The following is a 54420-nucleotide window of genomic DNA, read 5'->3' as shown; positions in this document are numbered from 1 at the left end:
CCGGGCATACCTTGCTGATGCGTGAGCCGGGCTCGACCACTCGCCGACTGACCGAAGCCCTGCTGCAAAACGCCAACGTCAGTTTTGGCCCGCTGCTGGAAATCGGCAGCCGCGAATCGATCAGAGAGGCGGTACTGCGCAACATCGGCATCAGCATCATCGCCCGCCACGAAGTGCCCCACGACCCGCAATTGCGGGTGCTGACCTTCGAAGGTGCACCGCAGATTGCCGAGTATCTGTATTGCCTCAAGGAGCGAAAAGGCGCGCGCTTGCCGGCGGCGTTTCTCGGATTGGCACAGGAGATGGCTCCGGCCTGAAATCTCTATTGCCTGTGCCGGCCCCATCGCGAGCAGGCTCGCTCCCACAGGGGAATGCGGTCAATTGTGGGAGCGAGCCTGCTCGCGATGGCGTCGGCACAAGCAACACAGGACTTGAACCAAAATCCACCAATACCACTATCGGCAACTTTTGCCTCGTTGCCACATGACGGACGCATTGCAAACCTAGGATGGCCTTCATCTGCTTGATGAGGTCCGTCCATGAACAACTCGATCGCAACTGCTCAGACCTTTCCTGGTGCGCCGATGAGGGTGCGCGGTATTCAGAAACGTTTCGGCGCATTCGCAGCCCTGGATAACGTTTCGCTGGACGTCGCTGCCGGCGAACTGGTGTGTCTGCTCGGCCCGTCCGGGTGCGGCAAGACCACGCTGCTGCGCTGCATCGCCGGCCTGGAGCGTCAGGACAGCGGTGAGTTGTACCTCGGTGACCGCGACGTTTCACTGCTGGCACCGCAAGCCCGGGACTACGGCATTCTGTTTCAGTCCTACGCGCTGTTTCCCAATCTCACCGTCGAAGCCAACATTGCCTACGGCCTCGCCAGCAGTGGTCGCGATGAAGTGCGCAAGCGCGTCGGGCAGATGCTTGAACTGGTCGGTTTGATCGGCAGCGAAAAGAAATACCCCGGCCAACTGTCCGGCGGTCAGCAACAGCGCGTGGCCCTGGCTCGTGCCTTGGCCCCGGCGCCGTCGTTGCTGCTGCTCGACGAGCCGATGTCGGCCCTCGACGCCCGAGTGCGCGAGCATCTGTGTACTGAGTTGCGCCAACTGCAGCGCAATCTGGGTATCACGACCCTGATGGTCACCCACAATCAGGACGAGGCAATGCTGATGGCTGACCGGATTGCCGTGATGAACAACGGTAAGGTCGAGCAGTACGCCACCCCTCAGGAAATCTACGACAACCCGGCGACGCCGTTCGTGGCCGAGTTTGTTGGCCAGGGTAATTGGCTGCCGTTCCAACGCAGCAGCGATAGCCATGCCCAAGTTGGTGGCATGAACATACGGCTGGCCGAGGGTTCCGGTCGTGCCGCCTCGGGCCGCCTGTTCTGCCGTCCGGAATCCATCAGCGTCAACCCGCCGGTGCATGAGGAGAATCTGTTCCCGGCCAAGGTCCGCGAGATCACCTTCCTCGGCAACCGTTGCCGCATGAGCTTCGAACTCAACGAACTGCCGGGCCATTCGCTGCTTGCCGAGCTGGCGCCGCAAGACATGCCACGTCTGGGGGCGCAGGACATCTGGGTCGCTTTGCCTCCGCGCAGCTTGCAGGTGTTTGCCTGATGAGCTCGCAGATCGCCCTGCCGATTGCGCACAAGCAGGTTCGGCAGACCTCTCGCGCCGAGATCGGTGATCGAGTGTTCGTCGTCGGTGGCAAGGTATTGCTGCTGTGTTTGCTCGGCGTTGCGGTGCTGATGCCGTTGTTGGCGATCTTCTGGCGCGGCTTTAGTGCCGAAGCCGGGCAGGGCGGTGGTCTGGTGGCCGCTCGCGAATTAGTGACCAGCGCGAATTTCCATTGGTTGCTGGGCAATAGCCTGAAAGTTTCTCTCAGTGTGGCGGCCATCGTCGTGCCGCTGGCCTATCTGTTTGCCTACGCATTACAGCGCACGTTGATCCCGGCAAAAGGCATTTGGCGCGCGATGTCGTTGTTGCCGCTGATGGCGCCGTCGATGCTGCCGGGGATTGCCCTGGTTTATCTGTTCGGCAACCAGGGCATGCTCCGTGGGATGGTGTCGGAAAACATCTACGGCTTCTGGGGCATTGTTCTTGGCGAAGCGATTTACACCTTTCCTCATGCGTTGATGATTTTGCTCTCGGCTTTGTCCCTGGCCGATGCGCGCTTGTTTGATGCTGCGTCGAGCATGGGGGCGAGCCCGGCCAAAGCATTTCGCAGCATCACTTGGCCGGCGACCCGCCAGGCTGTTTTCGCTGCGTTCTGCCTGGTGTTCACCCTGACCATCACCGATTTCGGTGTGCCGGTAGTGGTCGGTGGCGACTATCAGGTGTTGGCGCTGGAAGCCTACAAAGCGGTGGTCGGCCAGCAGCAATTCGGTCGCGGCGCCTTGATCGGCATGGTGTTGTTGCTACCAGCGCTGTTCAGCTTCGGCGTCGATGCCTGGTTGCGTCGTCGTCATGGCGACTCCATGAGCGGCCGGGCGCAGGTCTTTAAGCCCTCGCCGTCGCGTCTGCGGGACGCTTGCTTCCTGGCCATCGTCCTACTGATTTGTGCGGTGCTGTTGTTGGTGTTCGGCATGGCGGTGTACTCGTCGCTGGTCAAGTTCTGGCCGTACAACCTGTCGCTGTCGCTCAATCATTACCAGTTCAACGACACGGCGGGCGGCGGTTGGCTGGCCTACGGCAACAGCGTGAAGATGGCTTTGTGTACAGCGCTGATCGGTAGCGTACTGATCTTCACTGGCGCCTACCTGATGGAGAAAACCAACGGCCAGCGTGGATTGAACCTGGTCCTGCGCATGCTCAGTTTTGTGCCGATGGCGGTCCCGGGTTTGGTCCTCGGTCTGGGTTACGTGTTTTTCTTCAACCTCAACGGCAACCCGCTGCATGTGTTCTACGGGACCATGACGCTGCTGGTGGTCTGCACCATTGCTCACTATTTGACCACTGCGCAAATGACCGCCACCACCGCGCTGCGTCAACTCGACGCTGAGTTCGAAGCCGCCGCGCTGTCGCTCAAGGCGCCGCTCTATCGGCACTACCTGCGGGTCACCGTGCCGATCTGCTTGCCGGCGCTGCTGGATATCGTCCGCTACCTGTTCGTCTCGGCGATGACCACCGTTTCGGCTGCGATCTTCCTCTACAGCCCAGACACCATCCTCGCGGCGGTGGCGGTGCTGAACATGGACGACGCAGGCAATGTCGGCGGCGCGGCGGCCATGTCGACCCTGATTCTGTTCACCTCGGCGGGCGTCTCGCTGCTGCTGGCCTGGGCCTCGCGCGGCTTGCTACGCCGCTCCCAGGCCTGGCGGCAAACCGCGCCCGGCAACTGATCTGCCCAATAACTCTACCTACACATCCCACTCTGATCCGCACTCACAAAGGAACCGCACCATGTTCAAGCCCCTGGCTCTTGCCGCTGCTGTCCTCACTGCTTTCAGCCTGAATGCTTTCGCGGCGAAAACCGAGCTGACGGTCTACACCGCCCTCGAAGCCGAGCAACTGAAGACTTACAAAGAAGCTTTCGAAAAGTCCAACCCGGACGTCGAGATCAAGTGGGTGCGCGATTCCACCGGGATCATCACCGCCAAGCTGCTGGCCGAAAAAGCCCGTCCGCAAGCTGATGCGGTCTGGGGCCTGGCCGCGTCGAGCCTGGCGATCCTCGATCAGCAAGGCATGCTGCAAAGCTACGCGCCGAAGGACCTGGGCAAGATCGGCGGCAACTACCGCGATGCCGCCAACCCACCGGCCTGGGTCGGCATGGACGTTTGGGCCGCGACCATTTGCTTCAACACCGTCGAAGCCCAGAAGCAGGGTTTGACCAAGCCTGTGAGCTGGCAGGACCTGACCAAGCCTGAGTACAAAGGCAAGATCGTCATGCCGAACCCGGCGTCGTCCGGTACCGGTTTCCTCGACGTCAGCGCCTGGTTGCAAACCTTCGGCGAGAAGCAGGGCTGGCAGTACATGGACGAACTGCACCAGAACATCGGCCAGTACGTTCACTCTGGTTCCAAACCGTGCAAGCTCGCAGCTTCAGGTGAATTCCCGATCGGTATCTCTTTCGAATACCCGGCCGTACAGCTGAAACGTCAGGGCGCGCCGCTGGATATCGTTCTGCCAAAAGAAGGTCTGGGTTGGGAAATCGAAGCCACTGCCGTGATCAAGGGCACGCCACATGAAGACGCTGCGAAGAAACTCGCCGACTTCTCCGCAAGCCCGGCGGCCATGGAGCTGTACAAAGAAAACTTCGCCGTCCTCGCGCAGCCAGGTATCGCCAAGCCGCAGACCGAACTGCCGGCTGATTACGAGCAGCGTCTGATCAAGAACGACTTCGCTTGGGCCTCGAAAAATCGCGACGAAATCCTGACTGAGTGGCGCAAGCGCTATGACGGCAAGTCCGAGAAGGTGGTTGCCAAGTAAGTACCTCTTCGACCGATAGGGCCTCTTCGCGAGCAAGCCCGCTCCCACATTAGATCTCTGTTGAACGGGATATTGAAGTTCACCCGATCAAGTGTGGGAGCGGGCTTGCTCGCGAAGGCAGTCTCGAATTCAGGACAAAACCTTATGACTCAACACAGCGACATGCTGATCGTCGGCGCCGGTATTCTGGGCCTGTCCCACGCTTATGCTGCGGCCAGGCGCGGGCTCAAGGTCAAAGTCTTCGAGCGTAGCGCCACACCGTTGGGTGCCTCGGTGCGCAACTTCGGTCAGGCGCTGGTCACCGGTCAACCGCCGGGGGCGATGCTTGATCTGGCACGGGCCAGTCGCGGTATCTGGGGCCAATGGGCGCAATCGGCCGGCTTGCAACTCAAGCGCAACGGCTCATACCTGTTTGCCCGCAATGAAGCCGAAGAGCACTTGTTGGAAGCCTTCTGCGCCGGGCGCGCGAAGGAGCACGGCTACCGCGTCGAACTGTTGCGGGGAGCGGCATTACGCGACCTGTATGGCGGCCAGTTCAGCCATCACCGCGCGGCGCTGCATGGTCTGGATGACCAGCAACTGTATTCCCGCGAGGCGATACCGGCGCTGATCGAGTACCTGCGCCGCGAGCTGGGTGTGGAATTTCACTTCTCCACGCTGGTGCGCGACATTGAGCCTGGCCAGTTGCACAGCACGGCGGGCACCTTTCGCGGCGAGCAGATCATTGTCTGTTCCGGGCACGATTATCAGACGCTGCTGGCTGAGCAAATCGCTGATCTCAATCCGCAAATCTGCCGTCTGCAAATGCTCCGCGCGCGGCCGCAGATCAATCTGAATCTGCAACACGCATTGCTGACGGGTTTGAGTTGCGTGCATTACGGCGCCTTTGCCGACTTGCCGGAAGCCGTACCGGTGCAGGCTCAGATTCTTCGCGATTCGCCTCACTTGCACGAACAGGGCATTCACCTGCTGATCAGTCCGACACCCTACGGCGAGCTGATCATTGGCGACTCTCACCACTACGGCAGCGATCCCTCACCGTTTAACGCTGAGCGGGTCGACAACTGGCTGATCGAACTGGCCGAACAAACGCTGGGCTGCAAGGTGCAAGTGGTCGAACGCTGGCAGGGCGTCTATGGTTCTCGCGGGCCTGGGCCGTTCTCGTTCTTGCGCGCGGCACCGGGGGTGAGCGTGGCGTTGATGCACACAGGCGTGGGCATGAGCGTCGGGCCAGCACTGGCTGAACGTAATGTCGCGACGTTGTTAGGGGAGCGTGATGAAGCGTAGTGAGCAGGTGATCGCCGAGGTCTTCGGCTTGTACGAGCAATTCGGTGACAGCGATTATATCGGCGAGCCGGTGTCGCAGATCGAGCACATGTCCCAGGCCGCGCAGCTCGCGATGGCTGAGGGCTTCGACGATGAAGTGGTGCTGGCGGCGTTCTTTCACGACATCGGGCATATCTGCGCTCAAAGCGCGGAGAACATGGGCGGTTATGGGGTGGTCAGCCATGAGCGTTTGGGGGCTGATTTTTTGCGTCGCGCAGGCTTCAGCGAGCGCATCGCGCGGTTGGTGGAGTATCACGTCCAGGCCAAGCGTTATCTGACGTTGAAAGAGGCGGGGTACTACGACCGACTCAGCGAAGCCAGCCGCCGGACCCTGGAATATCAGGGTGGGGTGATGAGCGCTGAAGAGGCTGACGCTTTCGAGCGGGACCCGCTATGCGCGGTCAGCCTGCGGATGAGGCACTGGGATGAACAGGCCAAGGAGATGTGGGTGCCGGTGATGGATTTGCAGGTGTTGAAGGAGAAGGCGGGGAGGTTGTTGGCGGTGTAGGACGGAAAAACTGTGCAGGCTTCATCGCGGGCAAGCCTCGCTCCTACAACGGCGCTGCTATATCTGTAGGAGCGAGGCTTGCCCGCGAAAGGGCCAGTGCAGACGCCCGAAATTTAAAGTTCAACCACCTTTTGCGCCAACACCTCAATTTGCTCCTGCCGCTCTGCCTGACTCAACCTCGAATGAGGATTGAGCGACGACCACTGCGGATGCGCCCGGGCCTTGTTCAGCGCTTCCGGCAACTTGCCTTCGCGCCAGGTTTTGTCTTGCGGGGTGGCGACCTGGATGCTGTCCATCGCCGCGTGTCCGCGCTGGTTCAGGGCTTGCAGCAGTTGCCGTTGGCGCAACGCCAACAATCGCAGCACGCTGTCGTCGACGGTCAGTTCGCGCTGGCCTTTGATCTTGCCGAGCAAGCGGCTGCCATAGCTGCGGGCGGTTTGCAGTGCGCCGCCAGCGATCGCCCCGGCCAGTGCGGCAGCGCCCAGGGTCAGGCCGCCTACCAGCAAGTCCACTCCAGCGCCCGCCGCCGCGCCCGCTGCGATTCCGCTGCCCACCCGTACCCCAAGCTGCTTGAGGGTTTCCGGGTTGAACAAATCGTCGCCCCAACGGCCATCCAGCAAGGGTAAATCACTGGCAGCTGCGTCTTGCGGTCGGAAGGCGTAGAGCTTGAGCAGCGCTTCGACGCAGCGTTGCTCCCGTTGGCGAATGGCTTTGCGCAGCTCGCTGATGGCGTGCTGTTCTGCATCGGCTTTGCTGACCACGCTGCGTCGGCACGCGGCGCAGTCGATCAACAGTTCGGCAATCAGGCGTGCGGCACTTTGCTGGCGGGCCAGGCGCTGCGCCTGTTGATCGGCAATCAGCCGCTCCAATTGCCCACGAGAACTCTCCAGCAATAGAGCGAGGCTTTCATAGAGTCGCCGTTCACCGTCTTCCGGCGGTGCCACGCTGTCAAAACGCACCAGGGCGTGCAGCCCGAGTCGGGCCAGGGCTTCGCGCCAATCGGGTTCGCGGTGGTTGGCGCTGCAGACGAAATTCAGCACCGGCAACAGCGGCTTGCCGCAACTGGCCAACACTTCCAGTTCATCGCGGTACTTGGCCAGCACCGGTTCGCGGGCGTCAATCACATACAGCCCGGCATCCGAGGCCAGTAACTGGCGCAGGACTTTGGCTTCCTGTTCGAAACGTTGGCGCGCCTCACTGCCGTCGAGAAATCGCGCCAGTCGCGCCGGACCATCAAGGCGTTCGCCAGGGTGTTCCAGGCGTTCCAGGTAGTCGAGCAGGGCAATCGAGTCTTCCAGCCCCGGTGTGTCATACAACTCCAGCAAGGCTTCGCCGTCGACCGATAAGCGTGCGCCCTCGACATGCCGGGTGGTGCTCGGCCGATGGGAGACTTCGCCGAAGCCGACATCCCGGGTCAGGGTGCGCAGTAGTGAGGTTTTGCCGACATTGGTGTGGCCGACCACCGCGAGCTTCAAAGGCTGCTTCCGGGACTTATCCATGACCCGTCTCCAGCCAATTCATAGGGGCGCAATCGGCGAACGGCAATTCCAGCTGTTGCAGCGCGGTGTGCCAGTCGCCGAGGCGTTCGGCGTCCAGCGCCTGACCAGGCGGTGCTTGCAGCAGCCAGACGCGGGTCGCTGAGGCGTTGCGGGCCAGTTCGGCGATCAGCGCCAGGCTGCCGCGATCCGGTGATCGGCGCGGGTCGCAGGCGATGGCCAGGCGTGCAGGGGGAAATCGGGTCATTTGTTCCAGCAGCTTTTGCCGGGATTCGCGGCTATCGAGGATGCCGGCGTCTTTCACGGTTTTCGGTAGCTTTGGCGGCCATGGATGTTGATCGTCCAGCTCGATGGCCACCAGCAGGGAGCCGTCACTTTCCAGTGCACTGACGCCGCCCTGAACATGATGCAATTGATCGGGGGCCGCATCACTGATGCCAAGGCGTTCGCTGCTAGGCATCAAGCGTTCGCGCAGCTGGCTGTAGCCGGGCAGATTCAGATCGAGGTTCAGGGTTGAACGGCCGCGCGTCCAGCGCCACAAACAGAACAGCGCCAGGAGCAAACGCGGCAACACGCCATAGACCAGCAGCACACCCACCAGCCAGGCAGCCCAGGCTTGCCGCGCGCTTTCGATATTCAGCGCGGCATCGCCACTGGCGCGAATCATTTCTACGGTGGGTACGCTGAAGCCCAGCAGAGCGGGTAGGGCGCCGAGGGTTTGGGTCATGACGACAAAGGTCTCGCCACTGAGAATGGTGGTCTCCCAAACGAAACCGTAGCGCCGGGTCGCCATCAGCATCAGCAGAATCGCCAAGGTGCTGAGTAACACCAGCAGCCACATACCGTTGACCAGCATGCCGACGGCCCAGCGATTGAGCTTCTTGCGTTGCAGCAAGAGCAGCAGGGCGGGCGCCAGTTGTGCGGCTTTGGCATCCCGGGCGAGTTTTTCACTGAGCCACAACCATAAACGCCCGAGACTGGCGCCGTGTTCGCCGGCAAACAATAGTCCCGTGGCCCAGCTGATCAGCAGAATCAGGTTCAAACCAAGCAGGCTGCCCAAGGCCCAGAACACATTGACCGGCACCAGGCCATCACCCAATGCGGCGAAAGCCAGGCCGGCACCGCTGACGATGGCCAGCACCGCCAGCACGATCAGCGCCAGTCGCGCGCCTTGCAGCCAACGGCGTAGGGCGCTGGTCAGGCCATCGCGATCGGCCAGCCACAGGGCGCGGTGCTGGATCCGGGTCGGCAAGTCGCCGCCAGCGTTGCGGGCCAGGCGGTTGGCTTCGAGGTCTTCCAAAGGGCCTGCGTGTTCTTCGCGCAGGCGCACGGTTTCAGTTAGCCAGAGGTTTTCCAGCGGGGTGAGTGCAGTCACGCGGCATCCCATTGCTCAAGTGAGCCATGAGCATAACCGCTGTGCGCTGATCGGGGTATGTTGCCGTTCGTGCGAGGGGGGCCGAGCCTCTGGTATCCTCGCCGACATGAATAAAACTCTCCCCCTCAGCCTGATCGCAGCCCTCGGTGAAAACCGCGTGATCGGCGTCGACAACAGCATGCCCTGGCACTTGCCGGGGGATTTCAAATACTTCAAGGCCACCACTCTCGGCAAGCCGATCATCATGGGTCGCAAGACCTGGGATTCCCTTGGCCGTCCGTTGCCTGGTCGATTGAACATCGTGGTCAGCCGTCAGCCGGATCTGCAACTCGAAGGCGCCGAAGTCTATCCGTCGCTGGAAGCCGCCGTGGTCCGGGCTCAGGAATGGGCGCGCGAGCAGGGCGTCGATGAGGTGATGTTGATTGGCGGCGCGCAGCTGTATGCGCAAGGAATGGAACAAGCCGATCGCCTGTACCTGACCCGCGTGGCGCTGAGCCCGCAAGGCGATGCGTGGTTTCCGGAGTTTGATCTGGCGCAGTGGAAACGGGTGTCCAATGCCGAGAACCCGGCAGTGGATGACAAGCCAGCGTACAGCTTCGAAGTCTGGGAGCGGGTTTGAAGTCAGACCGCGTTGCGGTCCATCGCGAGCAAGCTCGCTCCTACAGGATTTGTGTCGACGCGCCTCTGTAGGAGCGAGCTTGCTCGCGATAGTGATCTATCAGGCAACAATTAAGCCTGAGCCAACTCAGTATGCTCATCCGCATCCAGCAGCTCTTTATCAGTCTGCTGCATGATCTGGCTGGTGATTGCGCCAGCGGTCATCGAGCCGCTGACGTTCAGCGCGGTACGGCCCATGTCGATCAGCGGTTCGACCGAGATCAGCAGCGCCACCAGTGACACCGGCAAGCCCATGGCCGGCAGCACGATCAGTGCGGCAAACGTTGCACCACCGCCGACACCGGCAACCCCTGCCGAGCTCAACGTCACAATCGCCACCAGCGTTGCGATCCACAGCGGATCCAGCGGGTTGATGCCCACGGTCGGCGCCACCATCACCGCCAGCATCGCCGGATAAAGCCCGGCACAGCCGTTCTGGCCAATGGTCGCGCCGAACGAGGCGGCGAAGCTGGCGATCGATTGTGGAATCCCCAGACGACGAGTCTGCGCTTCGATGCTCAACGGAATACTTGCGGCGCTCGAACGGCTGGTGAAGGCAAAGGTCAGCACCGGCCAGACTTTACGGAAGAAGCGCAGTGGGTTGATCCCGGCCAGCGAGACCAGCAAGCCGTGGACCACGAACATCAGCCCCAGGCCGATGTACGACACCACCACGAAACTGCCGAGCTTGATGATGTCTTGGAGGTTGGAACCGGCGACCACTTTGGTCATCAGTGCCAGCACGCCGTACGGTGTCAACTTCATCACCAGACGCACCAGACGCATCACCCAGGCTTGCAGGGTGTCGATGGCGTTGACCACTTTCTGGCCTTTCTCGACATCATCCTTGAGCAGTTGCAGCGCCGCGACACCGAGAAACGCAGCGAAAATCACCACGCTGATAATCGACGTCGGCTTGGCCCGTGCCAGGTCGGCGAACGGGTTTTGCGGGATGAACGACAGCAGCAATTGCGGGATATTAAGGTCGGCGACCTTGCCCGCGTAGTCGGACTGAATGGTTTGCAGTCGGGCCAGTTCCTGGGTGCCGGCCACCAAGCCTTCAGCGGTCAGGCCGAACAGGTTGGTCAAGCTGATGCCGATCAGTGCGGCGATCGCGGTGGTGAACAGCAGCGTGCCGATGGTCAGGAAGCTGATTTTGCCCAACGACGAAGCGTTGTGCAGACGGGCCACGGCGCTGAGGATCGAGGCGAACACCAGCGGGATCACGATCATCTGCAGCAATTGCACGTAACCGTTGCCCACCAGATCGAACCAGCCGATCGAGGCTTTCAGGGTCGGGCTGTCCGAACCATAAATGGCGTGCAGCGCGACGCCGAAGATTACACCCAACACCAATGCGAACAGGACCTTCTTGGCCAGGCTCCACGAGGTATGACGGGTTTGTGCCAGGCCCAGCAGCAAGGCGAGGAATACCAGCAGATTGAGGATCAGCGGCAGATTCATTGAAGCTCCAATAAAGACTTGTGCCCATCGCCATAGACTGCGATTGCGAACCGGCAAGCCTAACAGCTTGAAAACTAATGAATTAATACCTAGATGGAATGGTTGCTGTCGTTTTTGGAATAAGCCGCTGCCGCTCAGGCGAATGTCGATGACGTGATCAGGACGCAAGCGGTCGCGCAGAGGCGAGGACTGTCACACGGATTTGTTAGCGTCGATAACCTTCATTCAGGGAGAAACGCACATGAAGCTCGCTCCGAAATTGTTTGCCGCCGCGCTGTGTCTGGGCCTGGTCGGCCAGGCGTTTGCCACCGAGTTGAAGCATTGGCCAGAGGCTCAGGCCAAGCAACTGGACGCGATGATCGCGGCCAACGCCAACAAAGGTAACTTCGCGGTGTTCGACATGGACAACACCAGTTATCGCTACGACCTGGAAGAGTCTTTGTTGCCGTTCATGGAGAACAAGGGGCTGATCACCCGCGAGACGCTCGATCCCTCCCTGAAACTGATGCCGTTCAAGGACACCGCCGATCACAAAGAAAGCCTGTTCAGCTACTACTATCGTCTCTGCGAAGTCGACGACATGGTGTGCTATCCATGGGTCGCGCAAGTCTTTGCAGGCTTCACCCTCAAAGAACTCAAAGGCTACGTTGATGAGTTGATGGCCTCCGGGAAATCTGTGCCGAGCACTTATTACGACGGCGATGTGGTCAAGACCATCGACGTCCAGCCGCCGAAGGTCTACACCGGCCAGGCCGAGCTATACAACAAACTGATGGAAAACGGTATCGAGGTCTATGTGATGACCGCCGCCTCTGAAGAGCTGGTGCGGATGGTTGCCGCAGATCCGAAGTACGGCTACAACGTCAAACCGCAGAACGTGATCGGCGTGAGCACGCTGCTCAAAGATCGCAAGACCGGCGAGCTGACCACCGCACGTAAACAGATCACTGCCGGCAAATATGACGAGAAAGCCAACCTGGGCCTTGAGTTGACGCCGTACCTGTGGACTCCAGCCACCTGGATGGCCGGCAAGCAGGCTGCAATCCTCACCTACATCGACGAGTGGAAAAAGCCGGTTCTGGTCGGCGGCGATACTCCGTCCAGCGATGGTTACATGCTGTTCCACAGCGTTGACGTGGCCAAAGGCGGCGTGCACCTGTGGGTCAACCGCAAGGACAAATACATGACTCAGCTCAACGGGATGATGACCAAGCACGCTGCGGCCCAAGCCAAAGAAGGCCTGGCGGTTACGGCGGATAAGAATTGGGTAATCGTGAAGCCTGAAGATATTCAGTAACACCGCGTTGAAGCGATCGCGAGCAAGCTCGCTCCTACAAGGGTTGCATGGCTCCCTGTAGGAGCGGGCTTGCTCGCGATAGGCCTCGTAGAGGCCGAACTCCCGACCAAAAAAATGCCCCGCACTTGGCGGGGCATTTTTATGGGGGGCGACCGAGGCTTACAGACCGTCGAGCATCGCCTTGTTACGTACTGCACCTTTGTCGGCACTGGTCGCCAACAATGCGTAGGCCTTCAGTGCGGTGGTCACTTTACGTGGGCGCACTTCGACCGGTTTCCAGCCTTTCTTGTCCTGCTCGGCACGGCGTGTGGCCATTTCGTCGTCGCTGATCAACAGGTTGATCGAGCGATTCGGAATGTCGATCAGCACTTTGTCGCCGTCGCGTACCAGGCCAATCGCGCCGCCAGCGGCCGCTTCAGGCGAAGCGTGACCGATGGACAGGCCCGAGGTACCGCCAGAGAAGCGACCGTCGGTGAGCAACGCGCAGGCTTTGCCCAGGCCTTTGGACTTCAGATAAGACGTCGGGTACAGCATTTCCTGCATGCCCGGACCACCTTTCGGGCCTTCATAACGGATGATCACGATGTCGCCGGCCTTCACTTCGTCGGCGAGGATGCCGCGTACGGCGCTGTCCTGGCTTTCGAAGATTTTAGCGTTGCCTTCGAACACATGAACCGACTCATCGACGCCGGCGGTTTTCACCACGCAGCCGTCCAGGGCGATGTTGCCGTACAACACGGCCAGGCCGCCTTCTTGCGAGTAAGCGTGCTCGACGCTGCGGATGCAGCCGTTTTCGCGGTCGTCATCCAGGGTTTCCCAACGGGTCGACTGGCTGAATGCTGTCTGGGTCGGGATACCGGCCGGGCCTGCTTTAAAGAAGGTGTGAACGGCTTCATCGTCAGTCAGGGTGATATCCCATTTGGCGATGCCGTCGGCCAGGGTCTTGCTGTGAACGGTTGGCAGATCGGTGTGCAACAAGCCGCCACGGGCCAGCTCGCCGAGGATGCTGAAGATCCCGCCGGCGCGGTGCACGTCTTCCATGTGGTACTTCTGGATGTTCGGCGCGACCTTGCACAACTGCGGCACTTTGCGCGACAGGCGGTCGATGTCCTGCAGATTGAAGTCGATCTCGGCTTCTTGAGCCGAGGCCAGCAAGTGCAGGATGGTGTTGGTCGAGCCACCCATTGCGATGTCCAGCGTCATGGCGTTTTCGAACGCTTTGAAGTTGGCGATGTTGCGCGGCAATACCGATTCATCGTTCTCGCCGTAGTACTGACGGCACAGATCGACGATGGTACGGCCCGCTTGCAGGAACAGCTGCTCGCGGTCGCTGTGAGTGGCGAGTGCCGTACCGTTGCCCGGCAAGGCCAGGCCCAATGCTTCGGTCAGGCAGTTCATCGAGTTGGCGGTGAACATGCCGGAGCACGAACCACAGGTTGGGCAAGCGCTGCGCTCGTATTCAGCGACTTTCTCGTCAGAAGCGCTGGAATCGGCAGCAATCACCATGGCGTCAACCAGGTCCAGACCGTGGCTGGCGAGTTTGGTCTTGCCGGCTTCCATCGGTCCGCCGGAAACGAAGATCACCGGAATGTTCAGGCGCAAAGCGGCCATCAGCATGCCAGGGGTGATCTTGTCGCAGTTGGAGATGCAGACGATCGCATCGGCGCAGTGGGCGTTGACCATGTACTCGACAGAGTCGGCGATGATCTCGCGGCTTGGCAGCGAATAAAGCATGCCGTCGTGGCCCATGGCGATGCCGTCATCCACCGCGATGGTGTTGAATTCTTTGGCGACGCCACCGGCGCGCTCGATCTCGCGGGCGACCAGTTGGCCCATGTCCTTGAGGTGGACGTGGCCCGGTACGAATTGGGTGAACGAGTTGGCAATGGCGATGATCGGCTTTTTGAAGTCGTCATCCTTCATCCCCGTGGCGCGCCACAGTGCGCGAGCACCGGCCATGTTGCGGCCGTGGGTGGATGTTTTCGAGCGGTAATCAGGCATGGAGCACTCCGGGCGGCTAATCAGGTATCAAAAGGGAAGTGAGCTTCTATTGACGTCTGGAACACACAGAAATGGCCGTGTGCCCGGAAGATGCCGATAACGCTGCGGGATCGCCGCGCGTCTCAGCTTGAGCTCATAAACCCGCCGGGGGATGACTGGCGATGAATCTTGCGATTCTACACCGCTGGCGCCAGGAAGGAATGGTGGGAGACGTGAGGGCGACACATAACCTGTAGGAGCGAGCCTGCTCGCGATCAGCCGCCAGGCTGAAGTTTTTTGGTGTTCGTTGGATTGCTATCGCGAGCAAGCTCGCTCCTACAGTGGGGGCGTACGTTTACCGATGGCAGGGCTCAGAGCCAGATGGCATCCCAAAGCGGATAGTCGCCGATACGAGTGACCAATCCGGCTCGCAAGGGATTGGCAACGATGTATCGGGCCATGGTTTTTAGATCTTCCTCGCGGCGCAGTGCTCGGTCGAAATAGCCTTTTTGCCATACGGGTGCATTGCGGCTTCTTGCTTTGTTGATGGCCCGAGCACAGCGGGACTTGGTTGCTTGCATCAATTTGGGCAAGTCGCCGTTATGCAACTCAACCAGCCAGTGAATGTGATCTGGCATGACCACCCAGGCCAGGGAGTCAGCAGCACCGTTTTCTTGAGCTTTTCTAAATTCGTTCACGACTAGGCGGCCAATGCTCCAATCCTGGAAGAGTGGTTGGCGCAGATGAGTAACGGCGGTGAGCAGATAAATGCGTCCGGATTCCGAGAGGCGGCCGGTGCGTAAGCGATGGGCGTGGGGCGTTTTGGACATTCCGTCGTCCTCTTCTGGGGTTGGAAGAGCAACGTTACGTGGGGGCAGAGAGGATTGTCTTTTTGACAATAGATCTGGATATGTCTGCTTGAGAACATCGCGAGCAATCGAGTAATCGAGCGTCGACCGGCTGCTCCTACAGCGGGGCGGTGGGCCCCGCGAGAACGGGGACGGCGCTGAAACCTGTAGGAGCGAGCTTGCTCGCGAAAAAACTTCCGGCGACACGACCTTCCAGAAAGAACGTGTCGCTTGGGGAATCATCGCGAGCAATCGAGCGTCGACCGGCTGCTCCTACAGGGAGCGCGCGCGGTTAGCTGTTTGGCAGCAGTCGGCAGGTAATGCTTTTGATGTAGCGCGTTTCGGCAATCGCCGGGTGCACCGGATGGTCCGGGCCCTGGCCGCCACGTTCGAGCAACTGGATGTTGCGGTCCAGGTGGCGGGCGCTGGTCAGCAGGATGTTTTGCAGGTCGTCTTCCGGCAGGTGCATGGAGCACGATGCGCTGACCAGAATGCCGTCCTTGCTGAGCAGGCGCATGGCTTGCTCGTTCAGGCGACGATAGGCGCCTTCGCCGTTCTTCAGGTCTTTTTTGCGTTTGATGAAAGCCGGTGGGTCGGCGACGATCACGTCGAAGCGTTCTTCGCTGGCTTTCAGCTCTTTAAGCGCTTCGAAGACGTCGCCTTCGATGCAGGTCATTTTCTCGGCGAAGCCGTTCAGTGCCGCGTTGCGCTCGACGCCGTCAAGGGCGAAGGCCGAGGCATCGACGCAGAACACTTCACTGGCGCCGAAGGCTGCAGCTTGCACGCCCCAGCCGCCGATGTAGCTGTACAGGTCCAGTACACGCTTGCCTTTGGCGTACGGTGCCAGGCGGGCGCGGTTCATGCGGTGGTCGTAGAACCAGCCGGTTTTCTGGCCTTGGATGACGGGTGCTTCGAATTTCACGCCGTTTTCTTCCAGGGCAACCCATTCCGGCACCAGGCCGAACACGGTTTCGACGTAGCGGTTGAGGCCTTCAGCATCGCGGGCGGCGGAGTCATTCTTGAACAGAATGCCGCTTGGCTTGATCACTTGAGTCAGGGCCGCGATCACGTCTTCTTTATGGGCTTCCATGGTCGCCGAAGCGATCTGGACCACCAGGATGTCGCCAAAACGGTCAACCACCAGACCCGGCAGCAAGTCGGAATCACCGAAGACCAGGCGATAGAACGGCTTGTCGAACAGGCGCTCGCGCAGGGACAGGGCCACATTGATGCGGTGTACCAGCAGCGACTTGTCCAGCGGCAGCTTGATGTCACGGGACAACAAGCGTGCACAGATCAGGTTGTTCGGGCTCATGGCAACGATGCCCAGCGGTTTGCCGCCGGCGGCTTCCAGAACAGCCTGATCGCCCGCCTTGAAGCCATGCAGTGGGGTGGCGGCCACATCGATTTCGTTGCTGTAGACCCACAGATGACCGTTGCGCAGGCGACGGTCGGCGTTGGCTTTGAGGCGCAGGCTTGGCAGGGACATGACGTCGCTCCGGAAAAAAGAGCGGGAGTATAGCCTGTTGCGTAACAATTGGCCGCGCTGCCGGATGGACTGCGTAGGAGCAGCCGGTCGACGCTCGATTGGTCCGGGCGGCGTTCCGACGATGGACGTTAACGATGACGCGGTGTACCTGAAACATCGCGGTGCCTGTGAATTCATCGCGAGCAAGCTCGCTCCTACATAAAGCACGATGTGTCGGATCGGACTTTATAAGGGTTAGAATCGCCGCCTAGCCCAGAGTGTGTACTTATGTCCCAAGAGCTTTCAGCCGAACAGATTCAACAGGCCCTGCAAGGCATCAGCGTGCCGCCTCAGCCGCAAATCATGGTGGATTTGCAGATGGAGCAGTACATGCCCGACCCGGACCTGGAAGTAATCGCCCGGTTGATCTCCCAGGACCCAGGCCTCTCTGGTGCGTTGCTGAAGATCGTCAACTCGCCGTATTACGGGTTGAGTAACAAGATTGCGTCGATCCAGCGCGCGGTAAACTTGCTGGGCAGTCGCTCGATCATCAACCTGATCAACGCGCAGTCGATCAAGGGCGAGATGAACGACGAAACCATCGTCACCCTGAACCGTTTCTGGGACACCGCCCAAGATGTGGCGATGACCTCCCTGACCCTGGCCAAGCGCATCGGCTCGCAAGCGGTGGATGAAGCCTATGCCCTGGGGCTGTTCCATGATTGTGGGGTGCCGCTGATGCTCAAGCGCTTCCCCAATTACATGGCGGTGCTCGAAGAGTCTTATGCAAACGCCAGTGCGCAATGCCGAGTGGTGGACACCGAGAACCGCGTATTCAACACTAACCACGCCGTGGTCGGTTATTTCACAGCCAAGTCGTGGCGCCTGCCGGAGCATGTGACCAATGCCATCGCCAATCACCACAATGCGCTGGCGATCTTCAGTGATGAGTCGTCGCGCAACAGCCAGTTGAAAAACCTGTTGGCGATTCTGAAGATGGCCGAGCACATCTGTGCGTCGTACCGGGTGCTGGGTAATCAGGCCGATGACCACGAGTGGAACAGCATCGGCCACCTGGTGCTCGATTATGTCGGTCTATCGGACTACGACTTCGAGAACCTGAAAGAGTCGATTCGAGAGTTAGGCGCTCACCGTTGAGCGTCGGCTATTTCCTGATCTGAGAGCGCCATGCCTGAACTACCTGAAGTAGAAACCACCCGGCGCGGTATCGCACCGCATCTGGAAGGCCAGCGCGTCAGCCGCGTGATCGTCCGTGACCGTCGCTTGCGCTGGCCGATTCCGGAAGATCTCGATGTACGCCTGTCCGGGCAGCGCATCGTGACGGTCGATCGGCGTGCCAAGTATCTGCTGATCAATGCCGAGGTCGGGACGCTGATCAGCCATTTGGGCATGTCGGGGAATTTGCGCCTGGTGGAAGTTGGCATGCCCGCGGCCAAGCATGAACATGTGGATATCGAACTGGAGTCGGGCCTGGCCTTGCGCTACACCGATCCTCGGCGTTTTGGGGCGATGCTCTGGAGCCTTGATCCGCTCAATCACGAGCTGCTGATCCGGTTGGGGCCAGAGCCGTTGACGGACCTGTTTGACGGTGAGCGTTTGTTCCAGCTATCTCGCGGTCGCTCCATGGCGGTAAAACCGTTCATCATGGACAACGCGGTGGTGGTGGGCGTGGGCAATATTTATGCGACTGAAGCGCTTTTCGCTGCCGGCATCGATCCGCGCCGGGAAGCCAAGGGCATTTCCCGGACGCGTTATCTGAAGCTGGCCATCGAGATCAAGCGCATTTTGGCTCGTGCCATCGAGCGCGGCGGCACCACATTGCGCGACTTTATTGGTGGCGACGGTCAGCCAGGCTACTTCCAGCAGGAATTGTTTGTGTACGGCCGTGGCAATGAGCACTGCAAGGTGTGCGGTACGGGTCTGCGAGAGGTTCGTCTGGGGCAACGTACCAGCGTCTATTGCCCACGTTGCCAGAGCTGAGTAAACAGCACGGTCTATAGTGAGTCGTTGCCTGCTTGCCGAAGCGGGCCAGGCGCTGGTGCTCGACCCAGGCAAAGCGGCATTTGTGCGCTGCTTGGGGTGTACCGGGGAAGGCGGGTATGACCAGCGGGAATGATTGATGGTGTGGCTGTTGGCCCTATCGCGAGCAAGCCCGCTCCCACATTAGACCAGCGTCGGGCCCGGAAAGTGGGCTCGCCTCGGTCAAATGTGGGAGCGGGCTTGCTCGCGATAGCGTCCTGAAAGACACCCGATAATTCCAGGTTTAGGCTTTGCCAGTAATAATCTTGTACTTGGCCATCAGCTGTTCTTCGGTTTCCGGATGGGCTTCATCCAGCGGGATGCAATCGACCGGGCAGACCTGCTGACACTGCGGCTCGTCGTAGTGGCCGACGCATTGGGTGCACAGGTTCGGGTCGATCACGTAGATCTCTTCGCCTTGAGAGATGGCGGCGTTCGGGCACTCGGGTTCGCAGACGTCGCAATTGATGCAGTCGTCGGTGATGATCAGGGACATGGGGCACTCCTGCCGGGGCGGTTGGCCCAGGCATCTGAAAACTAATGCATACAATTGTGCCGCATTGGCGCCCGCAGTGCACGCGGGCGCGATGGGATGCTCCCCAGCTACTTCTTGAAGCGCTCGGTCAGGGCGTCAGCGACAGCCGGGTGGACGAACTTGGTGATATCGCCGCCCAGGGCTGCAATTTCACGAACCAGCGTCGAGGAAATGTACGAATAACGCTCGGATGGGGTGAGGAAAAGGCTTTCCACATCCGGCGCCAACTGGCGGTTCATGTTGGCCAGCTGGAATTCGTATTCAAAGTCCGACACCGCTCGCAGGCCGCGCAAGAACACATTGGCGTTCTTTTCCTTGGCGAAGTGCGCAAGCAGCGTGGAGAAACCGACGACTTCAACGTTCGGCAAATGTTGGGTGACCTCGCGGGCCAGCGCCACACGCTGTTCCAGGGGAAACAGCGGGTTTTTCTTCGGGCTGGCGGCGACGGCAATGATCACATGGTCGAACAGGCGCGCGGCGCGTTCGACCAGATCGCCATGGCCCTTGGTAATAGGGTCGAAGGTACCTGGGTACAACACTCGGTTCATCGCGTCGTCCTGGCGGGAGTCCGTTGGGGAGTCGGATGGTATCGCAGCCTTCCCGGTCGGCCAAGTCGCCTTTGGGGTAAAAAAGCACTATAGACGATGCAAATAATGTGCTTTTTCACGCGATTTTTAAACGGTCGGCCAGTGAACTCGCCAGTTGTGCCGTCAGCCCGTAGACCGACAACTGTGGGTTGGCGCCAATGCTGGTGGGGAACAATGAGCCATCGTGGATCGACAGATTGCTCAACTGATGATGCCGGCCGAGGCTGTCGCTGACGGCGTATTTCGGGTCTTCGCCCATGGTGCAACCGCCCATCACGTGAGCGCTACCCAGGCGCGTGCGATACAACTCAAGGCTCAGACCGTCGATCAGCGTGCGAGCTTCGGCCAGGCTTTTTACATAGTGGGCATCGCTGTGCAGTGGCATGACTTCTTTGGCGCCACCGGCGAACTGGATTTCCGCCATGCTATGAAAGGCCCGGCGCAGGCCGTCCCAGGCGTAGGGCGAGACCTGATAGTCGAGCACCGGCGTGCCGTCACCACGGAGCTCGACGCTGCCGCCGGGGCTGTCCGGGTGAAAACCATCGCGTAGTAGCGCGAGCATGGCGTGGGTATGGGGCAGGTGTTCCATGCGCAATGCGTTGTCGGAGCCGAAACCGCCGAACAAGGTGCTGGCCAGCGCCGGGTGCAGCGGTGGTACTTCCAGTTTGTAGGACATTTTGCCGGTGGTGCCGTCCTGCCATTGGAAATGATCCGAGTAAATCGATTGAGGGGCACCGTAGAACGGGTTGATCACGTCGTCGAAATGCCCGGCCGACATGTTTACCAAATGCAGGAAGGTCCGTTTCCCGAGCCGCTCATGGGGATCGGGTGCTTTGGAGCGCAGCAACAAGGCCGGGCTGTTGATGCCACCGCCGGCCAGAACATAATGCCGCGCTTTGACGGTGATGCTGCGCCCGGTCGGCGCAACGCAGCGTGCGTCCATGGCCACGCAGTGCAGACCGGTGACCTTGTCGTCCTTGATCAACAAGCGTTCGGCACGGGCCAGATAAAGCAGTTCGCCGCCTTTTTCCAGGGTGGCCGGAATGGTGGTCACCAGCATCGATTGTTTGGCGTTGGTCGGGCAGCCCATGCCGCAATAACCGAGGTTCCAGCACCCGCGAACGTTGCGCGGGATCACGTGCCAGCTGTAGCCGAGCTTTTCGCAGCCGTTCTTGATCACATCGTTGTTGGCGTTGGGTGGCACCATCCACGGCGCGATACCGAGGCGCTGCTCCATTTTTTCGAACCAGGGCGCCATCTCGGCGGGGCTGTGGCCTTTGACGTCGTGTTCTTTGGCCCAGTGCTCAAGGGTCGGCTGCGGGGTGCGGAAGCTCGAGGTCCAGTTGATCAGCGTCGTGCCGCCGACCGCGCGGCCTTGCAGGATAGTGATCGCACCGTCCTTGCTCATGCGGCCGATGCCTTCCTGATAGAGGCTGGCGTAGGCTTGATCTTCCAGCATCTTGAAGTCGCTGCTGGTCTTGAGCGGGCCTTCTTCGATCAGCAGCACCTTGTAACCAGCGGCACTGAGAATTTCCGCCGTGGTGCCGCCGCCGGCACCGCTGCCGATGATCGCCACGTCCGCTTCCAGCGTCAGGTCTTGCTCCAGCTGTGAGCCGTCATACGTTTTCCAGCCACGGGCCAGGCCCTCGCGAAACAGATCAGGTACGGGCATATCAGGTTCTCTTGTTGTTATGGGGTAAGCGCAGGTGACCGTGTGGGAAGGGCCGGGCGACGTTCGCTTGCCCGCGAATGGGGCGCCGCAAATTTCAAACCTTGGGCGGCCCCGGATAACCACAATGCGCCCAAGACTCAGCGCGACCGTACCAGGCCATCATCACCAGTTGCACAAGCGAGCTGTGGCCCATGCGCAGCAGGCTCAGTGAGCTGTTTTCCCAGCGCTTGAGAAAGTGCCGAATGGCGTCGCTGCTGGCGTTTTCCCAACTGCCCCAGATCCCGGTCAACGGCCCACGGGTGACGGCCATACCAAGTACATCGAACAGCTGCTGGGTCAGTTTGAGCATTTCCGGCGACAGGTGATCGAGGCCGCGATCCAGGCTTTGCAGGGTGCCGTCGATGGACGCGGGAATTTTCTCGGCAGCCACGGCGCCCTCGAGCATCACCGGGATCAACGCCTGCAGAAACGGCAGGTCGCTGCTGCGCAGAATCGCGAAACCGTTGGCCGGAGTGCTGGCCGAGCAACCACTGAGGCTGGCGCCAAGCCCGGCGGTGGCCAGGAAGGCGCTGGCGCACAGGCTGAATTTCAATAGACCGCGCCGTGACAACTCAGGTGATTCAGACAGGCTTGGGTTCATTATTGTTATAACCCGACGGCAATGTGATTAGCGGATAAACAGCTTCTGAATCAGCTTTTGGATGGATTTTCCGTAAGGCGGATAAATCAGCTTCGCCGCATTCAGCCGCTGTTTGATCAGTACGCCTTTGGCTTTGCTGAACGTCAGGAAACCTTCATGGCCGTGGTAATGGCCCATTCCCGAAGCGCCGATGCCGCCAAACGGCAGGTCGTCCTGAGCGACATGCAACAGCGTGTCGTTGATGCAAACGCCACCGGAGTGGGTTTCGTTGAGCACGCGGCTTTGCTCGCCTTTGTCGTAGCCAAAGAAGTAGAGCGCCAGCGGACGCGGCCGTTGATTGATGTAGGCAAACGCCTGATCCAGACCGGTGTACGGCACGATGGGCAGCACCGGACCGAAGATTTCGTCCTGCATCACGGTCATCTCGTCGTTGACGTTCAGCAACAGGCTGTGACCCATGCGTCGGCCCTGGCCTTGGTCGAACAGCGGTATCAGCAACGCGCCCTTGCTGGTGGCGTCACTCAGGTAACCGTTGAGCCGCCTCAGTTGTCGGTCATTGATGATCGCGGTGTAGTCCGGGTTATCCGCAAGCTTCGGATAAAACCCGCGAACGGCCTTGCGATAGGCTTCGACGAAGGCGCCAACGCGGTCCTCTGGCACCAGCACGTAATCCGGAGCGACGCAGGTTTGTCCGGCGTTCAGGGTTTTGCCGAAGGCGATGCGCTCGGCGGCATCCTTGAGCGGCACGTCGGCGGAGACAATGGCCGGGGATTTGCCGCCCAGCTCCAGGGTCACAGGCGTCAGGTGTTCTGCTGCGGCGCGCATTACATGTTTGCCGATGCTGGTGGCGCCAGTGAACAGTAGGTGATCGAAGCGCAGCTTGGAAAAGGCCATGCCGATCTCGGCTTCCCCCAGCACCACGCAGACCAAGTCTGCTGGAAAGACCCGAGCCAACAACTCCTTGAGCAATTGCCCGGTGGCTGGCGTCGATTCGCTGAGCTTGAGCATCACCCGATTACCGGCGGACAACGCGCCGACCAAGGGGCCGATGGCGAGGTAAAGCGGATAGTTCCACGGCACGATAACCCCGACCACGCCCAGTGGCTGGTAGATGACCTTGGCCGATGCGGGTTGAAAGGCTGCGCCTACTTTACGCCGGGACGGTTTCATCCAGCCTTTGAGGTGTTTGCTGGCGTAGTGAATGCCGTGCAGGCTGGGCATCAGTTCAGCGAGCAAGGTTTCATCGGCGCTGCGGTAGCTGAAGTCCTGGCTGATGGCGTCGATCAATGCCTGGCGTTCGTCGCTCAACATCTCACGCAAAGCTTTGAGCCATTGCTGGCGTTGCGCCGCCGGTGGCATTGGATTAGCTGCATAGGCTTGGCGCTGGGCGGCAAACAGGCTGTGGAGCTCATCCAGTTGCGGTTGAGAGTCTTGCAGGTAGGCAATGTCGGCAGGCATGGATGGCTCCGATTTTTATTCGAGTGGCTTGTTTTTAGAGTCTATACTCTAAAAAGTCAAATGACATCACTCGACAGCTTTGATTTATCCAATTCGGGATAGGTCGTAAGATGTTCGGCAACGCACCCTGAATTAAAGCCCAAGCCCATGGCCCCACGGATAAAAACCAGCGAGCGCATCGTTCAGAACAGTCTGGAGCTGTTCAATCAGCAGGGCGAGCGCAGCGTCAGCACCAACCACATCGCCGCTCACATGGAAATTTCCCCGGGCAACCTGTACTACCACTTCCCCAACAAGCAGGCGATCATCGCCGTGCTGTTCAGTGAGTACGAAAGCCTGGTGGACAGTTTTCTGCGCCCACCCCAGGGCCGCGCTGCCACGGTCGAAGACAAGCGTTATTACCTGCAGGCGCTGCTCGCCGCCATGTGGCGCTATCGATTCCTGCACCGAGACCTCGAACACCTGCTCGACAGCGATCCGGAGCTGGCCGCCCGTTACCGACGCTTTTCCCAGCGTTGCCTGATCCAGGGCACGGCCATCTACGAGGGTTTTGTCGAGGCCGGCATCCTGAACATGGGCAAGGTCCAGATCGAATCCCTGACCCTCAACGCCTGGATCATCCTCACCTCCTGGGTGCGCTTTCTCTGCACCACGCGGGAAAATTCCACGTACCTGAGTGAGGAGGCCATCAAGCGTGGGGTCTATCAGGTGCTGGTGCTGGAAGCCGGATTTGTCACGGACCAGGCTCGGGACGCAGTGAATGCGCTGTTCAACGAGTTTTATGTGCCGCTGGCGCAGGCGCTGGAAGAAGTGCAGTAGGATCAACCACAGACTTAATCACAGGAGCCCGCTATGCCCATTGCGCAATTGATCAGCCCTCAAGCTCTGGACTTGAAAAAGGACCAGGCCGGGCTGGTGATTCTGGATTGTCGTTTTGCCCTGGAAGACCCGGACTACGGCCAGCGCAGTTATGCCGAAGGGCATATCGCCGGCGCATCTTTCGCCGATCTGGAGCGTGATCTCAGCGGCCCGGTGGTCAAGGGTGTGACCGGGCGCCATCCGCTGCCGGATCCTGAGCAGCTGGTTGAGCGTTTGCAGGCCTGGGGCATCAATGCCGACAGTGAAATCGTGCTGTATGACGACGGCCCTGGCGCATTTGCCGCGCGAGCGTGGTGGTTGCTGGCCTGGCTGGGCAAGCGTGACAGTGTGTTCATCCTCGACGGCGGCTTGAAAGCCTGGCACGCGGCCGGTTTGCCGCTGAGCCTGGATGCACCCGGTACTCCACGGGGCAGCTTTACCGGAACGCCAGATAGCTCGCTGCTATTGAGCACCGAACAACTGCAAAAGCGCCTCGGCCAGCCAACCCTGACCTTGCTCGATGCTCGCGCCCAGCCGCGTTTCCGTGGTGAGGTGGAGCCGATCGACCCCGTGGCCGGGCATATTCCCGGCGCACAGTGCGCGGCGTTCAGCGAAAATCTGGGCAGTGACGGGCGTTTTCTGCCGGCTGAACAGCTCAAACAACGTTTCGCTGCGAAGCTGGGTGACCGGTCGCCTGCAGAGCTGGTGGCGTATTGCGGTTCCGGCGTGACGGCTTGCCATAACCTGTTTGCGTTGTGTTTGGCAGGGTATCCGCTAGCCAGTTTGTACGCAGGATCGTGGAGTGAGTGGATTACCGATCCAGCGCGTGGGGTTGCGAAGGGCGATTGAAGATAACGATCGTTCCCACGCTCCCGCGTGGGAACGATCGCCGTGGATCAAACCGGCAATTGCCCCATCATCCAGCGCAACAAAAAGAACACCAGCAACCCTCCACCAATGGTCGCCAGCAAATGCCGGGTCAACGCGGCAATGGCAATCGCGACCAACCCCGCCAACAAATACGCATTACTCAGGGTCAGCGCCCAGTGCTCACCATCGGGCAGCAACATGCCCGGCACCACAATGGCCGTGAGCACCGCTGTCGGCACATAGTGCAAACCCTGGCGCACCAGCGGCGGGAAGCTCAGGTTTGGCCAGGCGAACAAGCTATAGCGCAGCACAAAGGTAATTGCCGTCATGCCGAAAATCAGCCACCAGTAATTCATGAGTGCAACTCCTTGCCGGTCTGAGCCGCCAATCGTCGGCGCTCTAACACTACGCCCACAGCAATCCCGCTGAATGCGGCTGCCATCAGTCCGAGTTTGTAAGGCCAGCTGTAAGTGGCCAACGCCACGGTACCCGCCGCCAACGCTGCAGCCACTTGCGGCTTATTGCGCAGCAACGGCACGACGATGCCGATAAAGGTCGCCAGCATGGCGAACTCAAGACCCCAACTGGCCAGATCCGGCACGGCCTGACCGAACAGCACACCCACCAGTGAGCTCGACACCCAGCACACATACAGCGAACTGGTGACGCCCAGCCAATACCAGTGCGCCAGCGGCCGATCACCGTGCAGCAGATAGAAACGTTGAACCACCGCGAAGGTTTCATCGGTCAACCAGAACGCCAACAACACCCGCCATCGCTGCGGCAACTGACTGACATGAGGTTGCAAGGTGGCGCTGTAGAGCACGTGGCGCAGGTTGACGATAAAGGTCGTCAATAGAATCACCACCGCGCTGGCGCCGGCGCCGAACAGGCTGATGACGATGAATTGCGCGGAACCGGCGTAGACGAACAGCGACATACCGACCGCCTGCCATAGCGTCAGGCCAGCGGCGCCGGCCAATGTGCCGAAGATCAGCCCGAACGGCAGAATGCCCACGGCCATGGCAAAACTGTCGCGGATACCTCGGGAGTAAAGCTGTTTGCGGGTCATCAAGACTCTCCTTGTTGTCCGCATCTTAGGCAGTCAGATTGTGTCCGTCTTGAACGATCTTGCGCTGCTGCCTAAAAGATCGTGACCTAAAGCGCAAGGCTGGTCCCGTGCCTGGCATTGCGATAAGCCCCCGGCCCGACGCCATAGACTTGTTTGAACTGCCGGCTCAAATGGCTCTGGTCGGCGAAACCCAATTGCGTCGCCACTTCCAGCGGCAGGCAGCCTTCGCGCAACAATGCCCGCGCTTGAGCAATTCGCTGCTGCATCAGCCAGGTATGCGGCGGCATGCCGGTCGCCCGGCGAAACACCCGAGCGAAATGAAAGGGCGACAGGTTGACTGCCGTGGCCAACTCTTCGAGGGAGGGCGGTGAGGCCAGTTGTGACTGCAGCAGGTCCTTGGCCTGGGCGATGGCGCGATGCTCTAACCCGGGTTTGCCGGGTATCGCCACTCCCGCGTGACGTTGCAGCAACGACAACATCATTTCGCGCCAGACGGTTTGCTGTTGCAACGCCGTGGCCGGGCTCTCCAGCAAACGGTGTAACTGACAGAAACCGCTCACCAGGTCGGGATCGCGATAGAGCGTGGCGCCGAACGCCGGAAGGCTGTTGGCCGGGAGTTCGAGCTCGGCCAGCAGTGAGAGAATCTGCTCATTGTCGGGATAAAAAGCCCGATACAGCCAACCGTCATCGGCACCTTTGTGGCCGGTGTGCAATTCGCCCGGGTTGATCAGCACCAATGTCCCGGTGCCCGCCAGATGTTCCGCGCCGCGATAGCGATAACGCTGGGCGCCGGCCATGATCAGACCGATGACATAGCCGTCATGCACATGGGGCACAAAACGGTGTTCGATGTAGCGGGCGGCCAATAACTCGACACCGACCAACGGCGCGGCTTGCCAGAAACGGATCGACTCGCCCTCAGTGTTCACAAACGCTACCTCTGGCCCGCGGCTGTCAGCCATTGCGGGATGCGACGCTCCAGGTAATAGCCCGGTTTGCGCAGGGTTCCGTCGACAAAACCGACATGTCCGCCTTTGGCCTGCAATTCAAACTGCGTGGTCGGCGACAGCTCGGTGGCCTCGGGCAAGCTGTGAGGAGACACGAAAGGGTCGTCAGCGGCGTGAATAATCAGGGTTGGTGTGCGGATGGCTCCGAGAAAATAACGACTGGAGGCACGCCGATAATAGTCTTCGGCATCCAGAAATCCATTCAGCGGCGCGGTGACCCTGCCGTCGAAATCCCAGAAGGTCCGCAGATTGTCCAGCGAGCCGAGCTCAGCCAGGGTCGCCAGGCCTTCGTGGCGGCCGTCATGCTGGAATTGCCGTTGCTTGTTTTTAATGTAGGCCAGCATCTCACGCATGAAATGCGCCTGATAAACCTTGGAGAAACCCTGGTCAATACGGTCGGCACACTGGTCGAGACGAAAGGGTACCGACACCGCCACTGCGCCCAGTAGCTCACTGTCGTGGCCGGTTTCGCCCAGATGTTTGAGCAACACATTGCCGCCCAGCGAGTAACCGACCGCATACAAAGGAGCCAATGGTCGCTGAGCCCGCAGATGGCGGATTGCTGCGGCGAGGTCTTCGCTTGCGCCCGAATGATAACTGCGGGGCAACAGGTTCGGTTCGCCCGAGCAGCCGCGCCAGTTCAGTGCCACGCTGGCCCAGCCCTGAGCCGCCAGAGCCTTTTGCAAGCCGGCCACATACGGTGAATTCGAGGAACCCGTCAGCCCGTGCAACACCAGTACCAAGGGCGCGTCAGGGCTATGCGGACCGTGCCAGTCGAGGTCGAGGAAGTCGCCATCTTCAAGCCACAGTCGCTCACGTTGCCGGTCGAGATAGGTTGTTTTGCGCCATAGCGGGCCCCACAAGGTTTGCAGGTGCGGGTTGCCTAGGCCTAAGGCGGGGATGAAACGATCTGACGGTGTAGGCACGGTTGTTCTCGGTGCAGAGGTGCGTACCTGGGTACGCACCTTTTTCAGGTCGGTCGATTAACCGACAGTCTCTGCCATACGTTGCCACAACGCGTAGTGCACACGCCCGGATTTTTGCTCCCGGTGCAGGCGCCAGCTGACCGGAAGGCCGAGCGTTGAGGGCGCGGTTTCACTTTCGGTGTAGATCCACGCGCCGTCGGCCAGCCACTGGCGCTCTTCGAGCAGCGCGCAGGTGGTCGGCAGCAGGTTCTGGTTGAACGGCGGATCGAGAAATACCAGGTCAAACGCCGTCGCCGTCTGGGTTTCCAGATAGCGCAAGGCGTCGGCGGTCTGTACGTGACCGGTGGTGCAACGCAGGGTGCCCAGGTGCTCGCGCAGACTGGAAACGGCGAGGTTGCTGCTGTCCAGCGCCTGGCCCATGGCCGCGCCGCGGGACAGCGCTTCGAGGAACAGGGCGCCGCTGCCGGCAAACGGGTCGAGCACTTTGGCCCCGGCGACGTACGGTGCGAGCCAGTTGAACAGGGTTTCGCGGACGCGGTCCGGGGTTGGGCGCAGGCCCGGAACATCCGGGAAGTTCAGGCGACGGCTACCCCATTCGCCACCGATGATACGCAGGTGCCCAACGCCGTTATGGACGTTGTGAGCAGGTTTTTTGCTGGGACGCGATGGGCTGGCCATTAATGCTCCGGAACCCCGAGCGGTTGCTCGGCAGGTTTGTCAGTAGGGGCCGGTAACGGCTTTTGTGGAACGGTTGGCCCGGCGCTGACGATGACCATCTTGTCAGCGCTCAGGTGTTTGTTCAGTGCAGTTTTGACCTGGTCGACGGTCAAACTTTGGGACTGTTGCATGAAGTCTTCAAGGTAGCTCAGCGGCAGGTTGTAGAACCCCATGGCGCCAAGTTGGCCGACGATATCGGCGTTGCTGGCGGTGGACAGCGGAAAGCTGCCGGCCAGTTCACGCTTGGCGTCGTCCAGTTCTTTCTGGGTCGGACCGGTTTTCAGGTAATCGGCGAGAACGTCCTGGACCAGCTTCAGCGTGCCTTCGCTCATCTCGGCGCGGGTTTGCAGGTTGATCATGAACGGCCCGCGGGCCTGCATCGGGGTGAAGCCGGAGTATACGCCATAGGTCAGGCCGCGCTTCTCGCGGACTTCGTTCATCAACCGTGTACCAAAACCACCACCACCGAGAATCTGGTTGCCCAGCGACAGCGCAGCGTAGTCCGGATCATCGCGGTCGATGCCCAATTGCGCGAGCATCAGATTGGTCTGATTGGATGGGAACTCGATATGGCCGATGCTAGCCTTGGGCTCAACCGGTTGCTCGATTTTGGCCAGCGCCGGGCCCTTTGGCAGCGCGGCGGAGACTTGCGCAGCAATGGCTTCGGCTTCCGCGCGCGACAAGTCGCCGACCAGTGCGATCACCACATTGCCGGCGGCATAGGCCTTGTTATGGAACGCCCGTAGTTGCGCGAGGGTGATCGGCGGAACGCTTTGCGCCGTGCCGTCGCTGGAGTGGGCGTAAGGATGATCGCCGTACAAGCGATTCATCAGCTCAATGCTCGCCAGTTTTCCGGGGCTCTGTTTCTGGTATTCGAAACCTGCGAGCATTTGGTTCTTGATTCGCGCCAGCGAGTCGACCGGGAACGTCGGCTTACCCACGACTTCGGCAAACAGCTTCAAGGCAGGTGTGCGTTTATCAGTCGCGCTCAGGCTGCGCATCGACGCTATCGCCATATCTTTATAAGCACCGTTGCCAAAATCGGCACCCAAGCCTTCGAAACCTTCTGCGATCCCGCCGACGTCTTTACCTGCAATACCTTCGTTAAGCATGGCGTTGGTCAGCAGTGCCAGACCGGGCGTGCTGCCATCCTGACTGCTACCCGCGGCGAAGGTAAGACGCATGTCAAACATCGGTAGTTCACGGGCTTCAACGAACAGGACCTTGGCGCCTTCGGCGGTTTTCCAGGTGTGTACGTCCAGCGCACGGTGGCTGGGCGCCTTGCCGTCAAGCTCGGTCAGCGATTGCAGCTTTTTGCTGGCCTTGGCCTGATCGAGTGCCTGGCTGGCGTCGGATTCGTTTGGGCGGCTGAGGTAGAAACCCAGCGAGCCGACCAGCGCGACGATCACCAGGCCGATCAAGGCCAGGCGTGATTTTTTGTGCTCACTCATGAGCTGTCTCCTCGGGGAGTACATGCGCAACGCTGAGACGTTCGCGGGTGAAATAAGTGCGGGCGGCGTTCCGGATGTCTTCCGGAGTCACGCTTTGCAGCTCGGTGAGCTCGGTATCCATCAGTTTCCAGGACAGGCCAACGCTTTCCAGCTGGCCGATGGCAGTGGCTTGACTGGTGATCGAATCACGTCCGTAAACCAGGCCAGCGATCACTTGGGCGCGGACGCGTTCCAGCTCCTCGGCGGTGGGTGCGGTGGTTTTCAACTGTTCGAGCAGGCGCCACAGGCCGGCTTCGGCCTGGGCCATGGTTTTCTTTTTCTGGGTGTTGGGCGTCGCAGAGAGCGTGAACAGGCTGTCGCCGCGGGTATAGGCGTCGTAGCTCGACGAGCCACCGGAGACCAGCTCTTCGCCGCGCTCCAGCTGGGTCGGAATGCGCGCACTGTAACCGCCGTCGAGTAGGGCCGAGATCAGTCGCAGGGCATTCACCGAGCGCTTGTCCACAGCAGTGGCGATGCTCGGCACGTTGAAACCCAGCATCAGGCTCGGCAGTTGGGTCTTCACGTGCAGGGTGATCTGGCGTTCGCCGGGCTCGGCCAGTTCCCGCGGGATCTTCGCTGACGGCACGTCACGTTTGGCGATCGGACCAAAGTAGCGTTGAGCCAAAGCTTTGACTTCGTCCGGGGTCACGTCACCGACCACCACCAGCGTGGCGTTGTTCGGCACATACCAGGATTGGTACCAGTGGCGCAGCTCTTCGACCTTCATCCGGTCCAGGTCAGCCATCCAGCCGATGGTCGGTGTATGGTAACCGCTCGCCGGAAAAGCCATGGCCTTGAAGCGCTCATAGGCCTTGGACATCGGCTTGTCGTCGGTGCGCAGACGGCGCTCTTCCTTGATCACTTCGATTTCGCGGCTGAACTCGTCGGCCGGCAAGCGCAGGCTTGCCATGCGATCGGCTTCCAGCTCGAAGGCCACGCCCAGACGGTCGCGGGCCAATTCCTGGTAATAAGCGGTGAAGTCGTCACTGGTGAATGCGTTCTCTTCGGCGCCCAGATCGCGCAGGATCAACGAGGCTTCTCCGGGGCCGACTTTCTCGCTGCCCTTGAACATCATGTGTTCCAGAGCGTGAGACAAACCAGTCTGGCCCGGGGTTTCATAGCTGGAGCCGACTTTGTACCAGACCTGCGAAACCACCACGGGAGCGCGATGGTCTTCGCGCACGACCACTTTCAGGCCGTTGTCGAGGGTGAACTCGTGGGTGGGTTGTGGGTCGGCAGCCAAAGCTGAAAGGGGCAGACAAACTGTGCTGAGCAGCAGGCCTGCAGCGCGGCGGGCTAGAGCATTCATTCGTTTTTAAACCTGTTGGGCTGCCCGCTTGGTCTTAGCGTCGGCGGGCGAGAGGGTGCTAGGATACTGATCCGTTTTACTGGCGGCCACGCCTATCAGGCCTTTGACGATCAGAGTGTGCTTGAACAGGTTGTATGGGTTCCAGGCAGAAAGCCCCCGTTTATCGGGTAAATTTCGCTTTTTCGCCGATTTTACCGTTCCAGTCCTTCGTAGAATCGATCTTTGAGGTGCCCTGAGGCACTTTGACAAAATGTTGCGCGTGAACGAGCTGGGTAAAAAGCAGTCTGTTCTGCATCGAATATTTATCTGCCGAGGCGCCACATTGGCGCGTCGCTACTTTGAGATAGCCGTCATCCATGTTTGGTTCCAACGACGACAAGAAGACCCCAGCTGCGGCTGGTGAGAAAAAAAGCCTGTTCGGATGGCTGCGCAAAAAGCCGCAGGAAACCGTCGTCGAACAGCCACAGCAACTTCCTGAGGCTGTTCCTGAGCCGGTAATAGAAGCTGCGCCAGTTACGCAAGCGTCGACGCCGATTGTGTTGCCGATTGCCGAACCGGTCCTTCAGTCGGTTGCCGAGCCAGCACCTGAGCCTGTGGCTGAGTTGCCACGGGCGATAGAGCCCGAGCACAAGCCTTGGTTGACGCTGCCGGTTGCAGAAGAACCAGTGGCCTTGGTCGAAAATGAGCTGGCGCCACATGTCACACCGCCAATTCCTGCGCCGACAGCCGCTCAGCAAGCGGTAGAGCTGCTGGTTGTCGAGCCGGTTTTGGTTTTTGAGTCGGTTGCTGCGGAGTTGGTTGTTATTGAGCCCGATATTCCCGAGCCTGTGATTGCCGCATTTGTTGTTCCGGAACCTGTCCCGGCTCCGGCACCAATCGCTGCACCGGTTGTTGCTGCGCCTGTTGCACCAGCACCCAGCGCGCCGACCGAACCGCCTGTCGCCGCCGAACCGGCCCGCGCCAGCAGCGAAGAAAGCAAAGTCGGTTTCTTTGCCCGCCTCAAGCAAGGCTTGTCCAAGACCAGTGCCAGCATCGGCGAGGGCATGGCCAGCCTGTTCCTCGGCAAGAAGCTGATCGATGACGAACTGCTGGAAGACATCGAAACCCGCCTGCTGACTGCTGACGTCGGCGTTGAAGCGACTTCGGTGATCATCCAGAGCCTGACTCAGAAGGTCGCGCGCAAACAGCTGGCCGACGCCGATGCACTCTACAAATCCCTGCAGGCTGAGCTTGCGAGCATGCTCAAACCCGTCGAGCAGCCTCTGAAAATCACCTCACAGAACAAGCCATTCGTGATTCTGGTGGTCGGCGTCAACGGTGCTGGCAAAACCACCACTATCGGCAAGCTGGCGAAGAAACTGCAACTCGAGGGCAAAAAAGTCATGCTCGCGGCCGGTGATACCTTCCGCGCTGCGGCGGTCGAGCAGTTGCAGGTTTGGGGCGAGCGCAACAAGATTCCAGTGATCGCCCAGCACACGGGTGCCGATTCCGCTTCGGTGATCTTTGACGCAGTACAGGCTGCCAAGGCCCGTGGCATCGATGTGTTGATCGCCGACACCGCCGGTCGCCTGCACACCAAAGACAACCTGATGGAAGAACTGAAGAAGGTTCGTCGGGTCATCAGCAAACTCGACGCCGATGCACCACATGAAGTGCTGCTGGTGCTCGACGCCGGTACTGGCCAGAACGCCATCAACCAGGCCAAACAATTCCATCAGACGGTCGAGCTGACCGGTCTTGCGTTGACTAAGCTCGACGGCACGGCCAAGGGTGGGGTGATTTTCGCCCTGGCCAAGCAATTTGGCCTGCCTATTCGCTACATCGGTGTCGGTGAAAGCATCGATGATCTGCGCACTTTTGAAGCCGAACCCTTTGTCCAGGCACTTTTTGCCGAGCGGGAGCGTTAATGATTCGTTTCGAACAGGTCGGTAAACGCTATCCGAACGGACACGTCGGCTTGCATGAGCTGAGCTTTCGAGTCCGTCGGGGCGAGTTCTTGTTTGTCACCGGCCATTCCGGCGCCGGTAAAAGCACCTTGTTACGGCTGTTGCTGGCCATGGAGCGCCCGACCACCGGCAAACTGTTGCTGGCCGGTCAGGACCTGGGTCAGATCAGCAATGCACAAATTCCTTTCCTGCGTCGGCAGATTGGCGTGGTGTTCCAGAACCACCAGTTGCTGTTCGATCGCACGGTGTTCAACAACATCGCCTTGCCGTTACAGATTCTTGGCCTGTCCAAGGCTGAAATCGCCAAGCGCGTGGACTCGGCTCTGGAGCGCGTAGCGCTTTCGGACAAGACTGACCTGTACCCGGGCGACCTGTCCACTGGTCAACAACAGCGCGTCGGCATCGCCCGCGCCATTGTTCACCGCCCGGCGCTGCTGCTGGCGGACGAGCCGACCGGCAACCTCGACCCGCGTCTGGCGGCGGAAATCATGGGTGTATTCGAAGACATCAACCGGCTGGGTACCAGCGTGCTGATCGCCAGTCACGACCTGGCGCTGATTGCCCGTATGCGTCACCGCATGCTGACCCTGCAACGCGGCCGCCTGATCGGTGACGGGGAGGCAGGGGTATGAGTGCGACACGCAGTCCAAAAGTTTCTGAGCGCGTGGCGCCAAAAGCTGCCGACCCGCAACCGCAGAAGAAAAAGCGCGACGATGACGACGGCCCGGATTTCAGCACCTTGCTGCATGCCTGGATCGAAAATCACCGTGCCAGCCTGCTGGACAGCCTGCGTCGTCTGGGTAAACAGCCGATCGGCAGCTTTTTCACCTGTCTGGTGATGGCCGTAGCCCTCAGCTTGCCGATGGGACTGTCGCTGTTGCTGAGCAATGTCGAGCGTCTCGGCGGTTCCTGGCAGCGCGCGGCGCAGATTTCCCTATACCTGCAGCTTGACGCCAGTACCAGCGAAGGCGAGCACCTGCGCGAGCAGATCAAAGGCCTGCCGGGCGTCGCGGATGCCGAATACATTAGCCGTGATCAGGCGCTGGAAGAGTTTCAACAGCAGTCTGGCCTGGGCGAGGCGCTCAAAGAACTGCCGCAGAACCCGTTGCCGGGCGTGGTTCTGGTGACGCCTAGTGAAGTCGACAAGCCAACCCTTGAAGCATTAAGACAAAAACTTTCCGAGCTGCCGAAGGTACAGCAGGCGCAACTTGATCTAGTCTGGGTCGAGCGTCTGGCAGCGATCCTCAAGCTGGGCGACCGTTTTGTGTTCGGTCTGACCGTGCTTTTGGTTTCTGCATTACTTTTGGTGATAGGCAATACCATTCGTCTTCATATTGAAAACCGCCGCACAGAGATAGAAGTGATTAAACTCGTCGGCGGCACTGACAGCTATGTGCGTAGGCCTTTTCTGTATATGGGTGCGCTTTATGGCTTCGGTGCGGGGATTCTTTCCTGGGGTGTCCTGGCGTTCGGCCTCAACTGGCTGAACGACGCGGTGGTCGGGCTGGCCGGGTTGTACGGCAGTGATTTTGCGCTGGCCGGTGTTCCATCCGCCGATGGTCTGTCGCTCTTGCTTGGCGCGGTGCTGTTAGGGTATATCGGTGCATGGATTGCGGTAGCACGCCACCTACGGGAGCTTGCACCGAAGTAGTGTCTTTTTGCTTGTATTGACTTTTCAGCTTTCTAGGGAACTTGTCTTACGGTTCCCGGTCAATTTTCGCAGTGCTGAACTGCACGAGTTTTGTGAGACGGAGGTTTTTTCGTATGACCACTTCTTTGCAACCTGCATATGCTTTAGTCCCAGGCGCAAACCTGGAGGCTTATGTGCACACGGTGAACAGCATTCCATTGCTGACACCAGAGCAGGAGCGTGAACTGGCCGAGAGTCTCTATTATGAGCAGGATCTTGGGGCGGCTCGGCAGATGGTGCTCGCCCACCTGCGTTTTGTTGTACATATTGCCCGCAGCTATTCCGGCTACGGCCTGGCCCAGGCTGACCTGATTCAGGAAGGCAACGTCGGCCTGATGAAAGCGGTAAAACGCTTCAACCCGGAAATGGGCGTGCGTCTGGTGTCGTTCGCCGTGCACTGGATCAAGGCTGAAATCCACGAATTCATCTTGCGCAACTGGCGCATCGTCAAGGTCGCGACGACCAAGGCTCAGCGCAAACTGTTCTTCAACCTGCGCAGCCAGAAAAAACGTCTGGCCTGGCTGAACAACGAAGAAGTCCATCGTGTGGCTGAAAGCCTCGGCGTAGAGCCGCGGGAAGTGCGCGAGATGGAAAGTCGCCTGACCGGCCATGACATGGCCTTCGACCCGGCTGCGGAAGCAGACGACGACAGCGCCTTCCAGTCGCCGGCCAACTATCTGGAAGACCACCGGTACGACCCGGCACGTCAACTGGAAGATGCCGACTGGACCGATAATTCCACCAGCAATCTGCATGAAGCGCTGGAAGTGCTCGACGACCGCAGCCGCGACATCCTCTACCAGCGCTGGCTGGCAGAAGAGAAAGCCACGCTGCATGACCTGGCGCAGAAGTACAACGTGTCAGCCGAGCGTATTCGTCAGCTTGAAAAGAGCGCGATGAACAAGCTCAAGTTGTCGATTGCCGCTTAACGCCGCGATGCGACAAAAAAACGCCCCGATCATGTGATCGGGGCGTTTTTGTTTGTGTCCAATATCCCTGTATCACACCGGCCCCCTGTGGGAGCGAGCTTGCTCGCGATGGCAATGTAACAGTCAACATCAATGTTGAATGTGATGGCCTAATCGCGAGCAAGCTCGCTCCCACAAGAGATTTTCAGTGTTTAGAAAGTCGTGGTCGACTATTGTGCCCAAGGCGCTCTGCGCGAATCGTTCAACCCCACCAGATAACTGTCCCCACCCAACTGGCCCATCTGCTGACGAATCCAGCCCGCTCGCCGCGCGACATAGATGCTCGGATGGCTGGCGCTCCACGCTCGTGGGTTAGGCAGGACTGCCGCCAGCAGGCTGGCTTGCTGGCGTGACAGCGAGGCTGCACCGGTTCCGAAGTGATGGCGCGCGGCGGCTTCAGCACCGAATACGCCGTCATCCCATTCCACGCTGTTGAGGTACACCTCAAGAATCCGCTGCTTGGGCCAAAGGATTTCGATCAGCCCGGTAAACCAGGCCTCGAGCCCTTTGCGTAGCCAGCTGCGGCCAGACCACAGAAAGAGGTTCTTCGACACTTGTTGGCTCAGAGTACTGGCACCACGGATCGATCCGCCGCGCTCGTTATGAGTGAACGCGGCCTGAATCGCGCTGAAATCAAAACCCCAGTGCTCGGAAAACTTCTGGTCCTCGCCGGCAATCACCGCGACTTTCAAGTCGTCGGAGATCTCGTTCCACGGTCGCCAGCTGCGTTGCAAGTCAATAGGCTCGCCGTCGAACCAGGATTCGACCTTGCGTTCGACCATCAACGCCGTCCCTGGTGGCGGCACGAAGCGAAACACCAGCACCAGCAAAACGCTGCCAACTGCGAACCAGAACAGGGCTTTGGTGAAACGACGAAAAAGAAAACGCAGCATAGAGATGGCTTGGCCGAACCCGTTGAGCGGGCCATTATACAGACCCTGCTGAATGATTCTGACTGGAGTTCCTCATGCTGCGTGGCTTTCTGATGCTGGCTGCCTTCTTCGGGTTTACCGGCGTTGCCCTCGGCGCGTTTGCCGCTCATGGTCTGAAAAATCGCCTGAGCGCGGAATATCTGGCGATTTTTCACACAGGGGTCACCTATCAATTGGTGCATACCTTGGCATTACTGGCGGTCGCGCTGCTGGCCACACAGATTCCCGGACGGTTGATGACTTGGGCGGGTGTTTCATTTGCCATCGGCATCCTGCTGTTCTCCGGCAGTCTGTACCTGTTGACCCTGACCGGTGTCAGCAAGCTGGGCATCATCACACCGTTTGGCGGTCTGGCCTTTCTGGTCGGCTGGTTTTGCCTCGGTCTTGCCGCCTGGCGGTTGAGCTGACCGAGCGGTCCATTTCATGACGAATGGCTTGGGTCAGCCTGACTGATCGGGCTAGAATGCTGGCCCCTAAAAATGATGACGGCATCCGGCATGCGCATTCAGTTGAACGGTGAATCCTTTGAACTGCCCGACGGCGAAACCGTTGCGGCCCTGCTGACCCGCCTGGATCTGACCGGCCGCCGGGTGGCGGTCGAACTCAATCTGGATATCGTCCCGCGCAGCCAGCACGCCGATACTGCGCTCAACGAGGGCGATCAAGTCGAAGTGGTCCACGCCATCGGCGGCGGCTAGGCCAAACGGTTTATTCAGCACCAAAACGATCTACAAGAACCTGCAAAAACCTCACCCCACCAGAGGATTTCCCATGAGCAACGTTCGTAGCGATAAGCCCTTCGTCCTGGCCGGTCGTACTTACCAGTCGCGTTTGCTGGTAGGCACCGGCAAGTACCGTGACATGGAAGAAACCCGCCTGGCCATTGAAGCCTCGGGCGCCGAGATCGTCACCGTTGCCGTGCGCCGGACCAACATCGGCCAGAACCCGGGCGAACCGAACCTGCTCGATATCCTGCCGCCGGATCGTTACACCATCCTGCCGAACACCGCGGGTTGCTATGACGCGATCGAAGCCGTGCGCACCTGCCGTCTGGCCCGCGAACTGCTGGATGGTCACAATCTGGTCAAGCTGGAAGTCCTCGCTGATCAGAAAACCCTGTTCCCTAACGTAATCGAAACCCTCAAGGCCGCAGAAATACTGGTCAAGGATGGTTTTGACGTGATGGTCTACACCAGCGATGACCCGATCATTGCCCGTCAACTGGAGCAAATCGGCTGCATCGCGGTGATGCCGCTGGCCGGTCTGATCGGTACTGGTCTGGGGATCTGCAACCCGTACAACCTGCGGATCATTCTTGAAGAAGCCAAGATTCCGGTGTTGGTGGATGCCGGTGTCGGTACCGCTTCCGACGCCACTATCGCCATGGAGCTGGGTTGCGAAGCGGTGCTGATGAACTCGGCCATCGCCAACGCGCAGCAGCCGATCATGATGGCCGAAGCCATGAAACACGCCATTGTTGCAGGTCGTCTGGCGTATCTCGCCGGGCGCATGCCGAAAAAACTTTATGCCAGCGCCTCCTCGCCGCTGGATGGTCTGATCAAGTAAGAGCCATTGATGACTGAATCAAACGACACGCCTATCGCGCCTGCAGAAGGCGAAGAACGCCAACACCGCCGCATCAAGAGTTTCGTGATGCGCGCCGGGCGTATGACCGAAGGCCAGCAGAAAGGTCTGGAGCAAGGTACGCCGCTGTTCGTTCTGCCGCTGGCCGATGCGCCGGTGGACTTCGACCAGGTGTTCGGTCGTTCCGCGCCGCGTACTCTGGAAATCGGTTTCGGCATGGGTCATTCGCTGCTGGAAATGGCTGCGGCTTCGCCTGAGCAGGATTTCATCGGCGTTGAAGTACACCGTCCGGGTGTCGGCGCTCTGCTCAATGGCGTGCTGACTCAGGGCCTGACCAACCTGCGGGTCTATGATTGCGACGCAATCGAAGTACTCAATCGTTGTATCGCGGATAACAGCCTCGATCGCTTGCTGCTGTTCTTCCCGGATCCGTGGCACAAAAGCCGTCACCACAAGCGCCGCATCGTTCAGGCGTCCTTCGCTGAGCTGGTTCGCAGCAAGTTGAAGGTTGGCGGCGTGCTGCATATGGCTACCGATTGGGAACCCTATGCCGAGTACATGCTGGAAGTCATGGACGTCGCGCCAGGCTACCGCAACCTCGCCGAAGACGGCCGCTGCGTGCCGCGCCCGACCGAGCGCCCGATCACCAAGTTCGAACGCCGCGGCGAACGCCTGGGGCATGGGGTTTGGGATTTGAAATTCGAAAAACAGTCTTAAGCCATAACGCTATACAAACTGTAGGAGCCGAGCTTGCTCGCGATGAGGCCATAACATTCAACATTTATGCTGATTGTTAAGCCGCCATCGCGAGCAAGCTCGCTCCTACATTAGCGGCGGTCTGCGACCACGCCGATCAACACCAGCACCACCAACAACACCGGTGCCAGGCTGTAGTTGTTGAACTGGCTCAAGCCCCGAATGATCCACGGCGTTGCGTAGATCAGCGCCAGGCCGCTGCCGATCAGGCACAGCAGGGCCATCAGCGGTACACGCAAGGCGCCAGCAATGCTGCCCAGGCGTTGTTCGACCCAGCCTTTGATATCTGCGCCGAACAGCACCAGCAGGCAGCCGACAAGCGCCAGAGAGATTTCCGATAGGTTGCTTCTGCTCCAGCGGGACACGGTGGCGAGCAGGTCAAGTACCAAATCCATTCGATTTCCTTAGATCAGAAAATATTGCAGTAAGTCATTGAGGAACAACTGTCCGCGGGCGGTGGCCGCCAGGCGTGTGGGTTCGACCTGCAACAAGCCACTTTGTTCTGCTTGCCTGCGCGCGTCGGCGAGGCTTTCCAGGCTCAGCCCGGTACGCAGGGCGAACAGCGCAGCATCGACGCCATCGGTGAGGCGCAAGGCATTCATCAGGAACTCGAACGGCAACTCTTCGCTGGTCAGGGCTTTCTCACCGGCCTGGAAGTTTTTGGCCGGGTTGAGGTAGTCCTTGGGTAGTCGGGTTTTCCAGGTGCGCACGATCCGCCCGTCTGGATGGCTGAGTTTGCCGTGGGCGCCCGCGCCGATGCCGATGAAGTCGCCAAAGCTCCAGTAATTGAGGTTATGTCGCGCCGGGCGTCCGGGCAGGGCGTAGGCGGACACTTCGTATTGGGCGTAACCGTGCTCGGCCAACAACGCCTGACCGGCTTCCTGAATGTCCCACAACGTGTCGTCTTCGGGCAGGGTCGGCGGCTGGTTCCAGAACACCGTGTTCGGTTCCAGGGTCAGCTGATACCAGGACAGATGGGTCGGCTTCAGCGCGATGGCCTGGCGCAGGTCGCTCAGAGCGTCGTCCAGGGACTGATCGGGCAAACCGTGCATCAGGTCCAGGTTGAAGTTGTCGAAACCCGCCTGACGGGCCATGCCAGCGGCACGTACAGCTTCGTCGCCATTGTGGATTCGGCCCAGTGCCTTGAGCTTTTCTTCCTGAAAGCTCTGGATGCCAATCGACAAGCGATTGATACCCAAGGCGCGGTAAGCGACGAACTTCTCTTGCTCGAAGGTCCCTGGGTTGGCTTCCAGGGTGATTTCGATGTCGCTGGCGAACGGAATGCGTTGTTCCACGCCTTTAAGCAGACGGCCCAAAGCATGAGCACTGAACAGGCTAGGCGTGCCGCCACCGAAAAATATCGAGCTCAGTTCACGACCGTAAACGGCGTGCAGGTCCTGATCGAGGTCGGCCAGCAGCGCATCGACATACTCCTGTTCCGGCAGCACAGGGCTGGCGGTATGAGAGTTGAAGTCGCAATACGGGCATTTGCGCACGCACCACGGGATGTGGATGTACAGCGCCAGAGGCGGCAGCTGGGGCAGGGCGGCGCGAGGCGTTTGCGAGCCGCCGAAAATCAGCGGCTGCGCAGGGGATTGCTGGGTCATTTCAGGCCCAGACGCTGGCGCAGCAGATCCATTGCACGGGCGCGGTGGCTGATGAGGTTCTTTTCGCTCGGGCTCAGCTCGGCGCTGGAGCAATCGCGCTCGGGGACCCAGAACAGTGGGTCGTAGCCAAAGCCGTGTGCACCGCTGGCTTGGGTCAGGATACGGCCGTGCCACAACCCTTCGCAGAGAATCGGCAGCGGGTCATCGGCATGGCGCACCAAGGCCAGCACGCAAACGAACTGCGCGCCGCGCTCGGCTTCAGGCACATCCTTCAATACGTCCAGTAGCTTGGCGTTGTTGGCGGCATCGCCTTGGCCATCGGCGTAGCGTGCCGAGTAGATGCCGGGCGCACCACCGAGAAAGTCCACCGCCAGCCCTGAATCGTCGGCCAATGCTGGCAGACCGGAAAGACGCGCAGCATTGCGGGCCTTGAGAATGGCGTTTTCGACGAACGACAGACCGGTTTCTTCCGGCTCGATGCTGCTGAATTCGCCGATCGATCGCAAGTGCACCGATTCGCCGAGCATGGCCTGGAGTTCTTTGAGTTTGCCAGCGTTATGGCTGGCCAATACGAGTTGCGTGAGGTTCATTATTCGCCCGGGAAAAGCTCTTGGTTGAAACTGAAGCTGTTGGTATCGCTGCCAGTTTGAACGTTGATCGTGAAGGTTCGTGTTTCCTGCTGTTCCACAGGGAATTGCGCGATGTAATAGACCGCGCCTTGTTCAGTGATCTGTTTAAAACTCAGCGGGATGCTCTTGCTGGTCAGATCCTTCACCGAGCCACTGACCTGCGCAACCACGGGCTTGTCGGCTTTGAGTACGGCAACGTTGATCACGCCCTGGTTCTTGCTGCGGATCAGCTCGGCGGCTTTGGCGATATCCGGTTGCAGATAGGTGGAGTTGAAGGTGTTGTAGTGCACCGTCAGATCGCCGAAGGTTTCCTGGCGATCACCTTTGATTGCTTCGGCCGCCATGGCCGTAACGCTCAAGCAGGCAGTGAGCAGAAATAGAGCTATACGACCCATGACCATTCTCCTCGAAGTTACGTGGTTTACACTGCGATCTTGTGATCCTGCAGGCCCGGACTGCTGACGCGGTAGATGCCGATCTCACCTAATAGATTAGGCCATAGCTTACTGGCCCACCCATGCCGATGTTGTTGATCGACGGCAAGTCGATCAATGACGCGCGCTTCGCGCTCTCGGCACAGTTCTTCGAAGTCTCCGAACGTGCAGAAGTGGATGTTCGGCGTGTTGTACCAGGTGTACGGCAGGAAGTCCGAAACGGGCATCCGGCCTTTGCTGGCCAGGTACCAGCGGCAGCGCCAGTGACCGAAGTTGGGGAAGGTGATGATGCATTGACGACCGACCCGCAGCATTTCGTCGAGGATCCGGTCCGGGTAATGCACAGCTTGTAGGGCCTGAGTCATTACGACGACATCGAAGCTGTTGCTGGCAAAGTTGCCCAGTCCTTTGTCGAGATCCTGCTCGATGACGTTGATGCCCTTGGCGACGCACTCGGCGATGTTGTCCGGGTCGTTTTCCAGGCCATAGCCGGTGACTTGCTTGTGGTCCCGCAGCCAGGTCAGCAGTTCGCCATCACCGCAACCGAGGTCGAGCACGCGGCTGCCGGCGGGGATCCATTCTTGGATGATTTCCAGGTCGGCTCTCATGGCGTCCTCAAAGCGAAATTCGATTCATGTAATTGCTGAAGGCCTGCAAATAGCGCGGGATCGGAATCAGGAAGGCGTCGTGGCCTTGCGGAGCATCGATCTCCAGGTAGCAGACGTCTTTCTTGGCCGTCATCAGTGCGTCTACCAGTTCCCGCGAGCGGGCCGGCGAGAAGCGCCAGTCGGTGGTGAACGACATCACGCAGAATTTCGCCTTGGCTCCAGCGAAGGTTTTCGCCAGGTTATCGTCGAAGTTCGCCGCCGGATCGAAGTAGTCCAGTGCTTTGGTCATCAGCAGGTAGGTGTTGGCGTCGAAACGCCCGGAAAACTCTTCGCCCTGATAACGCAGGTAGCTTTCAACCTGGAACTCGACGCTGTGAAAGTCGTAGTTGAGCTTTTCGCTCTTCAGGCCACGGCCGAACTTCTCGCCCATGGAGTCATCTGACAGGTAGGTGATGTGCCCGACCATCCGGGCCAGCATCAACCCACGCTTGGGGATCACGCCCTTTTCCTGGAACGAGCCGCCATGGAACTCGGGGTCGGTCAGGATTGCCTGGCGGGCTACTTCGTTGAAGGCGATGTTCTGCGCCGACAGTTTAGGGGCTGAAGCAATCGCCAGGCAGTGACGGATGCGATCGGGGTAGCTGATGCTCCACTGCAAGGCCTGCATGCCGCCCAAGCTGCCACCGATCACCGCGGCCCATTGGTTGATGCCCAGCAGGTCAGCAAGGCGCGCCTGACTATGAACCCAGTCTTCCACGGTCAATACCGGGAAATCGGCGCCAAACGGCTTGTCGCTCTCCGGGTTGATGCTGCTCGGGCCCGTGGACCCATTGCAGCCGCCGAGGTTGTTCAGGCTGACGACGAAGAACTTGTTGGTGTCGATCGGTTTACCAGGGCCGATACAGCTGTCCCACCAACCGGGTTTGCGGTCTTCGGTACTGTGAAAACCGGCCGCATGGTGGTGGCCGGACAAGGCGTGACAGATCAGCACGGCGTTGCTGGCCGTGGCGTTCAGTTCGCCATAGGTTTCGTAGATCAGATCGTAGGCAGGCAGGGAGCGACCGCAGGCAAGGGCCAGGGGCTCGCTGAAGTGCGCCATTTGCGGCGTCACCAGACCAACAGAATCGTGGGGAAAGGCAGTTGGCATCGACCCTGCTCTCGCTTAAATGAGGCGTAAGTCTAAAGACCACTGTGGCTAGCGGCAAGCGAAGGTCGGAGGTGATTTCAGGCAGGTAAACCGCGGCGCCCCAATCGCGAGCAAGCTCGCTCCTACAGGGTATGGGTCGTGCCCATATCCACAACCAACACAAATCCTGTAGGAGAGAGCTTGCTCGCGATGAACGATGGCACGGTCAGTCTGCTGGACGCACCAACCCCGGCAACTCAGGCAGCTTCTTCGGTGAGTTAATCCGCACCCGTTTCTGCCGATTCAACTCACCGCTGATCAAACTCACCTGGCTCTTGGAAACCCCAAACGTCTTGGCCAGAAACCCCATCAGATAGGCGTTGGCCTTGCCCTCCACTGGCGGCGCGGTGAGGCGGATCTTCAGGCGCTCACCGTGCAGCCCCGCGAACTCGTCGCTGCGGGCCGCAGGTTGCAGGTGGCAATCGAGGATCAGGTCGTCACCGTCCCAGCGAAAATAGCTCATTAGATCAGCCCGAGCAGCCCCTGCGGCATGAGGGCATAGTACGCAAGGCGTGGGATCAGCCAGCTTTGCAGCAACTGGATCACGATAAACGCGAAGATCGGCGATATGTCGAGGCCGCCCAGGTTTGGCACGATACGACGGAATGGGGCGAGTACCGGTTCAGTAATCTGAGCGACCAGCTCGGCGCCCGGATTGTGGCTCCCCGGGGCGACCCAGGACAGAATCACGCTGATGATCATCGCGTAGAACAGAATATTCAAAAACAGCGTGAAGATGGCAATCAGTGCCCAAGGCACCAAAAGCAGCAAGTCGACCTGAAAGCCTTTAAGCGACAGGATGACCGCTATCAGTACCATCTGCACGATCAGCGCCAGTACAAGTGATGACATGTCCAGCCCGAACATGCTCGGGATTACCCGGCGCAGAGGCTTGAGCAGCGGTTGAGTGGCTTTCACGATGAACTGGCAGAGCGGGTTGTAAAAATTCGCCCGAACCAGTTGCAGGATAAAGCGCAACAGCACGATCAGCAGGTACAGGCTGCCTAAGGTTTTAATTACGAAAATGGCAGCGTCATTGAGTCCGAGCATCATTGATTCCTTTGTAAGAGCTGATTAGCGACCCAGTTGTTCGGCCATCTCGGCCGAGCGGTGCGCCGCGGCACCGAGTGCTTTTTCTACCAGGGCTTCGAAGCCGCCGGCCTGGAACGACTTGATGGCCGCTTCGGTCGTGCCCGCAGGTGAGGTTACGCGGCGACGCAGTTCGGCGGCGTCGACATCACTGGCGACTGCCATGTGTGCGGCGCCGAGTGCGGTTTGCAGCGTCAGTTGCGCGGCAGTTTCCCGTGGCAGGCCGAGCTTCTCGCCCGCGGCGGTCATGGCTTCGATCAGCAGGAAGAAGTACGCCGGGCCACTGCCGGAGACGGCGGTGACGGCGTCCAGTTGCTGTTCCTGGTCCAGCCATAGGGCGATGCCGACAGCCGAGAGCAGATCTTCGGCTTGCTGACGCTGCTCGGCGGAAACCTGGGCAGTGGCGTACAAGCCGCTGACACCCTGACGCAACAGCGCCGGAGTGTTGGGCATGCAGCGCACAATCGGTTGGGCGCCGAGCCAGTTGTTCATGCTGGCGCAGGTGATCCCGGCAGCGATGGACACCACCAATTGGTTAGATTTGAGGTGTGGGCGCAGGGCCTGGCAAACGGCTTTCATTGCCTGGGGTTTGACCGCCAGTACGATCACATCAGCGCCTTCAATGGCGTCGGCGTTGTCGGCGAACAGTTCGATGCCGTGTTCGGCATGGACCTTGGCCCGGGTTTCGGCGCCCGGATCGCTGGCGCAGATCTGCGCCGCTTCCAGCCCCTTGGCGCGCAGGCCGCCGATCAGGCTGGCGGCCATGTTGCCGGCACCGATAAAGGCAATACGAGTCTTGCTCATGAGAGGTCCTTATAGAGAGGTGAGTCAGCCACGTTCATGGCCGGCCATATGACATCAGCTGCGGGCACCAAACAGGGCCGTACCTATACGGACCCAAGTGGCGCCCATGGCGATGGCCGATTCCAGATCGTGGCTCATGCCCATGGAAAGTGTGTCGAGTGGCAGATTCAGGCTGGCTTGCAGGGATTGCACGGCAGCAAAGGCAGCATCCTGGGCGGCGCGATCTTCAGTCGGCTCGGGAATCGCCATCAACCCGCGCAGTTTCAAGCGCGGTAAAGCGCTGATGGCGTTGGCCAGGGCCGGCAAGTCGACCGGGGTGCAGCCGGATTTGCTGGCTTCACCGCTGACATTGACCTGAATGCAGATGTTCAGGGGCGGTAAATCGGCGGGACGTTGTTCGGACAGGCGTTGTGCGATTTTCAAGCGATCCACTGAGTGCACCCAAGCGAAGTTCTCGGCGATAGCGCGAGTCTTGTTCGACTGAATGGGGCCGATAAAGTGCCAACTCAAGGGCAGGTCGGCCAATTCGAGCTGTTTGCCCAAGGCTTCCTGCAGGTAGTTCTCACCAAAGTCGCGGATCCCGGCGGCATAAGCCTCACGCAGGGCCTCGGCAGGCTTGGTCTTGCTCACGGCCAGCAGCTGGACGCTGTGCTCGTCGCGGTAAGCAGCTTGGGTCGCTGCCTGGATACGCGAACTAACCTGAAGAATGTTGTCTGCTATCGTGGACATCAAAAGGCGCCGGCGGTCTGAAGGTTCGCGGCATTCTACTGGAATTGGGGAGCACTATGGATATCACTGAGCTGCTGGCCTTCAGCGCCAAACAGGGTGCGTCCGACTTGCACCTTTCTGCAGGCTTGCCGCCAATGATTCGGGTTGACGGTGATGTTCGGCGGATCAACCTGCCAGCGTTGGACCACAAGCAGGTTCATGAACTGATCTACACCATCATGAACGACAAGCAGCGGGCGGACTTCGAGGAGCTTCTGGAGCTCGACTTTTCTTTCGAAGTACCCGGTGTGGCGCGCTTTCGGGTTAACGCGTTCAACCAGAATCGGGGTGTTGGCGCGGTGTTTCGGACTATCCCGTCGAAAGTCCTGAGCCTGGACGATCTCGGCATGGGTGAAGTGTTTCGCAAGATTACCGACGTGCCCCGCGGACTGGTGCTAGTCACCGGGCCGACCGGTTCGGGCAAGTCGACTACCCTGGCGGCGATGATCGACTACCTGAACAACCATCGGCATCACCATATCCTCACCATCGAAGACCCCATCGAGTTCGTCCACGAATCGAAGAAGTGCCTGATCAACCAGCGTGAAGTGCATCGCGATACCCGAAGCTTTTCCACCGCGCTGCGTTCGGCCCTGCGCGAAGACCCGGATGTGATTCTGGTGGGCGAGATGCGCGACCTGGAGACTATCCGCCTGGCGCTGACGGCTGCGGAGACCGGACACCTGGTATTCGGCACACTGCACACCACTTCCGCGGCGAAAACCATCGACAGGGTGGTGGACGTGTTTCCGATGGAGGAGAAATCGATGGTTCGGTCGATGCTTTCCGAGTCGTTGCAGGCGGTGATTTCTCAAAGCCTGATCAAAAAGATCGGTGGCGGGAGGGTTGCGGCCCACGAAATCATGATCGGTACGCCGGCGATTCGAAATTTGATCCGTGAAGACAAGGTCGCGCAGATGTACTCGTCAATCCAGACCGGTGGCTCGGTGGGGATGCAAACGTTGGATACGTGCCTCAAGGACCTTGTGGCCAAGGGCTTGATCAGCCGTGAGCACGCCCGTGAGAAGGCTAGGTCGCCGGATAGTTTTTGAGGAGGGCATGACTGCTGCGATGCTGGCCAAAAAAAATCGCAGGCTGCGATCTTTTGGGGATGTTGAGCAAGCCTGCCTTATTTATGCAGGCTTCAAATCAACGCTGAACAATACGCATGGCGTTCGGATCTTTCGGCAGAACCCGCTTGGCGACGACGTAGTGGCTTTCCCAGTACGGCTTCTTCAGCGTATCGATGGACACCGCCTTGCCGCGACGTGGCGCATGGATAAAGCGGTCATTGCCCAGATAGATGGCAACATGGTTGACCTTGCGGCTCTTGATGTTGAAGAAAATCAGATCGCCAGGCTTCAGGTCCTTGCGCTCGACTTTCTGCCCGTGGCCGCTGGCCATGGCATTCGAGGTACGCGGCAGATCGACTTCGTCGACATCGGTGAAAGCGTATTTCACCAGGCCGCTGCAATCGAAACCTTTACTTGGGCTGCTGCCGCCCCAACGATAAGGAGTACCCAGTACGTTCACGGCACGGCTCAACACATTGCTGCTTTGCTTGGCCGCCATTTGCGGGACCAGTGCGGTGTTGGCGCTGCTCAGATGAGTCGGGCGTTTTACAGAATGTTTGTTCTTAGTGGTTGCCGAAGAAATGTGGTGCTTCGGTGTGTAACCATTAACGTTTGGAAGACGTTGCTCACGATTGGTGGCGTGGGCGGCCAGTGGCATTAATAGGCAAATGGTTAGCCATGTCTTGAAAAATGGACGCATTAGGCAGGGCTCTATGTAGGTAAGCGCGCAACTTTATAACAGCTTTTTGGTCCTTTTCGAGGCCGCTGGTCGATTCAACCTGGAGGTCAAGTTCGGCAAATGTGCGGCAAATTGGCGCAATTGTCTGATAGGAGTCAGGCGCTACAAGGCTTTGCGCCGAGTGTAAGGCTTGTGAGCCACACGTCGGCACGACACAAAAAAGTCACAGAAATACTGAAAAAATTTATCTATCGCGTTGAAAGAGGGAACCCATGAACACCTATCGTCAGGATGTTTCGCCGCAAGACACCCACAGCAAGGTGATCGGTTACCTGCTCTGGATTTTCGGTTTTACCGGAGCCCATCGCTTCTATTACGGCAAACCGGTGACCGGGACTCTCTGGTTTTTTACCTTCGGATTGCTCGGAATTGGCTGGCTGATCGATTTGTTTCTGATCCCGGGTATGGATCGCGAAGCTGACCTGCGATTTACCGCAGGCCCAATCGAGTACAACGTCGCCTGGATCCTGCTGGCGTTTCTCGGTGTGTTCGGTTTGCATCGCATGTATCAGGGGAAGTGGATCAGCGGGATCCTCTATTTACTCACCGGCGGTTTCTTCCTGATTGGCGTGCTGTATGACTTCTGGACACTGAACGACCAGATCTCAATACGCAACGCGCAGAACAGAGGCGCCTTCCAGTAAGTCATCGCGAGCAGGCTCGCTCCCACAGGATTGATGCGGTCCTTGTGGGAGCGAGCCTGCTCGCGATGGGGGCGACGCGGTCTTACGCCTGGTGGCTAATCCGGCCATCCACCAAGGTGTAGCGCACCACGCCCGGCAAGCTATGGCCAATGAACGGACAGTTCTCGCCCTTTGACAACCAGGTTTCACCGGCCACGGTCGAAGCTGCAGGGTCGAACAGCACGATGTCCGCCGGCCCACCTACTGCCAATTTGCCCGCTGGCAGGCGCAGCGCTTCGGCCGGGCCGGCACTCAAACGCGCCAGTAGCGTTGGCAGGTCCAGCAAACCGTCTTCCACCAGGGTCATGGCCAATGGCAGTAGCAGTTCGACACTGCTGATGCCCGGCTCTGTTGCACCGAACGGCGCCAGCTTGGCGTCCCGCTCATGGGGCTGGTGATGGCTGGAAATGGCCTGAACCACGCCAGACTTCACGGCCTTACGCAGGCCATCACGGTCGGCGCGGGTGCGCAGCGGTGGTTGCACGTGATACAGGCTGTTGAAGTCGATCAGTGCTTCGTCCGTCAGAATCAGCTGATACAGCGCCACATCGGCCGTTACCGGCAATCCGCGAGCCTGGGCCTGAGCGATCAGGGCCACGCCGCGCGCGCTGGTCAGCTGGCTGAAGTGTGCGCGCACGCCGCTTTGCTCGACCAGCAGCAGATCCCGGGCCAGAGCCACGGTTTCGGCGGTTTCCGGAATCCCCGGCAACCCCAGGAAGCTCGCGGTCGGACCTTCATGGGCCAGGCCGCCCTCTGCCAGATCATGATCCTGGGAGTGGAAAATCACCGTCAGGTCGAAAGTTGCCGCGTATTCCAGTGCCCGGCATAGGGTGCGGGTGTTGCGGAAACTGTCCAGGCCGTTGCCGAACGCCACGCAGCCGGCATCGCGCAAGGCAATGAGCTCTGCAAGTTGCTCGCCTTCCAGTCCTTTGCTTAGCGCTCCGATTGGGAAAACCTTGCAGTTGCCGGCTTCGCGAGCGCGATCGAGGATCAACTCGGCCACCGCCGAGGTGTCGAGCACCGGTTTGGTCCGGGGCGGGCAGCACAGGCTGGTGACACCACCGGCTGCGGCGGCGCGGGTTTCGCTGGCAATGCTGCCTTTGCGGCTGTAACCCGGTTCGCGCAGGGCGACATTCAGGTCGACAAGGCCGGGTGCGGCCACAAGGCCTTTGGCGTCGATGGTTTCAACCGGAGTAAAGCCAGCGGGCGCAGCGCCCATGGCGATGATCTTGCCGGCTTCAAGGTGCAAATCACTGACTTGATCCAGACCGCTGCTTGGATCGATGACGCGGGCGCCGAGGATGCTGAGCTTCACTGGGCGTTCTCCTGCTCGAATTGACGCTGGGCAGTTTGCCCGCTCATGGCCATGGACAGCACGGCCATACGTATCGCAATGCCGTAGGTCACCTGATTGAGGATCACCGAGTGCGGACCGTCGGCCACCGCCGACTCAATCTCCACCCCACGGTTGATCGGCCCCGGGTGCATAACGATGGCATCTGGTTTAGCTCCGGCCAGGCGCGCGGTGGTCAGGCCGAACAGGCGGTAGAACTCGCCTTCGCTCGGCAGCAGGCCACCGGTCATACGCTCGCGCTGCAGGCGCAACATGATCACCACGTCGACGTCTTTCAGGCCTTCGGTCATGTCGGTGTAGACCTTCACGCCGTACTGCTCGATACCGATAGGCAGCAGGGTTTTCGGCGCGATTACGCGGATATCCGGGCAGCCGAGGGTTTTCAGCGCAAGCATGTTCGAGCGTGCGACCCGCGAGTGCAGGATGTCGCCGACGATGGCCACCGAGAGGTTTTCAAAACCACCCTTGTGCCGACGGATGGTCAGCATGTCGAGCATGCCCTGGGTCGGGTGCGCGTGACGGCCATCGCCGCCGTTGATGATCGCCACCTGCGGGCACACGTGTTCGGCGATGAAGTGCGCGGCACCAGAGTCGCCGTGGCGCACGACGAACATGTCGGCGGCCATGGCTTCAAGGTTGCGCAGGGTGTCGAGCAGGGTTTCACCTTTGCTCGCGGAGGAGGTCGACACGTTCAGCGTGATGACATCCGCCGACAACCGCTGAGCGGCCAGTTCGAAGGTAGTGCGGGTGCGGGTGGAGTTCTCGAAGAACACATTGCAGACGGTCTTGCCGCGCAGCAACGGGACTTTCTTCACCGCCCGGGCGCCGACTTCGAGGAAGGAGTCGGCGGTATCGAGGATTTCCGTCAGCAACTCGCGGCGCAAACCGTCAAGCGAGAGGAAGTGGCGCAGCTGGCCCTGATCATTGAGCTGCAGCGGGCGCTTGGTATTGATAGGCGTCATCGCAATGGACTCTTAAAGGGCGAGGTCTTGGAGTTCGAGTTGGAGCGGGTCAGGGCCGGACAGTTTTACCCGCTCATTGGCGGCCAGCGACAGCGTGGCGCCGACCACATTCGGCCGGATCGGCAGCTCGGCGGCGTTCAGGTCCAGCAGGCAGACCAGCGTCACACTGGCCGGGCGACCGTAATCGAAGAGTTCGTTGAGCGCCGCGCGGATGGTCCGACCGCTCATCAGCACGTCGTCGATCAGCACCAGATGCTGGCCTTCGATCTCGAATGGCAGCTGCGAAGGGCGAACTTGCGGATGTAGGCCGCTCTGGCTGAAATCGTCGCGGTAGAAGGATACGTCCAGCGTGCCCAGTGGCGAATCACTGCCCAGGGCTTGCAGCAAGGCTTGGGCAACCCAGACGCCGCCGGTGCGGATGCCAATGTAGCGCGGCTCGCTGATGGCACGTTGGGCCAGGTGGGCCTTGAGATCGACGGCCATCTGGCTGATCAGTTCGGTGGGATTGGGCAGGCTCATGGTTGCTCCTTCAGGGGCCCGAGCCGGATGCGCACAATGAGGCTCGGGTTGTAGCTGCTTGGGTTGTGGCTAGGAGGCGCGTCGCTGATGAGAGCCACACGTCTTCAGGATTCGGCTTTTCAGGATTCGAACAGCGCTGAGTTCTCGTCGAGCCAGCCTTGCAGCAGCAGGGCTGCGGCGATGGCGTCGACCGGGTTGTCGCGATAGCTGCCACGCTGGCCGCCACGGGCCAGGCGTTCGCCTTTTGCCTCGAAAGTGGTGAGGCGTTCATCGTGGGTATAGAAGGGCAGGTTGTAGCGGCCATTCAAGCGCCGGGCAAACTTCTCGGCGCGTGCGCACATGTCGCTGGGCGTGCCGTCCATGTTCAGCGGCAGGCCAACCACCACGGCATCGGGCTTCCACTCTTTGATCAGCGCTTCAACCTGATTCCAGTCGGGAATGCCGTTCTGCGCCTTCAGGGTGCAGAGCTCGCGGGCCTGGCCGGTAATCACCTGGCCGACGGCGACGCCGATCTGTTTGGTGCCGAAGTCAAAGCCCAACAATAAGCGCAATCCGGCCATCAGGCGTGCCCCGCTTGGCTGGTCAACAGGCTCAGGTTGATGCCCAGACGCTTGGCGGCGGCTTCAAGGCGTAGTTCGCTGCTGGTGTTGAACAGAATGTCGGCGTCGAACGGGCAGGTCAGCCAGGCATTGTCGGCAAGTTCGACCTCCAGTTGCCCGGCGTCCCAACCGGCGTAGCCGAGGGCAATCAGGCTTTTTGGCGGGCCAACGCCGTCGGCAATCGCGAATAACACATCCTGGGAAGTCGACAGCGCCAGGCCATCGAGTTCGACCGTTGCCTGGTAGCTCAAACCAATGGGGTGCAAGACAAAACCGCGGTCGGTCTGCACCGGGCCGCCGGTAAAGATCGGCACATGCTGGCAGAGCGGCGGAGGCTCGATATCGGGGCGCAGTTGCTCGAGGATGTCTGCCAGGCTCAGGTCCTGTGGACGATTGACCACCAACCCCATGGCACCATTGGCAGTGTGCTCGACGATGTAGGTCAAGGTATGCGCAAAGTTCGGGTCGGCCATATGCGGCATGGCGATCAGGAAGTGATGCTTGAGGTAGCTGGGGCTGACGTTCTTCATGTGCACTAGTGTGGCGTTGGCAGGACGAGCTGACAAGCTGGTGATGCGTTGGAAATAGCCCAAATGGCCGCTCGCGACCCAGATCAAATGTGGGAGCGGGCTTGCTCGCGATGCAGACGCCGCGGTTTATCTGGGTAACCGAGTAGATGCCATCGCGAGCAAGCCCGCTCCCACAGGTGTTCTGCGGTGGTCAATTACTCGACAACTTGTCCCCACGGGCAAACTTCCAGGTGCGGATGATTTCCAGTCGATCGATATCCGACAGGTCGCCGCTGAACGGCGCAAAAGGTGCAGCCAGCCGGACGATACGCTGTGCTGCCTGATCCAGCAGCGGCTGCCCGGAGGACTCCAATACCAGCACCTCATACAGTGAGCCGTCGCGGTTGATCGAAACCATCAGCCGTAAATTGCCGTAGATCTGTTTGCGCCGGGCCTCGTCGGGGTAATTCAGGTTGCCGATGCGCTCGACCTTCTTGCGCCATTCGTCCTTATACCAGGCGCCTTTGTCGCGCATGGTCGAGGCGGCGCTCAGGCGATGGATACGCGGTCGCTTGGCATACAGCTGTTGTTCATTGGCCAACTCGGCTTCCAGGCTGGAGATTTCGCTGGAGAGTTGCGAACTGTCGAAAGTCGGCGTGGCGGCCTTGGGTTTGGGCTCGGTCTTGACCTCTTCACGCTTGGTGACGGTCTTCTTCGGTTTCGGCGCGGTGGTGGCGACGGCCGCTTTCGGCGCGGTCTCCTGGACCTCGGCTTTCACCGAGGGCGGCGGCGTGACCTTTTTCACCGTGTTGTCCTGGAACGGCGCAACTTCGGTGGTTTTCGGGATCGCCTTTTTGTCCAGCGTGCCGCTGCCTTGCTGGTTTTCCTGCGCGAGAAAATCAGCCTTCTTCGGCTTGGTTTCGCTTTTGAAGGTGGCGAGGGTGATTTCCAGGG

General features: G+C 59.8%; 59 protein-coding genes and 1 pseudogene (2 of these 60 only partly in view). 23 read left to right on the top strand and 37 right to left on the bottom strand.

Annotated features, from left to right (window positions below; all coding sequences use genetic code 11):
- The 6 genes from ACZYSM_RS04335 to ACZYSM_RS04310 form a co-directional block, all read left to right on the top strand.
- A protein-coding gene (locus ACZYSM_RS04335) for a LysR family transcriptional regulator (protein WP_489069204.1) crosses the window boundary here: on the top strand, positions 1 to 317 show its final stretch. It extends 547 nt beyond the left edge of the window; 317 of the gene's 864 nt are visible here — the last part of the coding sequence; its start codon lies beyond the left edge, outside the window; its stop codon occupies positions 315 to 317.
- Between the two features lie 222 nt (positions 318 to 539).
- Positions 540 to 1616: a putative 2-aminoethylphosphonate ABC transporter ATP-binding protein gene (locus tag ACZYSM_RS04330; RefSeq protein ID WP_489069202.1), complete on the top strand. Its 1077-nt coding sequence runs from the start codon at positions 540 to 542 to the stop codon at positions 1614 to 1616.
- On the top strand, positions 1616 to 3340 hold the full coding sequence (locus tag ACZYSM_RS04325) for a putative 2-aminoethylphosphonate ABC transporter permease subunit (protein WP_489069200.1): 1725 nt from the start codon (positions 1616 to 1618) through the stop codon (positions 3338 to 3340). Before ACZYSM_RS04330 ends, ACZYSM_RS04325 begins: the two co-directional genes overlap by 1 nt.
- 61 nt (positions 3341 to 3401) lie before the next feature.
- Complete coding sequence (locus ACZYSM_RS04320) at positions 3402 to 4427, top strand: putative 2-aminoethylphosphonate ABC transporter substrate-binding protein (protein WP_489069198.1); 1026 nt, start codon at positions 3402 to 3404, stop codon at positions 4425 to 4427.
- A gap of 144 nt (positions 4428 to 4571) precedes the next feature.
- Positions 4572 to 5714 (top strand): TIGR03364 family FAD-dependent oxidoreductase, encoded by a 1143-nt coding sequence (locus tag ACZYSM_RS04315; RefSeq protein WP_489069196.1) that lies wholly within the window; start codon positions 4572 to 4574, stop codon positions 5712 to 5714.
- The gene (locus ACZYSM_RS04310) at positions 5704 to 6261 is read left to right on the top strand and encodes a phosphonate degradation HD-domain oxygenase (RefSeq protein WP_489069194.1); all 558 of its coding nucleotides are present in this window, start codon (positions 5704 to 5706) and stop codon (positions 6259 to 6261) included. Before ACZYSM_RS04315 ends, ACZYSM_RS04310 begins: the two co-directional genes overlap by 11 nt.
- A 113-nt stretch (positions 6262 to 6374) precedes the next feature.
- Here the strand turns inward: ACZYSM_RS04310 and ACZYSM_RS04305 are convergent, their stop codons facing one another.
- Positions 6375 to 7760: a GTPase/DUF3482 domain-containing protein gene (locus tag ACZYSM_RS04305; protein ID WP_489069192.1), complete on the bottom strand. Its 1386-nt coding sequence runs from the start codon at positions 7758 to 7760 to the stop codon at positions 6375 to 6377.
- Positions 7753 to 9132 (bottom strand): DUF2868 domain-containing protein, encoded by a 1380-nt coding sequence (locus ACZYSM_RS04300; protein ID WP_489069190.1) that lies wholly within the window; start codon positions 9130 to 9132, stop codon positions 7753 to 7755. The genes ACZYSM_RS04305 and ACZYSM_RS04300 overlap by 8 nt, the downstream gene beginning before the upstream one ends.
- Positions 9133 to 9238: 106 nt before the next feature.
- On the opposite strand from ACZYSM_RS04300, the gene ACZYSM_RS04295 reads away from it, so the two are divergent.
- Positions 9239 to 9751: a dihydrofolate reductase gene (locus ACZYSM_RS04295; RefSeq protein ID WP_489069188.1), complete on the top strand. Its 513-nt coding sequence runs from the start codon at positions 9239 to 9241 to the stop codon at positions 9749 to 9751.
- Positions 9752 to 9861: 110 nt separating this feature from the next.
- Here the strand turns inward: ACZYSM_RS04295 and ACZYSM_RS04290 are convergent, their stop codons facing one another.
- The gene (locus ACZYSM_RS04290; protein WP_489069186.1) at positions 9862 to 11253 is read right to left on the bottom strand and encodes an L-cystine transporter; all 1392 of its coding nucleotides are present in this window, start codon (positions 11251 to 11253) and stop codon (positions 9862 to 9864) included.
- A 241-nt stretch (positions 11254 to 11494) separates the two neighbouring features.
- Between ACZYSM_RS04290 and ACZYSM_RS04285 the strand changes: the two genes are divergently transcribed.
- Positions 11495 to 12550, top strand: coding sequence for an HAD family hydrolase (locus ACZYSM_RS04285; protein WP_489069184.1), 1056 nt, complete (start codon positions 11495 to 11497; stop codon positions 12548 to 12550).
- 159 nt (positions 12551 to 12709) lie between these two features.
- Here ACZYSM_RS04285 and ilvD read toward each other — a convergent pair whose 3' ends face one another.
- The 3 genes from ilvD to ACZYSM_RS04270 all read right to left on the bottom strand — a co-directional run bounded on the left by ilvD (position 12710) and on the right by ACZYSM_RS04270 (position 16867).
- On the bottom strand, positions 12710 to 14551 hold the full coding sequence (gene ilvD, locus ACZYSM_RS04280) for a dihydroxy-acid dehydratase (RefSeq protein ID WP_489069182.1): 1842 nt from the start codon (positions 14549 to 14551) through the stop codon (positions 12710 to 12712).
- A gap of 350 nt (positions 14552 to 14901) precedes the next feature.
- The gene (locus ACZYSM_RS04275; RefSeq protein WP_489069180.1) at positions 14902 to 15360 is read right to left on the bottom strand and encodes an REP-associated tyrosine transposase; all 459 of its coding nucleotides are present in this window, start codon (positions 15358 to 15360) and stop codon (positions 14902 to 14904) included.
- A gap of 310 nt (positions 15361 to 15670) precedes the next feature.
- Positions 15671 to 16867 (bottom strand): class I SAM-dependent rRNA methyltransferase, encoded by a 1197-nt coding sequence (locus ACZYSM_RS04270; RefSeq protein WP_489069178.1) that lies wholly within the window; start codon positions 16865 to 16867, stop codon positions 15671 to 15673.
- A 321-nt stretch (positions 16868 to 17188) separates the two neighbouring features.
- Here ACZYSM_RS04270 and ACZYSM_RS04265 point away from each other — a divergent pair, with 321 nt between their 5' ends.
- From ACZYSM_RS04265 to ACZYSM_RS04255, 3 genes and pseudogenes are all read left to right on the top strand, one after another.
- Complete coding sequence (locus ACZYSM_RS04265) at positions 17189 to 18004, top strand: HDOD domain-containing protein (protein WP_489069536.1); 816 nt, start codon at positions 17189 to 17191, stop codon at positions 18002 to 18004.
- A gap of 30 nt (positions 18005 to 18034) precedes the next feature.
- Complete coding sequence (gene mutM / locus ACZYSM_RS04260) at positions 18035 to 18847, top strand: bifunctional DNA-formamidopyrimidine glycosylase/DNA-(apurinic or apyrimidinic site) lyase (RefSeq protein WP_489069176.1); 813 nt, start codon at positions 18035 to 18037, stop codon at positions 18845 to 18847.
- A gap of 34 nt (positions 18848 to 18881) precedes the next feature.
- Positions 18882 to 18983, top strand: a pseudogene (locus ACZYSM_RS04255) (multidrug transporter); the annotation flags it as partial.
- Positions 18984 to 19130: 147 nt separating this feature from the next.
- Here the strand turns inward: ACZYSM_RS04255 and ACZYSM_RS04250 are convergent.
- From ACZYSM_RS04250 to ACZYSM_RS04230, 5 genes are all read right to left on the bottom strand, one after another.
- Positions 19131 to 19382, bottom strand: coding sequence for a YfhL family 4Fe-4S dicluster ferredoxin (locus tag ACZYSM_RS04250; RefSeq protein ID WP_489069174.1), 252 nt, complete (start codon positions 19380 to 19382; stop codon positions 19131 to 19133).
- Positions 19383 to 19489: 107 nt separating this feature from the next.
- Entirely contained in the window at positions 19490 to 19969 is a 480-nt protein-coding gene (coaD, locus tag ACZYSM_RS04245; protein WP_489069172.1) for a pantetheine-phosphate adenylyltransferase, read from the bottom strand.
- A gap of 115 nt (positions 19970 to 20084) precedes the next feature.
- On the bottom strand, positions 20085 to 21680 hold the full coding sequence (locus ACZYSM_RS04240; RefSeq protein WP_489069170.1) for a GMC family oxidoreductase: 1596 nt from the start codon (positions 21678 to 21680) through the stop codon (positions 20085 to 20087).
- Positions 21681 to 21774: 94 nt separating this feature from the next.
- Positions 21775 to 22320: a twin-arginine translocation pathway signal protein gene (locus tag ACZYSM_RS04235; RefSeq protein ID WP_489069168.1), complete on the bottom strand. Its 546-nt coding sequence runs from the start codon at positions 22318 to 22320 to the stop codon at positions 21775 to 21777.
- Positions 22321 to 22347: 27 nt separating this feature from the next.
- Positions 22348 to 23778, bottom strand: coding sequence for a coniferyl aldehyde dehydrogenase (locus ACZYSM_RS04230; protein ID WP_489069166.1), 1431 nt, complete (start codon positions 23776 to 23778; stop codon positions 22348 to 22350).
- A 147-nt stretch (positions 23779 to 23925) separates the two neighbouring features.
- Between ACZYSM_RS04230 and ACZYSM_RS04225 the strand changes: the two genes are divergently transcribed.
- Complete coding sequence (locus ACZYSM_RS04225) at positions 23926 to 24597, top strand: TetR/AcrR family transcriptional regulator (RefSeq protein ID WP_489069164.1); 672 nt, start codon at positions 23926 to 23928, stop codon at positions 24595 to 24597.
- 33 nt (positions 24598 to 24630) lie between these two features.
- Positions 24631 to 25485: a sulfurtransferase gene (locus ACZYSM_RS04220; RefSeq protein ID WP_489069162.1), complete on the top strand. Its 855-nt coding sequence runs from the start codon at positions 24631 to 24633 to the stop codon at positions 25483 to 25485.
- Positions 25486 to 25532: 47 nt separating this feature from the next.
- Here the strand turns inward: ACZYSM_RS04220 and ACZYSM_RS04215 are convergent, their stop codons facing one another.
- From ACZYSM_RS04215 to ACZYSM_RS04180, 8 genes are all read right to left on the bottom strand, one after another.
- Positions 25533 to 25862, bottom strand: a complete 330-nt coding sequence (locus ACZYSM_RS04215) for an AzlD domain-containing protein (RefSeq protein WP_489069160.1) — start codon at positions 25860 to 25862, stop codon at positions 25533 to 25535.
- Entirely contained in the window at positions 25859 to 26578 is a 720-nt protein-coding gene (locus ACZYSM_RS04210) for an AzlC family ABC transporter permease (RefSeq protein ID WP_489069158.1), read from the bottom strand. The genes ACZYSM_RS04215 and ACZYSM_RS04210 overlap by 4 nt, the downstream gene beginning before the upstream one ends.
- A gap of 86 nt (positions 26579 to 26664) precedes the next feature.
- A complete protein-coding gene (locus ACZYSM_RS04205; RefSeq protein ID WP_489069156.1) occupies positions 26665 to 27507 on the bottom strand; it encodes an AraC family transcriptional regulator in 843 nt (280 codons plus the stop codon).
- 5 nt (positions 27508 to 27512) lie between these two features.
- Complete coding sequence (locus tag ACZYSM_RS04200; protein ID WP_489069154.1) at positions 27513 to 28511, bottom strand: hydrolase; 999 nt, start codon at positions 28509 to 28511, stop codon at positions 27513 to 27515.
- A 57-nt stretch (positions 28512 to 28568) separates the two neighbouring features.
- The gene (rsmD, locus tag ACZYSM_RS04195; protein WP_489069152.1) at positions 28569 to 29189 is read right to left on the bottom strand and encodes a 16S rRNA (guanine(966)-N(2))-methyltransferase RsmD; all 621 of its coding nucleotides are present in this window, start codon (positions 29187 to 29189) and stop codon (positions 28569 to 28571) included.
- Positions 29189 to 30679 (bottom strand): M16 family metallopeptidase, encoded by a 1491-nt coding sequence (locus ACZYSM_RS04190; protein ID WP_489069150.1) that lies wholly within the window; start codon positions 30677 to 30679, stop codon positions 29189 to 29191. Before ACZYSM_RS04190 ends, rsmD begins: the two co-directional genes overlap by 1 nt.
- A complete protein-coding gene (locus tag ACZYSM_RS04185; protein ID WP_489069148.1) occupies positions 30672 to 32027 on the bottom strand; it encodes a M16 family metallopeptidase in 1356 nt (451 codons plus the stop codon). Before ACZYSM_RS04185 ends, ACZYSM_RS04190 begins: the two co-directional genes overlap by 8 nt.
- 160 nt (positions 32028 to 32187) lie before the next feature.
- Positions 32188 to 32385 (bottom strand): hypothetical protein, encoded by a 198-nt coding sequence (locus ACZYSM_RS04180; protein WP_489069146.1) that lies wholly within the window; start codon positions 32383 to 32385, stop codon positions 32188 to 32190.
- On the opposite strand from ACZYSM_RS04180, the gene ftsY reads away from it, so the two are divergent.
- The 4 genes from ftsY (at position 32384) to rpoH (ending at position 36592) form a co-directional block, all read left to right on the top strand.
- Positions 32384 to 33934, top strand: a complete 1551-nt coding sequence (gene ftsY, locus ACZYSM_RS04175; protein WP_489069144.1) for a signal recognition particle-docking protein FtsY — start codon at positions 32384 to 32386, stop codon at positions 33932 to 33934. The two genes, ACZYSM_RS04180 and ftsY, sit on opposite strands and share 2 nt — an antisense overlap.
- Positions 33934 to 34605, top strand: a complete 672-nt coding sequence (gene ftsE, locus ACZYSM_RS04170; RefSeq protein ID WP_161758640.1) for a cell division ATP-binding protein FtsE — start codon at positions 33934 to 33936, stop codon at positions 34603 to 34605. The genes ftsY and ftsE overlap by 1 nt, the downstream gene beginning before the upstream one ends.
- Positions 34602 to 35624, top strand: coding sequence for a permease-like cell division protein FtsX (gene ftsX, locus ACZYSM_RS04165; RefSeq protein ID WP_489069142.1), 1023 nt, complete (start codon positions 34602 to 34604; stop codon positions 35622 to 35624). The genes ftsE and ftsX overlap by 4 nt, the downstream gene beginning before the upstream one ends.
- Positions 35625 to 35737: 113 nt before the next feature.
- Complete coding sequence (gene rpoH, locus ACZYSM_RS04160) at positions 35738 to 36592, top strand: RNA polymerase sigma factor RpoH (protein WP_123426423.1); 855 nt, start codon at positions 35738 to 35740, stop codon at positions 36590 to 36592.
- A 209-nt stretch (positions 36593 to 36801) separates the two neighbouring features.
- Here rpoH and mtgA read toward each other — a convergent pair whose 3' ends face one another.
- Positions 36802 to 37524: a monofunctional biosynthetic peptidoglycan transglycosylase gene (gene mtgA, locus ACZYSM_RS04155; protein ID WP_489069140.1), complete on the bottom strand. Its 723-nt coding sequence runs from the start codon at positions 37522 to 37524 to the stop codon at positions 36802 to 36804.
- Between the two features lie 74 nt (positions 37525 to 37598).
- On the opposite strand from mtgA, the gene ACZYSM_RS04150 reads away from it, so the two are divergent.
- The 4 genes from ACZYSM_RS04150 (at position 37599) to trmB (ending at position 39864) form a co-directional block, all read left to right on the top strand.
- A complete protein-coding gene (locus ACZYSM_RS04150) occupies positions 37599 to 37970 on the top strand; it encodes a DUF423 domain-containing protein (protein WP_489069138.1) in 372 nt (123 codons plus the stop codon).
- Between the two features lie 90 nt (positions 37971 to 38060).
- On the top strand, positions 38061 to 38261 hold the full coding sequence (gene thiS, locus ACZYSM_RS04145; RefSeq protein ID WP_489069534.1) for a sulfur carrier protein ThiS: 201 nt from the start codon (positions 38061 to 38063) through the stop codon (positions 38259 to 38261).
- A 73-nt stretch (positions 38262 to 38334) separates the two neighbouring features.
- The gene (locus tag ACZYSM_RS04140) at positions 38335 to 39129 is read left to right on the top strand and encodes a thiazole synthase (protein WP_150802982.1); all 795 of its coding nucleotides are present in this window, start codon (positions 38335 to 38337) and stop codon (positions 39127 to 39129) included.
- Positions 39130 to 39138: 9 nt separating this feature from the next.
- Positions 39139 to 39864, top strand: coding sequence for a tRNA (guanosine(46)-N7)-methyltransferase TrmB (gene trmB / locus ACZYSM_RS04135; protein WP_489069135.1), 726 nt, complete (start codon positions 39139 to 39141; stop codon positions 39862 to 39864).
- Positions 39865 to 39974: 110 nt separating this feature from the next.
- Here trmB and ACZYSM_RS04130 read toward each other — a convergent pair whose 3' ends face one another.
- The 10 genes from ACZYSM_RS04130 to ACZYSM_RS04085 form a co-directional block, all read right to left on the bottom strand.
- Positions 39975 to 40298, bottom strand: a complete 324-nt coding sequence (locus ACZYSM_RS04130; RefSeq protein ID WP_489069133.1) for a DUF3392 domain-containing protein — start codon at positions 40296 to 40298, stop codon at positions 39975 to 39977.
- 9 nt (positions 40299 to 40307) lie between these two features.
- A complete protein-coding gene (hemW, locus tag ACZYSM_RS04125; RefSeq protein ID WP_489069131.1) occupies positions 40308 to 41510 on the bottom strand; it encodes a radical SAM family heme chaperone HemW in 1203 nt (400 codons plus the stop codon).
- Positions 41507 to 42103: an RdgB/HAM1 family non-canonical purine NTP pyrophosphatase gene (gene rdgB / locus ACZYSM_RS04120; protein WP_489069532.1), complete on the bottom strand. Its 597-nt coding sequence runs from the start codon at positions 42101 to 42103 to the stop codon at positions 41507 to 41509. The genes hemW and rdgB overlap by 4 nt, the downstream gene beginning before the upstream one ends.
- Positions 42100 to 42534 (bottom strand): DUF4426 domain-containing protein, encoded by a 435-nt coding sequence (locus ACZYSM_RS04115; RefSeq protein WP_489069129.1) that lies wholly within the window; start codon positions 42532 to 42534, stop codon positions 42100 to 42102. Before ACZYSM_RS04115 ends, rdgB begins: the two co-directional genes overlap by 4 nt.
- Positions 42535 to 42560: 26 nt before the next feature.
- Entirely contained in the window at positions 42561 to 43181 is a 621-nt protein-coding gene (metW, locus tag ACZYSM_RS04110; RefSeq protein WP_489069127.1) for a methionine biosynthesis protein MetW, read from the bottom strand.
- 7 nt (positions 43182 to 43188) lie between these two features.
- Entirely contained in the window at positions 43189 to 44328 is a 1140-nt protein-coding gene (gene metX / locus ACZYSM_RS04105; protein WP_489069125.1) for a homoserine O-succinyltransferase MetX, read from the bottom strand.
- A gap of 205 nt (positions 44329 to 44533) precedes the next feature.
- Positions 44534 to 44830 carry a DUF167 domain-containing protein gene (locus tag ACZYSM_RS04100; protein ID WP_489069123.1) on the bottom strand — a complete coding sequence of 99 codons (297 nt, stop codon included), beginning with the start codon at positions 44828 to 44830 and terminating at the stop codon, positions 44534 to 44536.
- A complete protein-coding gene (locus ACZYSM_RS04095) occupies positions 44830 to 45417 on the bottom strand; it encodes a YggT family protein (protein WP_489069121.1) in 588 nt (195 codons plus the stop codon). The genes ACZYSM_RS04100 and ACZYSM_RS04095 overlap by 1 nt, the downstream gene beginning before the upstream one ends.
- A 24-nt stretch (positions 45418 to 45441) precedes the next feature.
- Complete coding sequence (gene proC, locus ACZYSM_RS04090; protein ID WP_489069119.1) at positions 45442 to 46260, bottom strand: pyrroline-5-carboxylate reductase; 819 nt, start codon at positions 46258 to 46260, stop codon at positions 45442 to 45444.
- A gap of 54 nt (positions 46261 to 46314) precedes the next feature.
- Positions 46315 to 46989 (bottom strand): YggS family pyridoxal phosphate-dependent enzyme, encoded by a 675-nt coding sequence (locus ACZYSM_RS04085; RefSeq protein WP_489069117.1) that lies wholly within the window; start codon positions 46987 to 46989, stop codon positions 46315 to 46317.
- A 56-nt stretch (positions 46990 to 47045) separates the two neighbouring features.
- Between ACZYSM_RS04085 and ACZYSM_RS04080 the strand changes: the two genes are divergently transcribed.
- A complete protein-coding gene (locus tag ACZYSM_RS04080; protein WP_489069115.1) occupies positions 47046 to 48080 on the top strand; it encodes a type IV pilus twitching motility protein PilT in 1035 nt (344 codons plus the stop codon).
- A gap of 97 nt (positions 48081 to 48177) precedes the next feature.
- Here the strand turns inward: ACZYSM_RS04080 and ACZYSM_RS04075 are convergent, their stop codons facing one another.
- Complete coding sequence (locus tag ACZYSM_RS04075; RefSeq protein WP_489069113.1) at positions 48178 to 48801, bottom strand: C40 family peptidase; 624 nt, start codon at positions 48799 to 48801, stop codon at positions 48178 to 48180.
- Between the two features lie 251 nt (positions 48802 to 49052).
- Here ACZYSM_RS04075 and ACZYSM_RS04070 point away from each other — a divergent pair, with 251 nt between their 5' ends.
- The gene (locus ACZYSM_RS04070) at positions 49053 to 49484 is read left to right on the top strand and encodes an NINE protein (RefSeq protein ID WP_489069111.1); all 432 of its coding nucleotides are present in this window, start codon (positions 49053 to 49055) and stop codon (positions 49482 to 49484) included.
- A gap of 82 nt (positions 49485 to 49566) precedes the next feature.
- Here the strand turns inward: ACZYSM_RS04070 and ACZYSM_RS04065 are convergent, their stop codons facing one another.
- From ACZYSM_RS04065 to ACZYSM_RS04040, 6 genes are all read right to left on the bottom strand, one after another.
- The gene (locus tag ACZYSM_RS04065; protein WP_489069109.1) at positions 49567 to 50838 is read right to left on the bottom strand and encodes a dihydroorotase; all 1272 of its coding nucleotides are present in this window, start codon (positions 50836 to 50838) and stop codon (positions 49567 to 49569) included.
- Positions 50835 to 51839, bottom strand: coding sequence for an aspartate carbamoyltransferase catalytic subunit (locus ACZYSM_RS04060; protein ID WP_489069107.1), 1005 nt, complete (start codon positions 51837 to 51839; stop codon positions 50835 to 50837). Before ACZYSM_RS04060 ends, ACZYSM_RS04065 begins: the two co-directional genes overlap by 4 nt.
- Positions 51840 to 51851: 12 nt before the next feature.
- The gene (gene pyrR, locus ACZYSM_RS04055) at positions 51852 to 52358 is read right to left on the bottom strand and encodes a bifunctional pyr operon transcriptional regulator/uracil phosphoribosyltransferase PyrR (protein WP_489069105.1); all 507 of its coding nucleotides are present in this window, start codon (positions 52356 to 52358) and stop codon (positions 51852 to 51854) included.
- Positions 52359 to 52477: 119 nt separating this feature from the next.
- Entirely contained in the window at positions 52478 to 52918 is a 441-nt protein-coding gene (gene ruvX, locus ACZYSM_RS04050; protein ID WP_489069103.1) for a Holliday junction resolvase RuvX, read from the bottom strand.
- Positions 52918 to 53487: a YqgE/AlgH family protein gene (locus ACZYSM_RS04045; RefSeq protein ID WP_489069530.1), complete on the bottom strand. Its 570-nt coding sequence runs from the start codon at positions 53485 to 53487 to the stop codon at positions 52918 to 52920. The genes ruvX and ACZYSM_RS04045 overlap by 1 nt, the downstream gene beginning before the upstream one ends.
- 190 nt (positions 53488 to 53677) lie before the next feature.
- Positions 53678 to 54420, bottom strand: the 3' portion of a protein-coding gene (locus tag ACZYSM_RS04040) for an energy transducer TonB (RefSeq protein WP_489069101.1). It continues 157 nt past the right edge of the window; 743 of the gene's 900 nt are visible here — the last part of the coding sequence; its start codon lies beyond the right edge, outside the window — the gene reads right to left on this strand; its stop codon occupies positions 53678 to 53680.

The sequence above is a fragment of the Pseudomonas sp. F220 genome, assembly GCF_057813935.1.
This window is presented reverse-complemented; position numbering and strand designations above follow the sequence as displayed.

Bases quoted from the DNA above. Each gene is read 5' to 3' on its own strand.
- ACZYSM_RS04330 (WP_489069202.1), top strand. From the start codon at position 540: ATGAACAACTCGATCGCAACTGCTCAGACCTTTCCTGGTGCGCCGATG.
- ACZYSM_RS04325 (WP_489069200.1), top strand. From the start codon at position 1,616: ATGAGCTCGCAGATCGCCCTGCCGATTGCGCACAAGCAGGTTCGGCAG.
- ACZYSM_RS04320 (WP_489069198.1), top strand. From the start codon at position 3,402: ATGTTCAAGCCCCTGGCTCTTGCCGCTGCTGTCCTCACTGCTTTCAGC.
- ACZYSM_RS04315 (WP_489069196.1), top strand. From the start codon at position 4,572: ATGACTCAACACAGCGACATGCTGATCGTCGGCGCCGGTATTCTGGGC.
- ACZYSM_RS04310 (WP_489069194.1), top strand. From the start codon at position 5,704: ATGAAGCGTAGTGAGCAGGTGATCGCCGAGGTCTTCGGCTTGTACGAG.
- ACZYSM_RS04305 (WP_489069192.1), bottom strand. From the start codon at position 7,760: ATGGATAAGTCCCGGAAGCAGCCTTTGAAGCTCGCGGTGGTCGGCCAC.
- ACZYSM_RS04295 (WP_489069188.1), top strand. From the start codon at position 9,239: ATGAATAAAACTCTCCCCCTCAGCCTGATCGCAGCCCTCGGTGAAAAC.
- ACZYSM_RS04290 (WP_489069186.1), bottom strand. From the start codon at position 11,253: ATGAATCTGCCGCTGATCCTCAATCTGCTGGTATTCCTCGCCTTGCTG.
- ACZYSM_RS04285 (WP_489069184.1), top strand. From the start codon at position 11,495: ATGAAGCTCGCTCCGAAATTGTTTGCCGCCGCGCTGTGTCTGGGCCTG.
- ilvD (WP_489069182.1), bottom strand. From the start codon at position 14,551: ATGCCTGATTACCGCTCGAAAACATCCACCCACGGCCGCAACATGGCC.
- ACZYSM_RS04275 (WP_489069180.1), bottom strand. From the start codon at position 15,360: ATGTCCAAAACGCCCCACGCCCATCGCTTACGCACCGGCCGCCTCTCG.
- ACZYSM_RS04270 (WP_489069178.1), bottom strand. From the start codon at position 16,867: ATGTCCCTGCCAAGCCTGCGCCTCAAAGCCAACGCCGACCGTCGCCTG.
- mutM (WP_489069176.1), top strand. From the start codon at position 18,035: ATGCCTGAACTACCTGAAGTAGAAACCACCCGGCGCGGTATCGCACCG.
- ACZYSM_RS04250 (WP_489069174.1), bottom strand. From the start codon at position 19,382: ATGTCCCTGATCATCACCGACGACTGCATCAATTGCGACGTCTGCGAA.
- coaD (WP_489069172.1), bottom strand. From the start codon at position 19,969: ATGAACCGAGTGTTGTACCCAGGTACCTTCGACCCTATTACCAAGGGC.
- ACZYSM_RS04240 (WP_489069170.1), bottom strand. From the start codon at position 21,680: ATGCCCGTACCTGATCTGTTTCGCGAGGGCCTGGCCCGTGGCTGGAAA.
- ACZYSM_RS04235 (WP_489069168.1), bottom strand. From the start codon at position 22,320: ATGAACCCAAGCCTGTCTGAATCACCTGAGTTGTCACGGCGCGGTCTA.
- ACZYSM_RS04230 (WP_489069166.1), bottom strand. From the start codon at position 23,778: ATGCCTGCCGACATTGCCTACCTGCAAGACTCTCAACCGCAACTGGAT.
- ACZYSM_RS04225 (WP_489069164.1), top strand. From the start codon at position 23,926: ATGGCCCCACGGATAAAAACCAGCGAGCGCATCGTTCAGAACAGTCTG.
- ACZYSM_RS04220 (WP_489069162.1), top strand. From the start codon at position 24,631: ATGCCCATTGCGCAATTGATCAGCCCTCAAGCTCTGGACTTGAAAAAG.
- ACZYSM_RS04215 (WP_489069160.1), bottom strand. From the start codon at position 25,862: ATGAATTACTGGTGGCTGATTTTCGGCATGACGGCAATTACCTTTGTG.
- ACZYSM_RS04210 (WP_489069158.1), bottom strand. From the start codon at position 26,578: ATGACCCGCAAACAGCTTTACTCCCGAGGTATCCGCGACAGTTTTGCC.
- rsmD (WP_489069152.1), bottom strand. From the start codon at position 29,189: ATGGCCAGCCCATCGCGTCCCAGCAAAAAACCTGCTCACAACGTCCAT.
- ACZYSM_RS04190 (WP_489069150.1), bottom strand. From the start codon at position 30,679: ATGAGTGAGCACAAAAAATCACGCCTGGCCTTGATCGGCCTGGTGATC.
- ACZYSM_RS04185 (WP_489069148.1), bottom strand. From the start codon at position 32,027: ATGAATGCTCTAGCCCGCCGCGCTGCAGGCCTGCTGCTCAGCACAGTT.
- ftsY (WP_489069144.1), top strand. From the start codon at position 32,384: ATGTTTGGTTCCAACGACGACAAGAAGACCCCAGCTGCGGCTGGTGAG.
- ACZYSM_RS04180 (WP_489069146.1), bottom strand. From the start codon at position 32,385: ATGGATGACGGCTATCTCAAAGTAGCGACGCGCCAATGTGGCGCCTCG.
- ftsE (WP_161758640.1), top strand. From the start codon at position 33,934: ATGATTCGTTTCGAACAGGTCGGTAAACGCTATCCGAACGGACACGTC.
- ftsX (WP_489069142.1), top strand. From the start codon at position 34,602: ATGAGTGCGACACGCAGTCCAAAAGTTTCTGAGCGCGTGGCGCCAAAA.
- rpoH (WP_123426423.1), top strand. From the start codon at position 35,738: ATGACCACTTCTTTGCAACCTGCATATGCTTTAGTCCCAGGCGCAAAC.
- mtgA (WP_489069140.1), bottom strand. From the start codon at position 37,524: ATGCTGCGTTTTCTTTTTCGTCGTTTCACCAAAGCCCTGTTCTGGTTC.
- ACZYSM_RS04150 (WP_489069138.1), top strand. From the start codon at position 37,599: ATGCTGCGTGGCTTTCTGATGCTGGCTGCCTTCTTCGGGTTTACCGGC.
- thiS (WP_489069534.1), top strand. From the start codon at position 38,061: ATGCGCATTCAGTTGAACGGTGAATCCTTTGAACTGCCCGACGGCGAA.
- ACZYSM_RS04140 (WP_150802982.1), top strand. From the start codon at position 38,335: ATGAGCAACGTTCGTAGCGATAAGCCCTTCGTCCTGGCCGGTCGTACT.
- trmB (WP_489069135.1), top strand. From the start codon at position 39,139: ATGACTGAATCAAACGACACGCCTATCGCGCCTGCAGAAGGCGAAGAA.
- ACZYSM_RS04130 (WP_489069133.1), bottom strand. From the start codon at position 40,298: ATGGATTTGGTACTTGACCTGCTCGCCACCGTGTCCCGCTGGAGCAGA.
- hemW (WP_489069131.1), bottom strand. From the start codon at position 41,510: ATGACCCAGCAATCCCCTGCGCAGCCGCTGATTTTCGGCGGCTCGCAA.
- ACZYSM_RS04115 (WP_489069129.1), bottom strand. From the start codon at position 42,534: ATGGGTCGTATAGCTCTATTTCTGCTCACTGCCTGCTTGAGCGTTACG.
- metW (WP_489069127.1), bottom strand. From the start codon at position 43,181: ATGAGAGCCGACCTGGAAATCATCCAAGAATGGATCCCCGCCGGCAGC.
- metX (WP_489069125.1), bottom strand. From the start codon at position 44,328: ATGCCAACTGCCTTTCCCCACGATTCTGTTGGTCTGGTGACGCCGCAA.
- ACZYSM_RS04100 (WP_489069123.1), bottom strand. From the start codon at position 44,830: ATGAGCTATTTTCGCTGGGACGGTGACGACCTGATCCTCGATTGCCAC.
- ACZYSM_RS04095 (WP_489069121.1), bottom strand. From the start codon at position 45,417: ATGCTCGGACTCAATGACGCTGCCATTTTCGTAATTAAAACCTTAGGC.
- proC (WP_489069119.1), bottom strand. From the start codon at position 46,260: ATGAGCAAGACTCGTATTGCCTTTATCGGTGCCGGCAACATGGCCGCC.
- ACZYSM_RS04085 (WP_489069117.1), bottom strand. From the start codon at position 46,989: ATGTCCACGATAGCAGACAACATTCTTCAGGTTAGTTCGCGTATCCAG.
- ACZYSM_RS04080 (WP_489069115.1), top strand. From the start codon at position 47,046: ATGGATATCACTGAGCTGCTGGCCTTCAGCGCCAAACAGGGTGCGTCC.
- ACZYSM_RS04075 (WP_489069113.1), bottom strand. From the start codon at position 48,801: ATGCGTCCATTTTTCAAGACATGGCTAACCATTTGCCTATTAATGCCA.
- ACZYSM_RS04070 (WP_489069111.1), top strand. From the start codon at position 49,053: ATGAACACCTATCGTCAGGATGTTTCGCCGCAAGACACCCACAGCAAG.
- ACZYSM_RS04060 (WP_489069107.1), bottom strand. From the start codon at position 51,839: ATGACGCCTATCAATACCAAGCGCCCGCTGCAGCTCAATGATCAGGGC.
- pyrR (WP_489069105.1), bottom strand. From the start codon at position 52,358: ATGAGCCTGCCCAATCCCACCGAACTGATCAGCCAGATGGCCGTCGAT.
- ruvX (WP_489069103.1), bottom strand. From the start codon at position 52,918: ATGGCCGGATTGCGCTTATTGTTGGGCTTTGACTTCGGCACCAAACAG.
- ACZYSM_RS04045 (WP_489069530.1), bottom strand. From the start codon at position 53,487: ATGAAGAACGTCAGCCCCAGCTACCTCAAGCATCACTTCCTGATCGCC.